Origin of the sequence: Nonomuraea rubra, from assembly GCF_014207985.1 — a bacterium.
Lineage (GTDB): Bacteria > Actinomycetota > Actinomycetes > Streptosporangiales > Streptosporangiaceae > Nonomuraea > Nonomuraea rubra.
The window spans coordinates 581,056-637,405 of record NZ_JACHMI010000001.1 but is presented as its reverse complement, the minus strand read 5'-3'; the positions used below and the strand labels follow the sequence as shown (position 1 = coordinate 637,405).

The following is a 56,350-nucleotide window of genomic DNA, read 5'->3' as shown; positions in this document are numbered from 1 at the left end:
CGAATTAAAAAGGAAACTTTCCTAAGATTTAGCCGTTCCGGACGGCTTCCGCAAGCGGTTCGGGACAGAAGCCGCCCGCGATCGTCAGCAGGAGAGGTTGCCGCCGGGGCTCACGCCGAGGATCTGGGTGAACCTCTGATAGGCGTTCACCCGGCTCTGGACCTGGGCGGGGTTCGCGCCGCCGCATTCCTTGCTGCCATTGATGCTGCGGATCGTCTCGCCGAACCCGCGGCTGTTGACCATGGCGTTGTGCGCGGTCATGGTGCCGGGGCCGTTCTGGGTCATCCAGTACCAGAGTGCGGTCTTCCACGCGACGGCGGATTCGCGCTCCACCCGCCACGGGTCGGCCAGCAGGTTGATGCCGAGGGCGTCGCCCGCCGCCTTGTAGTTGAAGTTCCAGCTCAGCTGGATCGGCCCGCGGCCGTAGTAGGCGGCCTGCCCGGCGGGGCAGCCGTAGGGCTGGCCGGCGTCGCAGTAGTGCGGGTAGTTGGCGGTGTTCTGCTCGACGATGTGGACCAGGCCGCCCGTCTCGTGGTTGACGTTGGCCAGGAAGGCGGCGGCCTCCTGCTTCCTGATCGTGTCGCTGCCGGTCTTGGCGAACGCGGGATAGGCGGACATGGCGGCGGTCAGGCCGCTGTAGCTGTAGAACGTGTTGCGGCTCGGGAACATCTGGTTGAACTGGGCCTCGCTCACCACGAACCCGCCCGGGGCGGGCGGATCGGTCGGGGTCGTCCCGCCGCAGGTGTACGGGTCCCAGTACCAGTGGGAGATCACCGGGTCGTACCCGGGGTTCTCGTGGACGGCGATGTAGTAGTTGCCGTCGGTGTACCGGACGATACTGCCCACCGCGTACCACTGCCCGGCCGCCCAGTTCGGGTGGTTGCAGGACGGGGCGGGCGTCCAGCCTCCGCAGGTGCCCTGATCGGCCCAGACGCCGGCGTTGCCGGGGGTCTCGTTCTGCGTCCACCACTTGGCCGACCAGTTATGGCCGTTGTAAGAGACGACGGCGCCGCCCTGGTAGGCGGCGGAGGCGTTCCATGCTGTCGCGCAGGCTGCCGCCGAGGCCGACGACATGGGGAGGATGACTGAGATCGTGCCCGCGGCGAGCAGCGCGGCGACCAGCGACGTCAGGCTTCGTCGCACCCGACACTCCCTTCCTCAGGAATTTCTCTTAGGAAAGTTTCTTAAGAGTTGAGGTGATCGTGGCATGTTCGGCCCGGCGCCACAAGGCTCATTGTCAAACTGCCAGTCAGCCGGGAGGCGTTCTGTCGTCCGCTGTTGCTATAGATGGCTGCCACCACCTGATCTTCACGGAAGCGGGATCGTTCGATGGCATCAGTGACGTTTCGCGATGAGAGCGCGACCGGCCGGGCGCTGGCGGAGTTCTCCCTGCCCGATCTGCCCGAGCGGATCTCGGCCAGGGAGCTCGTACGGCTGCGCGTACGCGAGGAGGTGGCCAGGCACAACGCCGCCCCCCGCCCGCACTTCCACGGCCTGGTCAGGCCGACCGACGCCGAGGCCGAGCTGAACGGCTACCGCATGCGCACCGCGCGCAGGCTGGACTGGGAGAAGCAGGCCGACGCCGCCGAGGCCGCGTTCGCCCGCAACGGCTTCCTGCTGCTGGTCGGCGACCGGCAGATCGAGGACCTGGACACCGAGATCGACCTGATCGCCGATCCCGTCATCTCGTTCGTCAAGCTCGTCCCGCTGGTCGGAGGCTGAGATGAGCGTTCTGGACGGCGTGCTCTCCCCCTACCGACCCGTCCATCACCCGCCGGCTACGGACCCGGGTTCAGGTGGCCGGAGGAAGACCTTAAGACTTCGGTAAGCGGGCGCTGCGAGGCTACAAGCACCTCGAGAAACCAAGCAGAAGGAACACCATCATGAGGACGATCGCCGCCAGCCTGTTCATCTCCCTCGACGGCGTCATCGACGAGCCCGGGGAGTGGCACTTCCCCTACTTCAACGACGAGATGGGCGCGGCCGTGGACAGCCAGATGGCCGACACCCTGCTCCTGGGCCGCAAGACCTACGACAGCTTCGCCGGAGCATGGCCGGGCATCGAGGCGGAGGGCGGCGAGGACGCCGGCTACGCCAAGACGCTGGGCGACGCGCGGAAGATCGTGGTCTCGCGCCAGCCCCTGGAGTTCACCTGGCGCAACTCCGAGCTGCTGCAGGGCGACCTGGTCGAGGCCGTGACCGCGCTGAAGAACGAGCCCGGCGGACGGATCGCGATGAGCGGGTCGGTCTCGGTGGTCCGCCAGCTCCTGGCGGCGGGGCTGCTGGACGAGCTGCACCTGCTGGTGCACCCGATCGCGGTGCGCAAGGGCGAGCGCCTGTTCGACGAGGGCGACACCACCGTCCCGCTGGAGCTGGTCAAGTCCGAGACGTTCTCGACGGGCGTGCTGTACCTGGTCTACCGGCCCGCCAAGACCGCCTCCTAGACTCGCTCAGTTGCCCACGCCGAGGTCGGCCATGAACACGGACGGGTACCGGTCGCCGCGCGCCGCCCCCCGCGGCACCGCCTTCTCGATCTCGGCGAGCTCGTCCGCGGTGAGGACCAGGTCCGCCGCGGGCAGCGCCTCGGCCAGCCGCTCGCGGGTGCGGGCGCCGGCCAGTGGCACGATGTCCGTGCCCTGCGCGGCCACCCAGGCGATGGCGAGCTGGGCGACGGTGCAGCCCTTCGCCTCGGCGATGCTGCGCAGCGCGTCCACGAGGGCGAGGTTGTGCTCCAGGTTGCCGCCCGAGAACCGCGGGCTGTGGCCGCGCATGTCGCCGGGGCCGGCGGTGTGGCCGGCGGCCCAGTGGCCGGACAGGAGGCCGCGGCCGAGGACGCCGTAGGCGGTCAGGCCGATGCCGAGCTCCCGGAGGGTGGGCAGGACGTCCGTCTCCACCGCCCGCGAGAGCAGCGAGTACTCGATCTGCAGGTCGGCGATGGGGTGCACGGCGTGCGCCCGGCGGATCGTCTCCGCGTCGACCTCCGAGAGCCCGATGTGCCGTACGTACCCGGCGTCGATCAGCTCCTTGATCGCGCCCACCGTCTCCTCGATCGGCACCGCCCGGTCCAGGCGGGCGGGACGGTAGATGTCGACGTGGTCGGTGCCCAGCCGGGTCAGCGAGTAGGCCAGGAAGTTCTTCACCGCCTCGGGACGGCCGTCCTGGCCGCCCAGCACCGAGCCCGGCCCCCTGAGCTGACCGAACTTGACGCTGAGCTGGTAGCCGTCCCGATCCCGGCTGCGCAGCGCCTCGGCGAGCAGCAGCTCGTTGTGGCCCATGCCGTAGAAGTCGCCGGTGTCGATCAGCGTGACGCCGGCCTCCAGCGCGGCGTGCACGGTGGCGATGCTCTCCGAGCGGTCGGACGCGCCGTACCCGCCGGACATGCCCATCGCGCCCAGGCCCAGCGCGGAGACGGCCGGCCCGGTGCGGCCCAGGGTTCGGGTCTGCATGACGTTCTCCCTCGATGTCGTCGGTGTGGTCCTCACTCTGGGCCGCGCGCCGGGCGGGCGGAAGCGGAGCGTTCATCATGGGAGAGCCGCTCCCTGGCTGGGCTCGCCGGACGCACGGCAGGATGGAGGCATGGAACGTGAGCAGCTCGCCGACTTCCTGCGCCGCCGCCGCGAAGCGATCCGTCCCGCCGAGGTGGGCCTGGCCGGCAACCCTCGCCGCCGCACCAGCGGCCTGCGCCGGGAGGAGGTGGCGATGCTCGCCGGCATGTCGGTGGACTACGTCGTACGCCTGGAGCAGGGGCGCAGCAGCCAGCCGTCCACGCAGCTGCTCGGCGCGCTGGCACGGGCGCTGCGCCTGTCGGACGACGAGCGTGATCACCTGTTCCACCTGGCCGGACACCAGCCCCCGCCCGCCGACGGGGTGGCGCGGCTGGCTCGCGCCGGCCTGATGCGCATGCTCGACCTGCTCGGCGACACGCCTGCCCTGGTGCTGTCCGACCTGGGCGAGGTCCTGGCCCAGAACCGGGCCGCCCTGCTGATGGCGGGCGATCTGACCCGCTTCTCCGGCGACCGGCGCTACCTGGTGTACCGGTGGTTCACCGAGGACGCCGCCCGCGCCGTCCACCTGCCGGAGGACCGGGAGCACCAGGCCCGCCAGATGGTGGCCGACCTGCGCGCGGTGGCCGGGCGCCGGGCCGGTGACCCGACGGTCGCCAGGCTCATCGAGCGGTTGCAGGCCGAGAGCGCCGACTTCCGCCGGCTCTGGGCGGAGCACGAGGTGGCGGTCCGGCGCGCCAGCCGCAAGACGCTGCTGAACGCGCGGGTGGGCCCCCTGGTGATGGACTGCGAGACCCTGATCACGCCCGACCAGAGGCAGCAGCTGCTGGTGTTCACCCCGGGTGACGACGAGACCCGCGAGCGGCTGGACCTGCTGCGGGTGCTCGGCCTCGAAGAGTTCCCCACGGGGGTCGCACGGCCCGGCCAGGACTGAGCCTGCCACCTGCCGCCTGCCGCCTGCCGCCTGCTGCCTGCCGCGAGGTGCCGGGTTGCCGGGCCCGGCCGAAAGTACTGCCCGGAGCCCTGCTTTGTGCCGATGTGGGGGGCTCCGCCTGCTTGCAGGATGACGTCCCATGTCATCTGAAGTGCGGCAACCCCGCTCCCGGATCGCGGCGCTCGACGTGATCCGCGGGTTCGCCCTGTGCGGAATCCTGCTGGCCAACGTTCAGCCGATCGCCTACACCGGTGCGGCGGTGGCGGCTCCGGAGAGCCCGGGATACACCTGGTTCGGCCTGCTCGTCGAGCAACGCTTCTTCCCGATCTTCTCGCTGCTGTTCGGCGTCGGGTTCTCGCTGCTGCTGCGCTCGGCCGGGGAGCGGACCGCCCGGCCGCGGCTGCTGCTCCTGCGCAGGCTGACGACGCTGCTCGCGATGGGGGCGGCCCACCATCTGCTGCTGTGGCAGGGCGACATCCTGGCCATCTACGCCGTCGTCGGGCTGGTCGTGCTGCTGCCCTCGACCTGGCTGCCGCGCTGGGCGGTGGCGGGGCTGGCGGCCGTGTTCCTCGTCGGCGCGCTCGCGCTGGCCCCCGGGTCTGTCGCGCTGGTTCCCGGGCTGTTCCTGCTGGGCTCGGCACTGACCCGGTACGGGGTGATCGACCGCATCGAGCGCTCCACCCGCGTTCCGGCCGTGCTCGGGCTCCTGCTCGCCGCACTGGCGGTGCCCGTGGCCAGGCTGCAGGTCGAGCAGGTGCAGTTCGGCCTCACCCTGGCGCTGGCCGGGCTGCTGACCGCGGGCGCTTACGTCTGCGGGATGCTCGTGCTGCTCAGGACGCCGTTGCGGCGGGCGCTGGAGATCGTCTTCGCGCCGCTGGGCCGGATGGCGCTGACCAACTACCTGAGCGCCACCGTACTCGTGCTGACGGCCGCGCCGATGGTGGGCGGGGTGCCGCACGAGTGGCCCGCCAGCACCGTGCTGATCATCGCGGGCGGCATCCTGGCCGTCCAGTGGGCGTGGTCCACGCTCTGGCTCGGCCGTTTTCGGCAGGGGCCGGTCGAGTGGTTGTGGCGCTGGGTCACCTAGTTGCGCCGGCCTGCGGTACGAAAGGGACATGACATACGAGATTCGTCCCATCGGGGTCGTCCGATCGGCTCTGGTGGATCCGGAGAGCGCGCCGAAGCAGGGCCTGGAGGGCGCTCCTGACGCCTGGCTGGAGTTCGACCCCGCCGTGGCGGACGGGATCCGTGACCTGGTGCCCGGCGACGTGGTGTTCGTGCTGACGTGGCTGCATCTCGCCGACCGGTCCGTGGTGGCGGTGCATCCGCGTGACGACCCGCGCAACCCGCTGACCGGCGTCTTCAGCACGCGATCAGCCGACCGGCCCAACCCCGTCGGGCTGCACCGGGTCGAGGTGCTCGCGGTCGACGGGCTGCGGGTGCGGGTGGCCGAGCTGGAGGCCGTCGACGGGACCCCGGTCGTGGACGTGAAGCCGGTCCTGGACGCGACCCGCTGAACCAGCGGGGCGCCCGGGTCACCGCTGGAGCGCGGGAACGGGCCCCGAGCAGGGGAAGGCCCGCCGGTACTCGGTGGGGGCCACGCCGAGGTGCGTGGCGAAGTGGTGGCGCAGGTTGTTCGCGCTGCCGAGACCGCTGCGCTCGCTGACCTGGTCGATGGGCAGCTCGGTGGTCTCCAGGAGTTGTTGCGCGCGGGCCAGGCGCTGGTGGAGCAGCCACTTCATGGGGCTCGTGCCCGTGGCCGCCCGCAGGTTGCGGTGGAAGCTGCGCACGCTCATCCCGGCGCGGGCGGCCAGGTCCTCGACGGTGAGCGGCCGGTCGAGGTGCTCCAGGGCCCAGTGCAGGACGGGGGCGATGCCGTCGTCGGTCACGTCGAGGGCGCGTTCCACGTACTGGGCCTGGCCGCCGGGCCGGTGGGCGGGCACGACGAGGCGGCGGGCGAGCTGGTTGGCCACCCGGGCGCCGAGGTCGCGGCGGACGATGTGCAGGCACAGGTCGAGCCCGCCGCTGAGCCCGGCGCTGGTGAGCACGTCGCCGTCGTCCACGTACAGGACCGACTCGTCCACCTGGACCCGCGGGTAGCGCTCGGCCAGCTCGCGGGTGTGCTCCCAGTGGGCGGTGGCGGGGCGGCCGTCGAGCAGGCCGGCGGCGGCGAGCGCGAACACGCCGTTGCAGAGGGAGACCAGGCGCGCCCCGCGGGCGGCGGCCCCGCGCAGCGCGGCGAGCAGGTCCGCGGGCAGCTCGCGGCCGCCGTTCATGTACGACTCCGGCACGACGGGGACGATCACCGTGTCGGCCTTCTCCAGCTCGTCCAGCCCGTACGGCGCGTTCAGCGTGAACCCCGGCGCCGTCGAGGGCGCCCCCGGCCGCGACCCGACGAGGCGCAGGTCGTACCACGGGTCGGCGAGGTCCGTGTGCGCCACGCCGAAGACCGCCGTGGCGATGCCCAGCTCGTACATGTCCCACATCGAGATGGCGTCGTCGATCACGACCAGCGCCACGGTACCCGCACCCATGCGACCCACCCTATGGCAGTAATTTGGTGAATGTCGGCACTCCTGCCAGTGTCGGCCGGCTGCTCGCGCTGCCATCGTGGTGGACCGTCACCATCGAAACGGACAGAAAGTGACAGACATGGCAGGAACACCGGTCACGGTCATCGGCATGGGGTTGATGGGCCGGGCGCTGGCGGGCGCCTTCGTGCGCGCCGGCCACCCCACGACCATCTGGAACCGCACCCCGGGCAGGGCACAGGCGCTGGTCGAGGCCGGGGCGAGCGAGGCCCCAACGGTCGGGCCCGCCGTCGCCGCCTCTCCCCTGGTGGTCGTCTGCGTGCGCGACTACGACGCCGTCCGCGAGCTGCTCGCCCCGGCCGAGACGGCTCTGGCGGGCCGCGTCCTGGTCAACCTCACCTCGGGCGCGTCCGACGAGGCCCGGGCGATGGCGGAGTGGGCGGCGGAGCGCGGGGCCGGCTACCTGGACGGGGCGATCATGATGACGCCCCCGGGCATCGGCGCGCCCGAGACGGTCGTCCTGTACGGCGGATCCCCGTCGCTGTACGAGACGCACCGGCCGGCCCTCGCCGTGCTGGGCGGCGGCACCACGCTCATCAGCTCCGACGTCGGCCTGCCCGCGCTGTACGACGTCGCGCTGCTGGGGATCATGTGGTCCACGTTCAACGGCTTCATGCACGGCGCGGCGCTGCTGGGCACGGAGAAGATCCCCGCCACCGAGTTCCTGCCGATGGCCACCGGCTGGCTCAAGGGCGTGGCGACGTTCCTGACGGCGTACGCGCAGCAGATCGACGACGGCTCCTTCACCGCCGAGGACGCCACACTGGAGACCCAGGTGCCGCCCGTGCGGCACCTCATCCACGAGAGCCGGATCCGGGGCATCGACGCGACCCTGGCCGAGTACACCGAAGCCCTGCTCACCGAGGCGATCGGCCGCGGCCACGCGCTCGACAGCTACGCCCGCGTCATCGACCACTTCCGGCCATGAACGCCGACCTCGTCCTGGAGGCGGCGGACGAGACGGTCGCCGCGCTCGCCGGGGCCGCCGACCGGGACTGGACGCGCCGCGCGGCGGGGCTGGAGTGGATCTGCCGGGCCACGCTCGACCACGTCGCGCTGGGCGTCGTTGGCTACGCCGGGCTGCTCATCGCCCGGCTTCGCCGCCATGGGGATGGTCGAGCTGCTGGTCCACGGCCTCGACATCGGCCGCGCGCTGGACCTCGGCTGGCGTCCGCCGGAGCACCTGTGCGCTCCCGCCGTGCGGCGCCTCTTCCCGGAGGCTCCGGACGGCGCGGACGCGACCGAGGTCCTGCTGTGGTGCACCGGCCGCGCCGAGCTGCCGGGGCTCGGCCGCAGGGACCGCTGGCAGTGGGACGGCGCCGTCCGCCCGAGCACCTCCGTGATCTGACCCCGATCGCGGGTAGGCGCGTGCACCAGGAGGACAAGGGAGGTCCGGATGCGCCGGTTGGTCGCGATCGTCAACTCGTCGGCGGGCAGTGCCGGCGACGAGGTCGTGTCCCGGGTCCTGGCGGAGCTGGGCGAGCACGCCGACACGGTCGCGGCCCGCATCGGCGATCCGGCCGAGCTGCCGCAGGCGCTGGCCGCCCATCCCGGACGGGACCCCGTCGTCCTGGGCGGCGACGGCACGCTGCACTGCGTCGTCGAGGCCCTGGCCGAGCGGGGCGAGCTGGGGCGGCGCACGGTCGGGCTGGTGCCGCTGGGCACCGGCAACGACCTGGCGCGCACCCTGGGCGTGCCGATGGACCCGGTCGAGGCGGCCAGAGTCGCGGCCCTGGGCGAGCCCCGCCCGCTGGACCTGCTGCGGGACGACGGTGGCGGCGTCGTGGTCAACGCCGTGCACCTGGGGGTGGGGGTCGAGGCGGCGCGGGCGGCCAAGCCGCTCAAGCCGGTGCTGCGCCGGTTCGCGTACGCGGCGGGCAGCGTGATCGCGGGGGCGCGGATGACGGGGCTGCCGCTGAAGGTGGAGGTGGACGGCCGGGTCGTCGCCGACGGGCGGCGCAGGGTGCTGATGGTCGGGATCGGCAACGGCAGGTCCATCGGCGGCGGCACCCCCATCGCCCCCGACGCGCGGCCGTCCGACGGGCTCGCCGACGTGGTCGTCTCGTTCGCGACGAGCCCCCTGCGCCGGCTGCTGTACGGGGTGCTGCTGCGGCTCGGACGGCACACGAGCAGACAGGACGTGGTCACCGTGCGCGGCGCGCGGATCAGGATCTCCGGCCCGCCCGTGCCCGTGAACGCCGACGGCGAGCTCACCGGCCCCGTGACCGGGCGCACGTGGACGGTTGAGGAGGGCGCGTGGCGGCTCAGCGCCGTACGTGCCGGAACGCGTCCCTGAGCTCGGAGACCAGCAGGTCCGGCTGCACCATGCGGCCGAGGCTGACGGCACCCGCGCGGCGCCCCCCTGACACAATGCCCGGCATGCACAAATCTGACCTCCATCACTACCTCAGGGCCGCCCGCGAGTCCCTGGTGTGGAAGCTCGACGGCCTGTCCGAGTACGACATCCGCCGTCCGCTGACCCCGACGGGCACGAACCTCCTCGGCCTGGTCAAGCACCTGGCCAGCGTCGAGCTCGGCTACTTCGGCGACTGCTTCGGCCGCCCGCACGGCGAGTCGCTGCCCTGGTTCGAGGACGGTGCCGAGGTCAACGCGGACATGTGGGCGACGCCGGACGAGTCCCGCGAGCAGATCGTCTCCCTCTACCGCCGTGCCTGGGCCCACGCGGACGCCACCATCGAGGAGCTGCCGCTGGACGCGCCCGGGCACGTCGCCTGGTGGCCGGCCGAGCGCAACCCCACCTCCCTGCACCGCGTCCTCGTCCACATGCTCGCCGAGACCCAGCGCCACGCCGGCCACGCCGACATCGTGCGCGAGCTGATCGACGGGGCCGTCGGCCGCCACCAGAGCGACGACCTGCCCAGCGACGACCAGTCGTGGTGGCACGACTACCGCGAACGCCTGGAGCGGGCCGCCCGGCAGGCCGGCTGACCCCCGCGAGGTCCTAGAGCATGTGCCCGATCGGCCCCGGCATCTCGGGAACGGGCCGCCGGATCAGCTCGTCCACCTCCGCGCGGGTCAGCAGGCGCGCCTCCAGCAGGGTCGTGAAGCAGTCGTGCCAGTCCCTGCGTGCCTCGGCGTGCCGCCCCAGGGCGTGCAGGGTCTGGCCGGACCACCAGGCGGTCACGGCGTAGCCGATGCGGTAGCCGGCCTCGCGCAGGAGCGCCAGCGCCACCTGGAAGGTGTCGGCCGCCTCGGCGAGCCGTCCGGCGTGCATGTAGGCGCGGGCCAGGGTCGCGCGGGACGAGCCCTCGGCGTACAGGCTGCCGCTCCACGTGGCGACGGCCACCCTCGCCTGCGCGATGGCCTCCTCGAAGCTGCCCTGCCGGTAGAGCAGGTGCGCGCGGTTGTTGAGCACGGCGCCCACCGCGTAGCGCTCGTCCCGCTCCTCGGCCAGGCTCAGCGCCCGTGACAGGTTGACGTGGGCGAGGTCGAGCCGGCCCAGCAAGGTGTAGATGATGCCGAGGTTGTTGAAGGATCCCGTTCGCCGGTGCGGCAGGCCGGCCTTGCCCCAGCACGCCACCGCCTGTTCCAGGTGGGCGATCGCCTGCTCGTAACGCCCCTGGTCGCGGTAGACCCAGCCCAGGTAGTTCTGCGCCTGCGCCTGCCCGGCCCAGTCGCCGTGCCGGGCGGCCAGCTCGATCGCCTTCAGGTGCGCGTCGGCCAGGTGCGTGACCCAGCCGCGGTAGTTGAACGGCATGTGCAGGCCCAGCGCCAGCCCGATGGCGGTGTCCGGGTCGGCGGACCCGGCGGCCTGGCGGCTCACGGCGAGCAGGTTGTCGCGCTCGGCCCCGGTCCACTCCCTGGCCTCGCGCGCGCCTGCGAGCGCGACGCCGGGCTGCTCCGCGCCGTAGCAGGGCTCCTGGACCTGCGGGTGCACGAGCCGCGTGGCGGTGTTGACCGTGGCCAGGTAGTGGTGGAGGCCGCGGCGGAGGGCGGCCGCGCGTTCCCGGTCGGACAGCTCGCGGGCGGCCTGCTCCCTGGCGTACAGGCGGATGAGGTCGTGGAAGCGGTACCGGCCGCGGCCCACGGGCTCCAGGAGCCGGGCGACGCGGAGCCGTTCGAGAGCCGCCTCCGCCCGGGACTCGGGCCAGCCGGCCAGGGCGGCGGTGGCGGCCGGGGTGTGGGTGGGGGCGTCGAGCAGGCCGAGGAGCGGGAGGGCGCGCGCGGCGTCGTGGCCGCTCGGCTCCTCGCGCAGGTGCTGGTGGCCGACCGCGATGCCGGCCCGTACGGCCAGGTCGTCGTACTGCAGGGTGTCCAGGCGGCCGGTGGCGTCGGCCAGGCGGGCGGCCAGGTCGGACAGGTGCCAGTCGGGCCGGGCCCGCAGCCGGGCGCCGGCGATCCGGATGGCCAGGGGGAAGCCGCCGCACAGCACGGTGATCTGCGCGGCGGCCTCCGGCTCGTGCTGCACGCGGTCGGGACCGGCGATCCTGGCGAGCAGCGTGACGGCGTCGCGGTCGCCGAGCCCGGCCAGCTGCAGGTGGCGGGCCTGGTCGAGGGTGGTCAGCGCGTGGCGGCTGGTGATCACGGTCCGGCAGCCCGCTCCGGCCGGGATGAGCGGGCGCACCTGGTCGGCGTCGAGCGCGTTGTCGAGGATGACGAGCAGGTGGCTCGACGCGGTGAGCGACCGGTAGCGCGCGATCGCCTCCTCCGGATCGGCCGGTACGGCGGAGCCGTCCAGCCCCAGCGACCGCAGCAGGTGCCCCAGGGCGTCGGGCACGGGCAGCGGCCGCAGCCCGGGGGTGGCACCGTTCAGGTTGACGTAGACGACGCCGTCGCGGAACCGCCCGGCCAGCGCGTGCGCGACGTGCACGGCGAGGGCCGACTTGCCCACGCCGCCCGGCCCGTCGACCACGGCCACGCCCTCGTGCCGCAGCGCCTCCCTCAGCCACTCCACCTCCTCGTGCCTGGCGGTGAACGACCGGGTGTCGGCGGGCAGCTCGGCGGGCACGATCGGGCCGGCCTGCGCCGGCGCGGCCGGCTCCAGCGAGGGGTCCCTGGTGAGGATGGCGTGCTGGAGCCGGCGCAGCCGCACGCCCGGCTCCAGGCCCAGCTCCTCCACCATGGCGGCGCGCCCCTCCTGGTAGACGGCGAGCGCGTCGGACGGCCTGGCCGCCCGGTAGAGCGCCAGCATGAGCTGGGCGCGCGGCGCCTCCCGCAGGGGATGGGCCTGGACGTGCGGCGCGAGATCGGTCACCACCCCGTGGTGGTCGCCCGACGCCAGGCGCAGCTCGATGTGGTCCTCGAAGACGGCCAGGCGCTCCTCCTCCAGGCGCCTGGACTCGATCTGCGCCCACGGCTCGGCCAGCTCGCCCAGCGCCCGCCCGCGCCACAGGGCCAGCGCCCGCCGGAACAGCTCGTCGGCCGTGCCCGGCTCGCGCCTGTCGCGCGCCATCCGCGCCTGGCCGGCCAGCAGCGTGAAGCTGTGCGCGTCCACCTGCTCGCGGGGCAGGTCCAGCAGGTAGCCGCCGGGCACGGTGGTGATGAGCCCTGGGGTGAGCGTGTCACGCAGCTTCGACACCACGATGTGCAGCTGCTTGCCGGCCGTGGCCGTCGAGGTCTGCCCCCAGACGTCGGCGACGAGCTGGCGGGTGCTGACGGGGCGGCCGGCGTCCAGCGCCAGGCGCGTCAGTACGGCGACGCGGCGGCGGCCGGCCAGCCGGACCGGTTGCCCGTCGAGCTTGATCTGCCAGGGGCCGAGGAGCCCGATTTCCACTGTCATCAGGGAAGAGAGCCTAGGAAGGCGAGGTATGTCGGCGGTATGTTCTCCGCCCGGTATGCGCCGGGTATATCGGGCGGCGTCCACGGCCGGATCCTGTTGACAGCCCATCCGGGGGCTGGCGGAATGGGCGTCCTGTCTCTGGAGGGAAACCCGTGCGTCCAGCTCGTACCGCGGCCGCCGTCGTGCTCGCGGCCGCCTTCTTAGCCATCCCGCAGCCCGCGCAGGCGGCGGTGTTCAAGCATCCCGGCGTGCTGGTCAGCCGTGCCCAGCTCGACTTCGTCCGGGCCAACCTGGACCAGGAGCCGTGGCGGGCCGCCTGGCGGAAGCTGCAGCGCCACTCTTTCGCCTCGCTGTCCTACACGCCCGCACCCCGTTCCGTCGTGAACTGCGGCCCCGGGTCGAATCCCGACAACGGCTGCTCCGACGAGCGCGAGGACGCCATGGCGGCCTACACGCACGCCCTGCAGTGGTACCTGACCAAGGACGCCCGGTACGCGAAGAAGGCGATCCAGATCATGGACGCCTGGTCGGCCGTGATCACGAGCCACACCGGGGCGAACGCGCCGCTGCAGACCGGCTGGGCGGGGGCGAACTTCTCGCGCGCCGCCGAGCTGATCAAGCACACCTACTCCGGCTGGCCCCAGGCCGCCAGGTTCGCCGGCAAGCTGCGCACCGTGTACCTGCCGACGCTGATCGCCGGCCGGCCGGACAACAACGGCAACTGGGAGCTGATCATGACGGACGCGGCGATCGGCATCGCCGTGCACCTGGACGATCGGGCCTCGTTCGACAAGGCGGTCGCGACCTGGCGGGGGAGGCTGCCCGCCTACATCTACCTGAAGACGGACGGCTCGCTGCCCAAGGCGCCTCCGCGCAGCAAGTACGACACCAAGGCCGAGATCATCGACTACTGGCACGGCCAGACCACGTTCGTGGACGGGCTCACCCAGGAGACCTGCCGCGACTTCTGGCACACCGGCTGGGGCCTGGCGGCCGTCGCCCACGTCGCGGAGACTGCCGGCCACCAGGGCGTGGACCTGTACTCCACGGCCAAGCACCGGCTGCGGCACGCGATGGACCTGCACGCCCGCATCCAGCAGGGCGGGACCGTCCCGTCGTGGTTGTGCGGCGGGAAGGTCACCCGCGACCTCGGCGACCACTTCGAGGTCGGCTACAACGCCCTGCACGGCCGCCTCGGCTACGACCTGCCGGACGCCGGCCAGTGGGTCGAGGCGAAGCGCCCCACAGGGGTGTCGCACTTCCTGGGCTGGGAGACCCTCACCCACGCGCTGAACCCGCAGCGTGCCGGGATGGGCATGTCGGCCACGCCCGACTTCGACGCCGACGGCGTGGGCGACCTCTTCTCCACCGCCACCGGCACCCTGACCATCTGGAACGGCCAGGGTGGCAACACGTTCGCCCCGCCCGCCACGGTCGCGGGCCAGTGGATCGGCTTCTCCCGGCCCGTCGCCGGCGACTTCAACGGCGACGGCCTCAGCGACCTGCTCGCCGTCAACAAGGACACCGACCGGCTGCACGTCTGGAACGGCACGGGCGGCAACGCGTTCGGGCCGTCCATCGAGCTCGGCCCCGGCTGGGGGCCGTACGCCGACTCGCTGGTGTCGCTGGGCGACGTCAACGAGGACGGCCGTACCGACCTGGGGGCCGTGCACGCCACCACCAATGTCTTCACTGTCTGGAACGGCAAGGGCGGCAACGGCTTCGCCCCCGCCGACCCGATCGGCGGCGGCTGGGCGGCCTTCACCCGGCCGGTGGCGGGCGACTTCAACGGTGACGGCATCGGCGACCTGCTCGCGGTCAAGAAGGACACCGCGACGCTGCACGTCTGGAACGGCAAGGGGGCGAACGGCTTCACCGGCGCGATCGAGGTCGGGCCCGGCTGGGAGCCGTACGCGGGCTCGCTGATGTCGCCCGGGGACGTCAACGGCGACGGGAAGGGCGACCTGGCCGCCGTCAACGCCGAGACCGGCACGCTCTACGTCTGGAACGGCAGGGGCGGCAACAAGTTCGCCCCGCCCGTCACCGTCGGCACCGGGTGGAAGTCCGCCTTCTGAACCGTGAGAAAGACCCCCGAGACCATCAGATTCGGGGGTCCTTTCATGCTCTGTCAGAAATACGAGGCCCAGCCGGAGCTGACGGCGGTGCCGGGGCCGAACCCGTTGCCGCCCTTCCCGTTCCAGATGTAGAGCGTGCCGTCGCGCGTGGCCGCGAGATCGGAGTGACCGTCCCCGTTGACGTCTCCCGGGGACATCAGCGAGCTCGCGTACGGCTCCCAGCCGGGGCCCAGCTCGATCGCGCCGGTGAAGCTGTTCGCCCCCTTGCCGTTCCAGACGTGCAAGGTGTTGCCGTCCTTCTTGACGGCGAGCAGGTCGCCGATGCCGTCGCCGTTGAAGTCGCCCGCGATCGGACGGGAGTAGGCCGTCCAGCCGCCGCCGATCGGGTCGGCGGCCGCGAAGCCGTTGCCGCCGGTGCCGTTCCAGACGGTGAAGACGCCGGTCTCGGCGTGCACGGCGCCGAGATCCGGGCGGCCGTCCCTGTTGACGTCGCCCAGCGACACCAGCGAGTCGGCATAGGGCTCCCAGCCGGGCCCGAGCTCCCTGCCCTCGCCGAACCCGTTGGCGCCCGTGCCGTTCCAGACGTGCAGCCGGTTGGTCTCCTTCTTGACCGCGAGCAGGTCGGTGCGGCCGTCGCCGTTGAAGTCGCCCGCGACCGGACGGCTGTAGGCGGCCCATCCGCCGCCGCCCGTGGCGGGCGGGCCGAACCTGTTGCCGCCCTGGCCGTTCCAGATGGTCAGGGTGCCGGCGGAGGTGGAGAAGAGGTCGCCCACGCCGTCGGCGTCGAAGTCCGGCGTGGCCGAGCCGGTCATCGCGTTGTAGTGGGAGCGCAGCTCCGCTCCCGACAGCTCGCGGTTGTAGATCGCGAACTTGCCGATCGCCCCCTTGAAGTAGGACTTGCCGTCGCGGGTGCCGACCCGGACCGGCGCCGAGCCCGGCCTGGGCTTGATGATGACCTCGTCGGCCGTGCCGGGCCGGAAGGCCAGGTGGTCCATGCCCGCCAGCACGCCGTTGCGGTAGATCCGCACCCTGCCGTACGAGCCCTCCGCCGTGTCGAACGTGACGGCGTAGTGGATCCACTCGTTGACCTTGACCGGCTGCTGGAAGTACGCCCCCGCGCCGAGGCCGCCATCGAGGTTCCACGCGTAGCCGGAGATGCGGTTGGGCCGGTTCTCGTCGTTCTCCTTCGAGTACATGCGGCCGGCCCACTCGCGATCGCCGCCGGCGTTCGACTTCGTGCCCTTGCCCATGAAGTAGACGTAGCCGGTCTGTTCCTCGTCGGGGAACTGCAGGGTGTGCGGCCTGATCCACGCCTCCACGGTGAACCTGCCGGTGGTGGAGATGTGGAACGGCTTGGCGGTGGGGACCTCGAAAGAGCCCGAGGAGCCGTTGAAGACCGCGGCGCCGTCCCGGTTGGGGAGCTGGACCGTGCTGGTGACGCCGCGGAAGGTGCCCTTGTGGCCGTTGCCGGTGCGGTCGGTCTCCGTACCGGCGGAGGGGTGCGAGAGCCGCCAGTAGGCGACCGGGCGGTGCGAGAGCACCAGCTCGTCGTAGGCGCTCAGGCCGGCGGTGCTCGCCGCGGCCGCGTGCGGAAGGCATACCATCGAGGCGCCCAGGCCCGCCGCGGCGAGCAGGCGCCGCCCGAGCGCCCTGCCTGGGGCGATCTGAGTTCTTAATGCGTGCACGGCGGCAGACTAGGAACCGGCGGTATGGCGCCGGTATGCCGTCTCCCGCGGCAGGTGGCGGGCGGCGCGCCCGCCGTTCAGTACAGTGGCGGGATGGCAGCTGAGCAGGTGAGCGCGCGGGTGGACAGCTGGATCTGGTCGGTGCGGCTCACCAGGACTCGCTCGATCGCCTCCGACGCCTGCCGGGGCGGGCACGTCCGGGTCAACGGGGTGCGGGTCAAGCCCGCGCACGCCGTACGGGTGGGTGACGAGGTCAGGCTCCGGCACGAGGGGCACGAACGCATCGTGGTCGTCTCCCGGCTCATCACCAAGCGCGTCGGCGCCGCCGTGGCCGCCGAGTGCTACGTGGACAAGAGCCCTCCGCCTCCGCCGCGCGAGGAGACGGTGCAGGTGGCCGTCCGCGCTCGCGGCGCGGGCCGTCCCACCAAGCGCGAGCGCCGCAGCCTCGACAAGCTGTTCGGCCGCCCGGCCGTGGAGAGGCGGTCGCGCCCGGAGTGATCCGGGCATGACGCCCCTGCAAGAGTGACGTGTTTCACCGTCGCCGGCGCCTCTTCCGATGTCACACTCGCCGTCCCGGCCGCGTCTTGTGTGTGTAGGCGAGGCTAGGGGGCCTGAGATGCGTTCATTGTCGGTCAAGCGCCGTTCTTTCCAGTTCTCCCACTGGTCGTTCATGTTCGCCGAGATCGCCGTCTGGTCGTTCGTCGTCCTGCTGGTGACCGGCGCGCTGTTGATGCTGGTCTACGTGCCGAGCATGTCGCAGGTGACCTACGACGGCTCGTACGGCCCGCTGCGCGGACTCCTCGTCAGCGAGGCCTACGACTCGACCATGCGCCTGAGCCTGGAGGTGCGCGGCGGCCTGTTCATCCGGCAGATGCACCACTGGGCGGCGCTGGTCTTCGTGGCGGCCGTCGTGCTGCAACTGCTGCGCATGTTCCTCACCGGCGCGTTCCGCCGGCCGCGCACCACCCAGTGGCTGATCTGGGTGACGCTGCTGGCGCTCGGCATGGCCGCCGGCGAGACCGGCAACGCCCTGCCCGACGACATGCTGTCGGGCGGCAGCCTGTGGCTGATGCTGTCGGTGGTGCAGTCCATCCCGGTGGTGGGCGCCTGGGCGACGTCGCTGCTGTTCGGCCCGGACTTCCCCGGCGACCAGATCATCCCCACCCTGTACGCGGGACACCTGATCATCCCGGCCGTCATGGCCGCGCTGCTGATCGGCCGCGAGCTGCTGGTGCGGCGGCACGGCCACACGCGGTTCGTCGCCACGCTGCCGGGGCGGCGCAGCGCCCGCCCGATGATGGCGACCGCGACGGTCGGCATGCTGATCATTCTCGGGTTCGGCTTCCAGATCGCCCCGATCTGGCTGTACGGCCCGGCCAAGCCGACGCAGATCTCGGCCGGCTCGGTGCCCGACTGGTACATGGGCTTCCTCGACGGCGCGCTCCGGATCATGCCGGGCTGGGAGGTCACGCTCGGCGGCTACACGCTCAGCCTGGCGGTCCTCGTGCCCACCCTGGTGATCCCCGGGCTGTTCTTCACCGCCCTGGCCGCGTACCCGGCGGCCGAGCGGCTGGTCCTGGCCTGGCGCGGCCGCCGCGACGCGCTGGGCCGGCCCAAGAGCGCGAGCCGCGTGGCCCGCGAGACGGCCGCCCGTGACACGCTCGACCGGCCCCGTGACACGCCGGTGAAGACGGCCATCGCGGCCGCCGGGGTCGCGTTCTACGGGCTGCTGTGGGCGGCGGCGGCCAACGACCAGCTCGCCCACCAGTTCGACCTCAACGTGAACACGGTGACGATCTTCTTCAGGTACGCCGTGGTCCTCGGTCCCGTCGTCGCCTTCGTCGTCACCCGGCGGATCTGCCTCGCGCTCCAGCAGACCGACCGCCACGAGGCCGAGCACGGCGTGGAGACCGGGATCATCACGCGGTCGGCGGACGGCGGCTTCCACGAGCGGCTGGAGCCGGCGCACAAGGAGCCGGCGATCAGCGCGAGGGGATCCCGGTAGCTCCCCGCAGCGGTGTGCGGGGGCGGTTCCACCAGAGGGAGAGCGACAGGGCCGCGGTGATGAGGACGGCGCCGCCGGCGGCGAAGCCGGCGGCGACGTCCACCTGCTGTCGGACGACGGTGAAGCTGCCGGGCAGCGAGGCGAGCGCGTTCTGGAGCTGGTCGGCGTTCTCGGCGCGGTGGTAGGAGCCGCCGGTGGTCTGGGCGATCCGCTTGAGCGCCGGCTCGTCGATGAGGCGGATGTTGCGGCCGCCCCTGTCGAACCCGCCGCGCCCGCGGCCCCAGCCGCCCCAGCCGTCGAACTGGGAGTTGTCGCAGACCATCGGGGACGGGTTCGTGGTGCCGAAGCCGATGGTGAAGACGCGCAGGCGGCGCGCGGCCGCCTCCTGGGCGGCGGTCTGCGGGTCCACGCCCTGGGTGTTGGCGCCGTCGGTGAGCACGACGATGGCGGCGCTGGCGTAGCCTTCGCGGGCCTCGCCGGTGGGGGTCGCGCCGGTGGGGGGAACCGACGGGTCGAGGTCCGAGATCGCGTCGATCGACGTCAGCATGGCCTGCCCGATCGCGGTGCCGCGGTAGGTGGTGAGGTCGTCCAGCGCCTTGATCAGCGCGTCCGTGTCGTCGGTGGGCGGGACGAGCAGTCCGGCGGTGCCCGCGAAGGTGACCAGGCCGATGCGCGGCCCGCCCCGCTGCGACTCGATGAACTCCGCGGCGGCCTTCTTGGCGGCGGTGAGGCGGTTGGGGTCGACGTCCGTGGAGCACATGGAGCCGGAGGTGTCGAGCGCGAGCAGGATCGTCGCCGACGTCTGCGGCACCGGCACCGACGCCTGCGGCCGCGCGGCCCCGACCGCGAGCAGCGCGAGCCCGGCGACGAGCAGCGCCGGTGGGATGACGCGGGTCCAGCGGGTCCGGCCGGGCAGGGCGGTGCGTACGAGCGCGATCGAGGTGACCCGCACGGCGGCCCGCCGCCGGCGGCGCCGCGCCCACCAGCGGATCGCGTAGATCAGCGGGATGACCAGGACGGACAGCAGCGCCCACGGCCATGAGAACGTCATTTCAGATCACCCGTCCCGATCGGAGCACGGTGAGCGCGGCTCCCGCGGCGAGCAGCGCGAGGGCGAGCCCGATCAGCCCGCCGGCGAGGGGCAGCGGCTCGTCGGAGACGGTGAGCCGCAGGTCGATCGTGTCGGCGACCCCGTCGAGCCGCGCGGCGTCGGAGGCGGGGTGGTAGCCGCCGCCGGTGGTCTTCGCGATCAGCGTGAGGGTGTCCTCCTCCAGCGAGGTCTGCAGGTGGAACCCGTCCACCTGCACCGTCGCCCCGGCCGTCGTGCCGACCCCGACGGTGTGGATGTGCACGCCCGCCTTCTGAGCCGCCTCGGCCGCGCGTTCGACGTCCGTGTCCTGGCTCGCGTCCCGGTTCTGGCCGTCGGAGAACATCACGATCGTGGCCGACGGCCAGTAGCCGACGTCGGGCACGTTGCCGTCGCGGTCGATGGCCACCTGCTTGCCGGTGATGGCCGACAGGGAGCCCATGATGGCCGTGCCCAGAGAGGTGCCGCCGGTGAGCCGCAGGCGTTCGATGGCCTTGAGCGCGATGGAGTGGTCGGCGTCCGGGCGGGCGGTGGTGAGCGCGCCCCGCTCGAACGCGACCACGCCGATGTCGACGCTGGCGGGCTGCGCCGCCACGAACGCGCGGGCCGCCCGTTGCGCCGCCGCCAGGCGGTTGGGCGCGATGTCGTCGGCGCCCATGCTGTTGGAGACGTCGATGGCCAGGATGACGGTGCCCGCCGCGCGCGGGACCGGCAGCATCGCCGTCGGCCCCGCGGTGGCGACCGCGAGCACGCCGACGCCGGCGATCGTCAGGCCGACTCCTAGGTACGCGCGCCGCGCGCCCGGCACGGCGACCCCGGCCGCGGCGAGCGCCGCCGCCCGGCGGCGCGCCGAGACGACGGCCGCCCAGGCGAGCGCCGCCGTGACCAGCAGCCCGACGGCCAGCAACAGCGGGGAGGACAGGGTCATGGGGCCTCCTCCGCCAGGCCCGTGCCCCCGGTCATGAGCGCGCCCCCGCCCGGGCTCGCGCTCCCCGTCATGGCGACCGGTCCTGGGTTCTGGCGACGACCTCGACGAGTGCCTCGGCCAGGTCGCGGTCGGTGTCGATGCGGTGGACGGGCACCCCGGCGCGGCGCATCCCCGCCGTGAGCCGGGCGTCGCGGGCGTCCACGGCCTCGCGGAAACGCACCCGCAGCAGCGGGTCGGCGGAGTCGACGACGAGCTGCTCGCCCGTCTCGGCGTCCTCGACCACGATCAGCCCGGCCTCCGGCAGGACGTCGTCGGCGGTGTCCACGATCCGCAGGGCGACCACCTCGTGCCGCCTGGCCAGGCGCTGGAGCGAGCGTTCCCAGTCGCCTTCGCCGATGAAGTCCGACAGCACGACGACGAGCGCGCGGCGCCGGGCCAGCCGTCCGGCGGCGTCGAGCATCTCCGCCAGGTCGGTGGTGGCGCCGCCGTGCGACTCGGCGGTGCGCTCCAGCTCGGCGCCGATCCGCAGCGTGTGCCGCCGGGAGGTGCCGGGCGGCACGACGCGCAACAGGCCCGTGTCGAACAGCAGCGCGCCGACCCGGTTGCCGCCCCGCCCGAACAGCCGGGCCAGGACGAGGGCCAGCTCGGCCAGCACGTCGTGCTTGCCGCGCCCCGGCCGCCCGGCCGCCATCGACGCCGACCGGTCGAGCACGAGCCACACCGTCAGCTCGCGGTCCTCGGTGAACACCCGCAGGTGCGGCTCGTCCAGCCGGGCGGTGACGTTCCAGTCGATGTGCCGGGCGTCGTCGCCCTCCTGGTACGCGCGCAACCCGGTGAAGTCGATGCCCGCGCCGCGGTACGTGGTGCGGTGCGCGCCCTGGAGCCGGCCGTCCAGCCTGCGGACGACCTTCCACTCCAGGCGGAGCAGGAGTTTCTCGGGGGCGGTGGCCATGGCGGCTCAGCGGTTCTGCAGGACGACGTCGGGCGCCCTGACGGCCCCGAGCACCCTGGTGACGATGGTGTCGGCGTCGACGTCGTCCGCGAGGGCCTCGTACGACAGCACGAGGCGGTGGCGCAGCACGTCGAGCGCGAGCTCGGACAGGTCGTGCGGCAGGACGTACTCCCGCCCGCGCAGGAACGCCAGCGCCCTGGCGCCCGTGACGAGCGCGATGGAGGCCCGCGGGCTGGCCCCGTACGTGACGTACCGCTCCAGCTCGCCGAGCCCGGCCGTGGCCGGGGAGCGGGTCACGGAGACCAGCCGCACCGCGTAGTCCACGATCGCCGGATCGACGTACACCTCCCGCGCCCGCACCCGCATCGCCATCAGCTCCTCGGCCGCCACCGTCGGCTGCGGCGGGTCCGGCGGGCGCAGCGCCCGGTCGACGATCGCCTGCTCCTCGGCCTGCGTCGGATAGTCGACGACCACCTTCATCATGAAGCGGTCGACCTGCGCCTCGGGCAGCGGATAGGTGCCCTCGGACTCGATCGGGTTCTCCGTCGCCATGACCAGGAACGGCTCCGGCACCCGGAACGTCTCGCGGCCGATCGTCACCTGGTGCTCCTGCATCACCTCCAGCAGGGCGCTCTGCACCTTGGCGGGGGCACGGTTGATCTCGTCGGCCAGCAGCAGGTTCGCGAACACCGGGCCGAGCTCGGTCCTGAACTCGCCGGAGTGCTGGTGGTAGACCCGCGTGCCGACGAGGTCGGCGGGCACCAGGTCGGGCGTGAACTGCACGCGCTGGAAGCTCCCGGCGAACGCGGCGGCCAGCGACCGCACGGCGAGCGTCTTGGCCAGCCCCGGCACGCCCTCCACGAGCAGGTGCCCGTCGGCGATCAGCGCGACCGCCATGCGTTCGAGCAGCACGTCCTGCCCGACGATCGTGCGCTTGACCTCGAACAGCACCTGTTCGAGCGGATGGATCTCGGTCGAGGTCATGCGATCCCTTCGGTCATATCCGGGGCCCGTCGGGGCCTTCGCCGTCTTCTCCGCCCAGTGCCACGCCGATCGGCACCGCGAACGCGATACCGGCGAACGCCTCGTCGCCGCCCGGGTCGGCGATCGAGACGACGATCCCGATGAGCAGGCCGCGGGCGTCCAGGAGGGGGCCGCCGGAGCTGCCCGGGTTCACGGAGGCGTCGAACTGGATGAGCCCGCTCAGGTCGCCCTGCTCGGCGGACCTGTCCAGCCCCGACACCACGCCGGTGGAGACGCTGTACGCGAGCCCCAGCGGGTTGCCGATCGCCACGACGGGCGCGCCCACGGCCACGCCGCCGCCGAGCGTCGCCGGGACGACGATCTCCGGCAGCTTCGCGGGCTTGAGCGTCGCGACGTCCCGCTTCGGGTTCGACGACGAGACCACGGCCTTCGCCTTCGTGCCGTCGGCGAACGTCAGGTTGACGTCCTTGGCTCCCTTGACGACGTGGTGCGCGGTCAGGATCGTGCCGTCGTCGGCCGCGATCACCCCCGTGCCGAGCGACTTCCCGGCCTGGATGACCACCACCGACGGCCCGACCCGCTTGTAGACGTCGGGCACCGTGAGCGTCGCGCTGGGGCTCGGGGTGGGGCTCGGACCGGGCGCGGCCTCGCCGCCGCTCCCCCCGATCCCGCCCAGCCAGTACGCCAGCGCCGCGACCACGACGACCGCGCCGGCCCCGGCGATCAGCCGCCCGGGCCTCCCGGCCACGGCCCTGCGAGCCCCGGCCGCGCCGGCCTCCTGCGGCAGGTGCTCCATCGCTCCATAGTCGTAAAAGTTACGTCAATGTGCCACAAACTCCACCTGAGAACTCCATGAGAACCGGCCCCGCGTCAGCTACCCCGGAGCTCGGCCAGCAGGTCCTGGGAGTACGCGATGCGGCCCGTGAGCTCCGCCGCCGGGCGGTGGCACAGCGCCAGGGCGGCGTCGGCCATGACCGAGGCGGGCTCGGTGCCGGGGGCGTCCTCGGTGGTGAGGCGGTGGAAGAGGGTGCCGGGGGTGGGGACGACCTGGTTCGGCGACAGGGCGTTCACGGCGATGCCGTCGGCGTAGAGCTCGGCGGCCAGGCCGGTGGTGAAGCGTTCGAGCGCGGCCTTGCACATGCCGTACACCGTGCCGCCGAAGCCGGCGTACGGGCCGGGCGGGAAGGCCGGGTGGCGGGCGGCGATCGAGGAGATGTTGAGTATCCAGCCGGCGCCGCGTTCCCGCATGCCGGGGATGACCAGGCGGGAGAGGTGGAAGGGCGCGTTCACCTGCACCTCGAACATCAGGTGGTAGCGGCGGTCGGTGAAGTCGGAGACCGGGGTGAAGTAGGTGACCGCGGCGTTGTTGACCAGGATGTCCACCGTGCCGTACCGCTCCGCGGCGGCCTCGACGAGGGCCTGCCTGTCCTGCTCGCGGGACAGGTCGGCGGGCTGGGCGAAGGCGGTGCCGCCGGCCGCCTCGATCCGCGCGACGGTGTCGCCGATCGTCCCTTCGAGGCGGCTCTGCGACGCGTCCACGGTGCGGGCCGCGGCGACGACCCTGGCTCCCTCCGCGGCCAGGCGTTCGGCGATCGCGGCGCCGATGCCCCTGCTCGCTCCGGTGACGACCGCGACCTTGCCTTCCAGTACGCCCATGGCTGCCCTCCTGGACCTCGCCGGCCTAGCCTCCCTGGCAATACTAGAACGATATTCAGTTATTTCACCCTCGGGCGGGTCATGCGGGATCAGGGTTAGCATCGTCCGCCATGACCGACTCTTCCTCCTATCTGACCACCACCGCCCAGGCCTACGACGCCATCGCCGGCGTCTACGCCGAGTTGGCCAAGGGCGAGCCGAAGTTGCCGCTGGACCGGGCGATCCTGGCCGCGTTCGCCGGCTCCGTACGGGCCGCGGGCGGCGGGGCCGTGGCCGAGCTCGGGTGCGGGCCGGGGCAGACGACGGCGCATCTGCGGGAGCTGGGGCTGGCCGCCTTCGGGATCGACCTGTCGCCGGTGATGATCGACCTCGCCCGGCGGACCTATCCCGAGCTGCGCTTCGAGGTCGGTTCGATGGAGGCGCTGGATCTCGCCGACGGCGAGCTCGCCGGCATCCTGTCGTGGTATTCGATCATTCACACGCCGCCGGAGGAGTTGCGGCCGTACTTCGCCGAGTTCCGGCGGGTGCTCGCTCCCGGCGGGCACCTGCTGCTCGGGTTCTTCGAGGCCGAGGGCGGGCCGGTGACGGCGTTCGACCACAAGGTGACGACCGCTTACCGGTGGCCGATCGACGACCTGGCGAAGCTGGCGGCGGAGGCCGGGTTCGTGGAGATCGGGCGGATGTTGCGGGAGCCCGAGCCGGACGAGCGGTTCCGGCGAGGCAACCTGCTGCTGCGCGGCTGAGCCTGCCTGGCGGGCCGGAGCGTGCGGGCTCCGGCTCGCGGGTTCAGCGGCCGCACGTCGGGCAGTCGGGCCGCTGGGCTACGGCGCGCGAGCGGATCTCCAGCGGCCAGAAGTCCACCTCGCTCCACCGGTCGCCGAGCGCCGGCGGCAGCCCCGCCAGGATGCGGATCGCCTCCCAGGCCAGGATGTTGCCGACGAGGCCGGACAGCGCGCCCATCGCGCCGGCCCTGTCGCGCTTGCCCACGACGGTCTCCAGGCCGTCCCGCCCGTGGTCGGCGAACGTCTCGGCGCGTACGCAGGCCCAGCAGGCGGTCCGGCCCGGGATGATCGAGGTGCCGAGGACGCCGATGTGGTAGGCGTAGCCCGTCCCCATGATGTGCGGGATGTCCGGCCAGCAGGCCTCGCTCACCCAGCCGGCCACGTCGTTGGGGGTGGGCAGGTCGGCCGCGTTGATGACGATGTCCGCGCCCTTGACGACGTCGGCGAGGTCGCCCGCGCCGCCGATGCGCCGGGCCACGGCCTCCACCTCGATGAACGGGTTGACCTCGCGCAATCGGGCGGCCGCCGCGTCCGCCTTGGGCACGCCCAGGTCGGCCATCCCGAACAGCACCTGCCGGGTGAGGTTCGAGACCTCGACCCGGTCGAAGTCGCAGACGCGGATCCGGCCGACGCCCGCGCCGGCCAGCGCGAGCGCCACCCATCCGCCCAGCCCGCCGACCCCGCAGACGACGGCGGTCGCCTCGCCGAGGCGCCGCTGGAGCGCCGCCCCGCTGGTCTCCGGCGACCAGCCCTGGTCGCAGAAGTCCTGGAACAGCCGGAGTTGCCGGTCGTAGAATTCGGCGCGCGCGGTGCCTAAAAGTCGAAATTCGAGCGCGGGGTCGGCGACCCGGCTCAACAGCCCTTCATGCTCCAGGATTTGCACGACTTCGGCCACCCGCTCCCGGGCATCGGGACGGCCGCCACAGGCGAGAGCGCCGATCTCCGCGATCGTGCGGGTGCCGTCGAGAAGCACCACCACGTCTTTCACGAATTCGTCGCAGGCGAATCTCTTCACGGTCCGGTCGGCCAGGCACAGGAACAGCAGCGTGCCGCCGTCCGCCTGCACGATGACGCTGTCACGCAGGCGTGGGCGTAATGCGGTGTCGGCCACGGACATGCCTCCTACGCGGGTGTGGGTGAGGCAGGGAATGCCTCACCCACAGGACGCTACCCGAGCCGGCGTTTCAGTTTCCGTGGGAGTTCGACGCGGTCACGGCCCCGACGCGCAGCGGGACTTCTTCCACCTTCACCATCACCGGGCGTCGTTCCATCGCTACCCTTTCTCCTCTGATATTCTCCCGGCATATCATGCCGAGTTCGGGGTTGCCTGACAAAGTCGCTTACTCGGCATTCCTCATCGAGAAAACTCGTCGAGTTCGCGTACGGCCTGATCGAGCTCGTCGGCCACCCCGCGCCGCAACAGCCGGCCGTAGAGCCCCTCGCCCGCGTGGCCCAGCCGTCGGATCAGCGCGGCCCGCTCGGCCATCTGCACCTGCACGTTCCTGACGAGCGCCTCGGGCCGGCCCGACCACCCGTACGCGTCCAGGAACCGGCGCAGCCTGGCGGGCCTGGCCTCGAACGCGGTGAACCCCGTCGAGGCGTCCACGTGCCGGGCGTGCAGCGGCACCCAGCAGTGCGCCACCAGCGCCACCTCGGCGTCCACCGTGGTCGGCCCGGCGAAGTCCCAGTCGAAGAACCCGGTCAGCCGCCCGGCGCGGTAGGCGGCGTTGGCCGGGCCGGCGTCGTTGTGCCCGATGATCAGCCCGGGCGTCCAGCGCCCGCCGGAGCGCCAGCGGGCGTGCGCGGGCGGCACGAAGTCGGCCACGGCCTCGTGGTAGGCACGCAGCCACCGGGCGACCTGCACGAGCGTGTCCTCGGTACGGGTCCACGACGGCCACACCGCCGCGTCGCCCATGGTCTCGCCCTCCAGGTACGTGAGCACCTCGTACCCGCCCTCGTCGACGCCCAGCACCCGGGGAGCCCCCTCGAACCCCTTGCGCTCCAGGTGGCGCAGCAGCTCGTGGACCGCGGCCGTCCACTCCCTGACCGGCCGCCGGACGGTGGCGCCCACGCGGACGGCACCGCCGTCGTTCCCCCCGCCTAGCGGTTCCCCCGTCATGAGGGCATCGTGCCTGGCGGCCTCGCGACCCATCAAGGCCAGATTTCTTACCACGTGGTAGAAATGAGCCATGCATGTGGTCCCGCTCCCCCGTCACCTGTCACCCGCCGGTCAAGGCGTCCTGGAGCTCGGCGGCTCGCCGCGGGTCGCCGTGCCGTCCGGCCGCCTGCTCGGCCTGGGGCGGATCGTCGCCGCCCTGCTCGGCGGGTCCGCGCAGGTGGGCGGGGAGGCGGAGGTCACGCTCACGCTGGGCGCGGGCGACGGCGAGGAGTACGAGCTGGTGGTGACGGCCGAAGGGGCAACCGTCACCGCCGGGTCGGCCGAGGGACTCTTCCGGGGCGCGACGACCGTGGCACAGCTCGTCACGGAGGACCGTACGGTGCCGTGCGTGCGGGCCGGCGACGGCCCGGCCCTGGCCTGGCGCGGGTTGTCGCTGGACGTGGCACGCCGCTTCTTCACCGTCGAGCAGGTCAAGCGGGTCATCGACCTGCTGGCCCTGTACAAGTTCAACGTCCTGCACCTGCACCTGACCGACAGCCAGGCCTGGCGGCTGCGGATCAGCGCCTGGCCCCGGCTCACCGGCCCCGAGTCCTACACGCACGACGACTACCGGGAGATCGTCGCGTACGCGGCGGAGCGCTTCGTCACGGTCGTGCCCGAGATCGACATGCCGGGGCACGTGCTGGCCGCTGTCCGGGCGTACCCGGAGCTGGGGGGCGAGGACGAGCCGGCCCATCCGCTCGTCCCGTTTCTCGACCCGCGGGCCGAGGTGACGTGGCGGTTCGTGGCGGACGTGCTCGGCGAGGTCGCGGTGCTCACCCCGGGGCCGTACCTGCACATCGGCGGCGACGAGGCGTTCGGGATGCCGCACGAGCTGTACGCGGCGTTCGTCACCAGGGCGCTCGGCCTGGCCAGGGCGGCGGGGAAGCGGGTCGTGGGCTGGCAGGAGGTCAGCCGCTCGGGGGCGCTGACCTCCGCCGACCTCGCGCAGTGCTGGGTCGGCGACGGCGACGCCTTCGACCCCGAGGCGGCGCGGAAGACGGCGCCGCCGCAGTACCACCCGCTCATCGACCTCGCGGCCGCCGCGTTCGAGCAGGCGCCGCACGACGTGCCCGGCGCGGTGGCGGCCGGGGCGGCCGTGCTGGCCTCGCCGAGCCGGGTGCTCTACCTCGACCGGCGGTACGCGGAGCCGTCGGTGCTGGAGGAGCAGAACGAGCGGCGGGAACGCGTCGGCTTCGCCTCCTACCGGCCGATGACCAGCCGGGAGTACTTCGGCTGGCGGCCCGGCGAGCTGGTGGAGATCCCCGCCGGCGCCCGGCTGGCCGGGGTGGAGGCCGCCATCTGGTGCGAAACGGTGGGAGACTTCGACGACCTGGCGTTCCTGCTGCTGCCCCGGCTGGCCGGGATCGCCGAGAAGGCGTGGACGGATCGGGCCACCACGTGGGAGGACTACCGGGAGCGGGTGCGCACCCACACCGCCCGGTGGGAACGCCTCGGGTGGGGCGGCTACTACCGGTCCGCCGACCTCTTCACGTAGACCTCTTCACGAAGGCCTCTTCATGTAGGACTCGAACGCCTCCCGCCGGGCCCGCTGCGCGGCGACGTCGGCGACCGGGGCCGCCAGCAGCAGGCCGCGCGTGTACGGGTGGCGCGGCTCGCCCGTCACCTCGGCCGCGGAGCCGGTCTCCACGATCTCGCCCCGGTGGATGACGGCCACCCGGTGCGCCATGAACCGCACCACCGCGAGGTCGTGCGAGACGAACAGGTAGGACACCCCGGACTGCTGCTGGATCTCCAGCAGCAGGTCCAGCACCGTCCGCTGGGTGGTCAGGTCGAGCGCGGAGACCGGCTCGTCGCACACGATCAGCTTGGGGTCGATCGCCAGCGCGCGGGCGATCGCCACCCGCTGCCGCTGCCCGCCGGAGAACTCGCGCGGCAGCCTCCGCGCGGCGTCCGCGGGCAGGTGCACGCGGTCGAGCAGCCGGGACACCCGCTCGCGCGCGTTGCGCGCGCCCAGCCCCAGCAGGGGCTCTGCGAGCGTGTCGCCGATGGTCCGCGAGGGGTTCAGCGAGGTGTACGGGTCCTGGAAGATGACCTGCAGATCGCGGGCCAGCTCCCGGCGCCGCCGGCCGGTGAGGCCGTCGATGCGCCGCCCGCCGAACGTGATCGTCCCCGACGCGACCGGCACCAGGCCGAGTACGGCCCGGCCGATCGTGGTCTTGCCGGAGCCCGACTCCCCCACCAGGCCCAGCGTCTCGCCCGGCGCGATGTCCAGCGACACCCCGCGCAGCACCTCCGTACGCGGGGCCCGCCACCCCTTGCCGGGGAAGGAGACGTGCAGGTCCTCGACCGCGAGCAGGGCGTTCACGAAACCTCCAGCACTGCGCCGAGCAGCTTGCGGGTGTAGGGGTCCTCGGGGGCGCTCAGCACCTGCTCGGCGGTGCCGGTCTCGACGATGCGGCCCTCGCGCATGACGGCGACCCGGTCGCACAGGTCGGCGACGACCCCCAGGTTGTGGGTGACGAGCAGGACACCGAGGCCCCGTTCCGCCTGCAGCCTGCGCAGCAGGCCGAGCACCTCGGCCTGGACCCTGACGTCGAGCGCGGTGGTGGGCTCGTCGGCGATGAGCAGCTTCGGGTCGCACGACATGGCGCCCGCGATGAGCACGCGCTGGGCCATGCCGCCGGAGATCTCGTGCGGGTAGGAGCGGAAGGCCCGCTCCGGGTCGGCGATCTCCACCTGCGCCAGCAGCTCCAGGACGCGGGCGCGGGCCTCGGCCCTGCTCAGGCCCAGCTTGTGCCGGATGGGCTCGACGAGCTGGCTGCCGATCGTGAAGGCGGGGTCGAGGTTGCTCATGGGCTCCTGCGGGACGTACGCGACGACGGTGCCGCGCAGCGCCCGGTGCCGCCGCTCGGGCAGGCCGACGACCTCCTCACCCTCGATCGTGATGCTGCCGCGGACGATCCGGCCGTTCTCGGGCAGGATGCCGAGAACGGCGAAGGCGGTCTGGGTCTTGCCCGACCCCGACTCGCCGACCAGCCCGACGATCTCCCCGGCCCGTACGTCGAGATCCACCCCGTGGACGACCTCGCGCCCCGGGTAGGCGACGGCCAGGTCGCGTACGGACAGCAGGCCCTCCCGCGGCTCGTGCACCACGGCGGGCGCCCTGGCGGGCACGGGCGCGGCGGGCCTGTCCTCCAGCGCGTCGCGCAGCGCGGCGGCGAGCAGCACCAGCGCGCCGCTGGTGAGGCCGAGCGCGAGGCCGGGCCAGAGCAGCAGCAGCGGCTCGCGCTGGATGTTCTTGAACGCCTCGTTCAGCATCGCGCCCCACGTCGGCACGTCGCCGCTGCCGATGCCGAGGAACTCCAGCCCCGCCTGCAGGCCGATGGCGATCCCCGAGACGAGCGCGATCTGGATGATGATCGGGGCGCGGACCACGACGAGGATGTGGCGGGCCACGATCCTGGTGTCGCTCAGCCCCGACACCCTGGCGGCGTCCACGTACAGCTCGTTGCGCACCCCCGCGACGATGCCGCGCACTAGGCGGAAGAAGGCGGGCGCGACGAGGAAGCCGAGCACCACCATCAGCACCCATACGGTGGAGCCGAGGATGGCGCGGGAGGCGAGCAGCACCACCATGGCGGGCAGCGCCATGATCAGGTTGACGGTCCAGCTCGCCGCCGAGTCGAACCAGCCGCCGTAGTAGCCGGCCAGCAGGCCCGCCGGCACGCCGAGGGCGAGCGCGACCGCCAGGGCCAGCGCCGCGCCGCCGAGCGTGTTGCGGCCGCCGTGCAGCAGGCGGGACAGGATGTCCCGGCCGGCCGAGTCGAAGCCGAGCGGATGGCCCGCCGCCGGGCCGGCGAAGGCGTCCCGCAGGCTGGAGGCGTCGGGAGCCTGCGGGCTCAGCGCGGGCGCGAACAGCACCGCGAGCAGGATCGCGGCCAGGACGAGCGCGGACGCCAGCCCGAGCGGGTGCCGCAACGTCTTGAACAGGGTGCTCACGCGATCCTCGCCTTCGGGTTGAGCCAGCCGATGAGGATGTCGACGACGAGGTTGACGGCGATCACGCCGATCACGGTGAGCATGACCAGCGCCATGATGATCGGGATGTCGCCCCGGGTGGTGTAGGTGACGGTCATGCTGCCGATGCCGGGCAGGCCGAAGATCTGCTCGACCAGGACGGCACCGCCGAGCAGGCCGACGAACTGCATGCCGAGCACCGCCAGCGCCGGGGCCGAGGCGTTGCGCAGGACGTGCCTGAGCACGATGCGCGACGGCGGCAGCCCCCTGGCGCGCAGGGTCCGTACGTAGTCCTGCCGCAGCACCTCGATCACCGAGCTCCTGACCTGCTGGGCGACGCCCGCGACGGACCCGACCGACAGCGAGAGCACGGGCAGCAGCACCGTGGACAGCCACCCGGAGAACGACTCGCCGATGCCGACGTACCCGATGGCGGGGAACCACCGCAGGTGCACCGCGAACACGAGCACGAGGACCAGCGTGACCAGGAAGTTCGGCAGGGCGTAGCCGATGACGGAGAAGACCTGGACGAACCGGTCCACCGCGCCGCGCCGCACCCCCGCCCAGACGCCCAGCAGGAACGCGAGCACCGCCGTGACGAGCGTGACCCCGGCCATGAGGCTGATCGTGACCGGCAGCCGGTTGGCGATGGCGCGCACCACGTTCTCGCTGGTGAACCAGGACGTGCCGAGGTCGCCGCGGACGGCGTGGGCGAGCCAGTCCAGGTACTGGACGAGGACGGGGCGGTCCAGGCCCAGCGCGGCGTTCTTGGCGTCCACGAGGTCCTGCGACGCGCTCTGCCCCAGCAGTTGCCTGCCCACGTCCAGGCCGGGGATCGACAGCAGCGTGTAGGACAGGAAGGAGATCACGAGCACGAGCAGCGCCCCGGCCGCGATCCTGCGGACGACGAAGGCCGCCATCACTGCGCGGGCGCGTAGTTGTAGATGGCGGGCACCGCCATGCCGTCCTGCGGCTTGATCGTCACGCTTCCGTCCGAGACGTGCAGGTATGTCATCCGGTAGAACGGCATGAACCAGCCGTCGGCGACCAGGTGCTCGTTCAGCGCCTGGAGGTCGGCCTTGGCGTCCTGCGCGGCGCTGCCCTGGATCCTGGGCAGCAGCTTCTTCACCGTGTCGTCGGTGTAGCCGAACATGTTGAAGGCGCCGGGCAGCACCACCTCGCCGACCGCGACCCAGTCGGCCGACGACTGGCCCATGTTCATGACCATGGCGGAGTAGGCGCGGTCCCTGAAGATGCGCTGGACGGCGGAGCCGGGGTCGAGGTCGTCCCAGACCAGCTTCACGCCGACCGCGCCCAGGTCGGACTGGAGCGAGGCGGCCAGCGCGTCGGAGACGATGGCCGGGATGCGCGGCAGCTTCAGCGTGAAGCCGCTCTCGTGGCCGGCCTCCTTGAGCAGCGCGCGGGCCTTGGCCTGGTCGAAGCCGTAGTAGGTGTCCAGCTCCGGCTTGTAGGCGGCGGTGGCGGGGCCGAAGACCTGGCTGGTGACCGCGCCGCGGCCCTGGCGGATCTTGGCCAGCATGGTCCGGCGGTCGATCGCGTAGTTCAGCGCCTGCCGTACGCGGGGGTCGCGCAGCTCCGGGGTGACCGCTCCGGCCCGGTCGAACAGGAACACGCCCTGGAAGTCGAACTCCTGCTTGACCGTCTTCACCTTGGGGTCGCTCTCGACGCTGATCTGCTGGTCGGCGTCCTGGATGAGGGCGGCGTCGAGCTGGCCTGTCTTGATGCCGTTGACGATCGCGGTCTCGTTGTCGAAGTAGCTGATCGCGATCGTGTCGTACGGGAGCCGGGCGCCCCAGTAGCGGGCGGTGCGGGTGAAGACCCACTTCGTGCCGATGACGGTCCGGCCCTGGTCCAGCTCGTACGGGCCGGTGCCGCCCGGCCTGGTCTTGAGCGTGTCGTCCTGGGCGAAGTCCTTCGGGTTGGCCATGAGGCCGGCGGCGTCGCTCAGGTAGTACAGCATGGCCGGGTTCGGCTTGCTCAGGACGAGCGTGACGTGCGTGGGGTCGGCGACCTCGATGGACTTGACGTCGTTCAGCGTCTTGGCCTGGGCGCCGCCGCCCTTGCGGAAGCGCTCCAGGTTCGCCTTGACGGCCTCGGCGTCGAACGGCGTGCCGTCGTCGAACTTCACGTCGCCGCGCAGGGTGAGGCTCAGCTCGGTGAGCCCGTCGTCGTATTTCCACTCGGTGGCCAGCATCGGGCTGTAGGTGCCGTCGGGCTCCCGCTTGATCAGCGTGTCGTAGACCGCCTGGAAGAACGGCAGCGCGCTGCCGTTGGCGTCCTTGGGGTCGAGGCTCTGCGGCAGGGTCATGGTGGCGATGTTCAGGGTCGTGCTCGCGCCGCCCGCCGTACCGCCGCCGCCGGGGCCGGAACAGCCGGCGATCAGGCTCGCGGTGACGAGGAGGGCTGCGGTGGCGGATCTCTTCATGGCGCTCACTCCGTCTCGTTTGCCGGGGAGCATACACCGCAAAACTAACCACATGGTAGGTTTAATTCGTGCGGGCTACTCTCGCCCTACCGCGGCACGTAACCGCAGCCCACGTGCCCACCACCGCAGAAGGGGCCGTCCGGTGAGCGAACCGACGCCACGTCGAGGCAGCAAGGGCGAGCGCACGCGCGCCCGCATCCTCGAGTCCGCCACAGAGCTGTTCTCGCGCTCCGGCTTCCACGCCGTGTCGCTGCGGGACATCGCCGCGCACGCGGGCCTGACGCACGCCGGGCTGCTGCACCACTTCCCCGGCAAGGAGAGCCTGCTCATCGAGGTGCTCAGTCACCGCGACCAGGTGGACGGCGAGCTGATGCACGGGCGCGACGTCGAGCTGTCGCCGGAGGAGCTGCTCGACCGCATCGCGGACCAGGTGGCCAGGAACATGGGCGCCCCCGGCCTCGTCGCGCTCTACGTCAAGATCTCCGGGGAGGCGGCCGACCCCGGCCATCCGGCCCACGACTACTTCGTCAAGCGGTACCGCAAGCTGCGCCGGCAGGCGGCGTGGCTGCTCGGCATCCTGTTCGCGCGCTCCACGCCGCCGCTGCCGCACGATCCGGGCGCGGTCGCCCAGCAGCTCATCGCGCTGATCGACGGGCTGCAGACGCAGTGGCTGCTCGATCCCGACCAGGTGGACATGCGGGCCGCGGTGATCACGTTCCTGAGGCAGCTCGGCTTGGATCCCAAACCCTGATAGATCGAGGTATTTCATGAAACTCTCCCTGGAGGAGAAGGCGTCGCTCACCTCCGGAGGCGGCACCTGGCACACCACGGCGGTCCGGGACGTGGTGCCGGCGCTCACGCTCTCCGACGGCCCGCACGGGATCCGCCGCCCGCGCGACTCCTCCACCGGCTCCACCGGCTCCTCCGGCGATGCGCTGGGCCTGCGTGACAGCGTGCCCGCCACCTGTTTCCCGCCCGCCGTCGCGCTCGGCTCCTCCTGGGATCCCGGGCTGGCCGGGCGCGTGGGCGCGGCGCTGGCCGGGGAGGCGCGCGCGCTCGGGGTGGACGTCGTGCTCGGGCCGGGGGTGAACATCAAGCGTTCCCCGCTGTGCGGGCGCAACTTCGAGTACTTCTCCGAGGACCCGCACCTGACCGGCGTGATGGGGGCGGCCGTGGTGACCGGCATCCAGTCGCTGGGCGTCGGGGCGTGCGTGAAGCACTTCGCGGTCAACAACCAGGAGACCGACCGCATGCGCGTCAGCGCGGACGTGGACGAGCAGACGCTGCGCGAGATCTACCTGCCCGCCTTCGAGCACATCGTGCGTGAGGCAGGGCCGTACGCGGTGATGTGCGCCTACAACCGCGTCAACGGCGTGCACGCCAGCCGGAACCGGTGGTTGCTGAGCGAGCTGCTGCGCGGCGAGTGGGGGTTCGACGGGCTGGTGATGTCCGACTGGGGCGCGGTGAACGACCGCGTGGCGGCCCTGGAAGCGGGCCTCGACCTGGAGATGCCGCCCACCGGCACGGACGAGGAGATCGTCGCGGCGGTCCGCGCGGGCCGCCTGCCCGAGTCCGTCCTGGACGTGGCGGCCGGACGGGTGATCCGGCTGGCCGAGCGGGTACGCGCCCGGCCGCGGCACGACGGCGGCTGGAGTGCCGAGGCGCATCACGAGCTGGCTCGCGAGGCCGCCCGGGCCTCGGCCGTGCTGCTGAAGAACGACGGCGTCCTGCCGCTGGCTCCCGGCCTGCGCGTCGCGGTGCTGGGCGAGCAGGCCCGCAGCCCCCGCTACCAGGGCCACGGCAGCTCGCACGTGGTACCGACCAGGCTGGACAGCGCGCTGGAGTCGCTGCGCACGGCGATCGGCGTGACGTTCGCGCCCGGCTACCGGCTCGACGGGGTGCCCGATCCCGAGCTGGAGCGGGAGGCTGTGGAGACGGCCGCCGCCGCCGACGTGGCGGTCCTGTTCCTCGGCCTGCCGGACGCCGCGGAGTCGGAGGGCTTCGACCGCACCACCCTCGACCTGCCCGCCGTCCAGATCGCTCTGCTGCGCCGGGTGGCCGGGGCCTGCCCGCGAGTCGTCGTGGTGCTCTCCAACGGCGGCGTCGTCTCGGTCGCCGGATGGCAGGAGCACGCCTCGGCCGTACTGGAGGGGTGGCTGCTCGGCCAGGCGGGCGGCGCGGCGCTGGCCGACCTGCTGCTCGGCACGCACAGCCCGTCGGGACGGCTCACGGAGACGATCCCGCTGCGCCTGGCCGACGTGCCCTGCCACCTGCACTTCCCCGGCTCCGACGGGCACGTCCTGTACGGCGAGGGCCGCTACGTCGGCTACCGCCACCACGACACGCTCGGCACCGAGGTGGCCTACCCCTTCGGCCACGGGCTGACGTACTCCCGCTTCGCCTACTCCGACCTGGAGGTCCGCGAGACCGGCACGAACGAGTGGCTGGTCGCGTTCACCGTCGCCAACACCGGGGAGCGGGCCGCGCAGGAAGTCGCGCAGCTCTACGTGGCCTTCGAGGAGGAGCAGCCCACCCGGCCGCGCCACACGCTGCGCGGCTTCGCCAAGGTCGGCCTGGAGCCGGGCGCGAGCGCGCGGGTGCGGCTGCCGCTCACCGGGCGGGACCTGGCCCAGTGGTCGGTGGAGCGCGGGGGCTGGCGGGTCGATCCCGGTGCCTTCGTCGTCGAGATCGGCGCGTCCTCCCGGGACATCCGGCTGCGCGCCGAGGTGACCACGCCAGGCGACGGCTACCTGCCCGAGCTGACCGGGATGTCCACGCTGGGCGAATGGCTGGCGCATCCGGTGTGCGGGCGGGTGCTGCGGGAGCGGCTGCGCGGGGCGCCGGGCGACTCCGAGCCCGACCCGGCGCTGCTGCGGCTGGCGCTCGGCATCCCGCTGATCAAGTTCCGCACGTTCGGGCTGGGGCTGACGGCCCAGGTCGTGGACGACCTGGTCGCCGCCGTCCGCACCCACTCCTGACAGCCATGGGAAGCGCGCGCCCCGCGCCGACGGGCGCGGAGGACGTGCCTCCACGCCGCTTCCCCAGGACGCCGGGGCGCGCCGCCCGCGCCCGGGTTACAGGGCGTTGGCGCGGGCGACGTCGCCCAGCCAGCGGGCGCTGGGCTTGGCGTCGCGGGCGAACGTCTCCCGGTCCACCGACACCAGCCCGAAGGTCGGCGCCCACGACCCCCACTCGTAGTTGTCCAGCAACGACCAGTGCAAATAGCCGCGCACGTCGGCCCCATCGGCCATGGCCGCGTGCAGCCCGGCCAGCGCCGCCCGCGTGTACTCCACGCGCTCGGCGTCGTCCCCCGTGGCCACGCCGTTCTCCGTCACCAGGATCGGCACGCCGGGCAACCGCCGTGCCGTGTGCCGTACGGCGTCGCCGAGCGCGCCGGGGTAGAACTCCCACCCGGTGAGCGTGCGCCGGGCGCCGTCGGGGACGGGCAGCGCGCCGTCGCGGCCGATCCGCACCCGCGTGTACGCCTGCACCCCCACGAAGTCGTCGCCCGAGGCGGCGTCCAGGAACCGGTCCTCCCTGGGCCAGGCCCACGCGTCCCGCTCGGCCTGCGCGCCGTCCTCGGCCTGGAAGTTCTGGTTGGCGATCGTCCAGCCCGACCTCAGGCCGGCCGTGCCCAGTTCCTCGCGGGCGGCCCGGTGCGCGTCGGTCAGGGTGTCGGCCATCGCCTGGTCAGGGGCCGCCATGGCGCCGGCCACGCCGCCCTCGTGGTGCCCGTTCCGCATGGCCTCGGCCATCATCGCGAGCATGTTGGGCTCGTTGATCGTGCATACCCAGGAGACGCCGTCCAGGATGGGCAGCACCGTCCGCACGTACCTGCGGAACCGCTCGACCGCCGTGCCGGACCGCCACCCGCCCTCCCGCTGGAACCACAGCGGGCTGGTGAAGTGGTGCAGCGTCACCACGGGGGTGAGCCCGCGCTCCAGGCAGCCTTCCACCATGCGGCGGTAGTGCGCGAGGTGGGCCCGCGACACCTCGCCCTCGACCGGCTCGATCCGCGCCCACTCGATGCCGAACCGGTAAGCGCTCAGGCCGAGGTCCCGCACCAGGTCGAGGTCCTCGGGCCAGCGGTGGTAGCTGTCGCAGGCGTCGCCGCTGCGCTCGGGCAGCCGGCTCTCCAGCCCCCACAGGTCGCTGGCGACGTTGTTGCCCTCGATCTGGTGCGCGCTGCTCGCCGCACCCCACAGGAAGCCCTCCGGAAACGCGATCCCCATGCCCCGCCGTCCCTTCACCATCATCAGAGTCGACGCAAAACCTACCAGCTGGTTAGTAAACGCGGCCCACGAACTGATCTCCCGCGCCAAAACCGCCCCATCGCAGGGCACAGTTCGGGAAGATGGGGGCGAAATGGCAAGCCGACCCCGTACCGCGACCGAGTAAGGCGCCATGATCGAAGAAGCCGAAATCCTGCCCCTCACCCGCGAGGACCCCCGGCAGATCTCCCGGTACGCCATCCAGGGGCGTCTCGGCGCCGGCGGGCAGGGCGTCGTCTACCTCGGGCGCGACCCCGGCGGCAGGCCGGTCGCCGTCAAGGTGCTCAGGGAGAGCGGGCTGCCGGCCCCGCAGGCCCGCGCCCGCTTCGCGCGGGAGGTGGACGCAGCGCGCAGCGTCCCCCAGGCCCACACCGCCGCGATCCTGGACGCCGACGTCCTGGCCGAGCGGCCGTACATCGTCAGCGAGTACGTGCCCGGCCTGTCCCTGCAGGCGGCGGTGGAGCGCAACGGCGTGTTCACCGGCAACGCGCTGGAACGGCTGGCCACCCACACCATCACCGCGCTGGCCGCCATCCACGGCGCGAAGGTGGTGCACCGGGACTTCAAGCCGGCCAACGTGCTGATCGGGCCGGACGGGCCGCGCGTGGTGGACTTCGGCATCGCCCGCGCCCTGGAGTCCGGCGCGCATCCGACGAGCTCCATGCTGGGGACGCCGCCGTACATGGCTCCCGAGCAGCTGCACGAGCAGCCCGCCGGCGCGTACACGGACGTGTTCGCCTGGGCCGCGACGATGGTCTTCGCCGCGACCGGCAGGCCGCCCTTCGGCCAGGGCCCCTTCGCCGCGGTGGCCCACCGCATCCTGAACGCGTCGCCGAACCTGGACGGCGTGCCCGCCCCGCTGCGTGACGTGCTCGCGCGCTGCCTGGCCAAGGACCCGGCCGAGCGGCCGGCCGCCATCCAGGTGCTGCAGTCGCTGATCGGCCACGGCACCGTGGTGGAGCCGGAGTCCTGGCAGGCGCCCACGGAACCGGCGAGGAAGCGCACGGGCCTGCTGGTCGGCGCGGTCTCCGCCGCGCTGGTCGTCCTCACGGCCTGCTCGGTCGCGATCCTGCGCTACACCTCCTCGGGCGACGGCGAACCCGCCGCCTCCCGGCACACCGGCCCCGCCGCTTCCCAGCACACCGGCCCCGCCGCTTCCCAGCACACCGGCCCCGCCGCTTCCGAACGCACCGGCGCCGCCGCCTCGGAGAACGCGGAGCCCGGCACGAAGGACCCGGCGGACCCGGCGGGGCGGCGCAACCACTGGCCGCTCGGCGAGGGGTCGGGCACGCAGGCCGCCGACTCCGCGGGCGAGGCGAAGCTGCTGCTGCACGCCGGCGCCGGCTGGGACACCCGCCCGCCCGCGCCGGGTCGGAACGCGCTGCTGTTCGACGGCGTCAAGGGGTACGCCGCCACCGAGGGGCCGGCGGCCGTCGATCCGGCGCGCAGCTTCACCGTCGCGGCCATGGCCCGCATCGACCGGCTCCCGGCGGCGTCCGACTTCGCGGCGGTGCTGAGCCAGGACTCGACCGACGACGTCTTCTCCTACACCCTCCAGAACATGCGCTGCACCGCGGCGGGGAAGCCGGACCGCTTCTGCCCGGGAGCGGGTTCGTACTGGGCGTTCTCGGTGCACGAGACGGGCAGCGTCGACGCGGAACGGGCCGTGGCCGCCACCGCCGCCGAGCTCAGGACCTGGACGCGGGTCGCGGGGGTCCACGACCGGGAGGCCGGCGAGATCCGGATCTACGTCAACGGCCGTCTGGAAGGCATCAGGACGCTGACCAACCCGGTACGCCCCGCCTCCGGCCCCTTCTACCTGGGGCGCGCCACGTACGCCGGGCCCGTGGACTTCTGGCCGGGCGCGGTCGCCGACGTGGCGGTCTGGGAGCGGGCATTGCCGGACGAGGAGATCGGCGCGCTGAATTAGCCACCAGAACATAAACCTAGACAAACCGGACAGGCCGCCGCTAGCCTGAGGGCGCTCCAGTGGGGGCCAACTGGAGCACCAAACTTTCTTGCTCGAACTGGGCCGCGGGATTTCCCAGTCGGCTCCAAGCCATGGACAAGAGCATCCCCTCACCATCTCCATTCGTGAGCGGATATTTCAGGAAAAGGTTGACGAAGATCGCCGCGGTCGCGGCGGCCGTCGCGGTTGTGGCACTGCCCGCCGCCCCCGCGGCGGCCGACGGCGCGCCAGACGAGCGGCCGGACGTGTCCGTCGGCACCTGGCTGGCAGCACGTACGCAGCCCGCCGTCCAGCTGACGAGCTTCACCTATACCGGCACGGTCGCCGTCCCGACCAGCACGATCAACGAGACCACGTTCAACGCGCTGACCCAGCAGGCCGTCGACGCCGTGCAGGCGGGCAAGATCTCCTCGGACGAGCGCAGCATCGCCAAGTGGCTCTTCCAGCGGATCGCCGCCGACGTCGACACCTACCTCACGGAGACCACCCCGGAGCGTACGGTCGAGGCCGAGGTCGGCGGCCTGTGCACCGGCTGGTGGGTGACGCCCGACGGGTACATGGTGACCGGGGCCCACTGCGTCCAGGTCGGCGAGACCGAGCTCAGCCAGCTGTTCGCGCAGCAGGCGCTGGCCAAGTTCAACGAGCAGGACGCCAAGGAGATCATCGCCGGGCTGCAGGGCATCGAGGCCGACGAGGAGATCCTCAAGCTCGCGCAGCAGATCTACGTCACGTTCAACACCGGCCACATGAAGATCCGCAACCTGCAGCAGAGCCTGTCGGTGCTGCAGAGCCTGCCGGGCGGCGGCGTGGACAAGACCGCCAAGGCGACCCCGGCGGAGCTGGTCTCGGTGGGCGAGAGCTACCCCGGCAAGGACTTCGCGCTGCTCAAGGTCAACGGCCAGCAGAACCTGCCGACCGTCCCGCTCGGCGACGACGCCGACGTGCGCACCGGCGACACGCTGTACATCAGCGGCTTCCCCGGCCTGGTGACGAACACGCCGTTCTTCAGCCTGGAGTCGAAGCTGGAGCCCGCTCTGACCGAGGGGCCGTACAACGCCAAGCGCACCACCCAGACCGGCGTGCCGTACATCCAGACCCAGGCGCCGTCCTACCAGGGCAACTCCGGCGGCCCGGTGTTCAGCAAGGACGGCAAGGTCATCGGCATGCTGATCGCCGGCACGGTGAGCGCGGGCGGCGAGGCCTCGGAGAGCGAGAGCTTCGTGCTGCCGGTGAGCATCATCAAGGAGAAGCTCGGCGAGAAGAACGTCAAGCCCGCCCAGGGCGTGACCACCACCCGGTACAACGAGGCGGTCAACGACTACTTCCGCAACTACTACGAGGACGCGCTGCCCAAGTTCCGCGAGGTGCAGGCGCTCTTCCCGAACCACCCGTACGTGGCCAAGTACATCAGCGACACGCAGGCGGCGATCTCGGCGGGCAAGGACGAGTCGCCCAGGCCGATCCTCATGTGGGTGCTGATCGGGGCCGGCGCGCTGCTCGTGATCGTGCTCGCCGTGGTGCTGGCTAAGGTGCTCGGCCGGCGCCGGCGCCGCGCCGCCGCCGCCCACGCCCCGTACGGCGCGGTGCCGTCGCCGCCGTGGCAGCAGCACCCCCTTCCGTCGGGCCAGGCCCAGGTCTCTCCTCCGGTCCCGCCGTCCTACCAGCCGTACGGGTACAACGGCTCGAACTACGGTCACGGGCCGCAGGCGGGGCAGCCGTACCTGGGCGACCAGACGCGCGACGTGCGCTACGGCCAGTTCTCGCCCCCGCAGGACGGCCGCCCCTCCTGAACGTCCGCCTTCCTGACCGCTTCGAGGGTGACCGCCAGCTCGGTCTCCGGTACGAACTGGCCGAAGGTGTCGTTCGCGAAGAAGGACACCCCGGCCACGGACCCGGCGTGCGCCGCCAGCACCTCCCGCTGGTAGAGATAGGTACGCCGGTCGTCCAGATAGGTCCGGTACCAGTACCACGGATCCACGAAGTCGAGCCCGAGCAGCGGCCGCGGCCCGCCGAGCGCGGCCTTGCTCAGCAGGTTCGGCACGATCTCGGTGCGCTCGACGAGCACGGCGAACGTGCTGACCAGGATCGCGTCGAGCGAGCGGTAGGCGGCGTCGGTCATGCCCCAGGCCGCCCGCTCCACCTCCGCCCGCCAGTACGTGTCCATCCAGTAGACGAGCCGGTCCCCCATGGCCTCCCGCAGCCGCAGGAAGAACCGCTCGATCCCGGCCGACCGCTCCGGCGTGAGCGGCGGCGCGTTGTCCGGATGCCAGAACCCGACCAGGCCGAACTGGTTGCCGAGCAGGATCCCGTCCAGCCCGAAGTCGGCCGTGAACGCGGCCGTCTGCGCGGCCACGAAGTCCCCGGCCGGCAGCCCGCCCTCGATGCCGCCGGGGTAGGCGGCGTACGGGCGGGTATCGGCCGCGAGCGGCGCGGTCACGTCGATGACGCCCGGCACGAGGTGCCCGCCGGCGTCGGCGGTGCCGGCCGCCACCTCCGGGTGCCGCTCCGTCTTCCACTCGCTGCGGCAGAACTCGGGGCCCGGCTCCAGGTACTCCAGCAGGCTCACCCGCAGGCCGCGCCGCTCCGCCTCGGCACGCACGGCCGCGTAGACGCCGGCCAGCGTCCGGTAGTCCATCGGCTGCTCGGACAGCACGAACATGGGCCCGGCCGAGTACGGGTTGAACGAGCGCTCGCCGCCGTCGCGCACCCGGGCCAGCCAGTCGCGGTTGTGCGCCCTCGCGGCGGCGGCCGGCCCGCCGGGGGCCGCCGCGAAGCAGTTGTAGCGAGCCCAGTCGAAGCGGTGGTCCCAGGCGTCGCGGCCGGCGTAGTTGAGCACGTGGTCGCCGTTGCCTGCGCAGAACACGATCGTGACGGGCCGGTCGGCGAGCCAGCCGGCGTGGTGGTCGAAGAAGGCCGCCACCCCCGGAGCCGGATCGCCCAGATCGTCGAAGATCTTGGGGGTGATCCAGAGGCAGGCTTCCAGGTTCACTTGGCCTCCTCGAACGCCTGGTCCATGCGGCCGAGCAGGGTCGGCACGTCGGTCGTCCCGTTGAACAGCTCCTGGATCGAGGTCAGGTGCTCCTGCTGCACCTTCGGGCCCGGCCAGCCCTGGTCCGGGTAGAGGGTGGACCTCCCGTTCTCGACGGCTTCGAGCACCGGCCGCTGGAGCGCGTCCGGCTGGAAGGCCGGGCTGGACAGCGCCGGGCTGCTGCCGGACTCCGTGGCGTACAGCGCCTGGCCTTCCGGGGAGGCGAGGAACTGCATGAACTTCCTGGCCAGTGCCGGGTTCTTGGCCTTGGCGTTGACGCCGTACACGATGCCGACCGACACCGGCAGGTAGGTGGCCTCGGCGCTGTCGGTGGCCGGGAACGGGGTCATCGAGAACGTGGTGCCCTGCGGCGCGGAGTTCAGCGCCGACTGCACGGCGGACAGCACGTGCACGGCGCCCAGCGCCTTGCCCTGGCCGAGGAGCTGCATCTGCTCGTCGTAGCCGACGCCGTTGGGACTGTCGTTGAAGCAGCCGGAGTCGCGCAGTTGCAGGTACTGCTCCATCGCCCGCTTCCACTCCGACTTGGCGAAGCTGGCCTGGCCGTCCTTCTGCTGCTGGGTGAACCGCGGGTTCGGGCCGTAGACGAGGGAGGCGGTCAGCGCGTACGGCACGAGCTGGGCGACCCACGCCGACTTGAGCCCGAGCGCGAACGCCACGACCCCCTTGGCCTTGGCGTCCTCGCAGAACGCGAGCACCTCCGGCCAGGTCGTGGGCTTGCTCAGGCCGGTCCTGGCCAGCGCCTGGTCGTTCCACACAGCTCCGATGGCGCCGATCGTCACGGGGACGGCCACCACCTTGCCCGCGGGGTCGCTGGTGACGGCCTTGAGGTCGGCGCTCAGGCCGCTCGCCCAGCTCTCGCCCGACAGGTCCATCAGCATGCCGTCGGCGCCGAGGTCGCGTACGGCCATGGTGTTGCCGCCGCCCGGCCACATGCGGAACACGTCGGGGGCCGTGCCCGAGGAGAGCTGGGTGCGGAGCTGCTGCTGGTAGGAGGCGTCGTCCTCGGTGAACGTGGTCCTGACGGTGACGCCCGGATTGGCCTTCTCGAACGCCTCGACGGCGGCCCGGGCCGGGCCCTGCCCGGCGGCGGCGAGGGTGAGGACCTGCTCGCCGGAGGTGGCGGTGTTCTGGCCGCCCGAGGTCGAGCAGGCGCCTGCCGCGACCGCGAGGCAGCAGGCGGAGGCGAGCGTTCTGACGATCTTCATGCGGAACTCCAATGGGGGGTGGGGGTCAGCCTTTGAGGCCGCCGGCGAAGCCCTTGATGATGTGTTTCTGCAGCGCGAAGTAGACGACGAGGATGGGGATGACGCTGATCACGAGGCCGGCGAAGATGAGGGGCCACTGCGAGACGTACTGGCTGACGAACCCGTAGATCGCGACCGGCGCCGTGGTGTTGCCGCTGCCGCCGAGATACAGCAGCGGCGTGAAGAACTCGTTCCAGATGCCGACGGCGTTCAGGATCACGACCGTGCCGGTGACCGGGCGCAGCAGCGGGAAGACCACCGAGACGAACGAGCGCAGCGGCCCGCAGCCGTCGAGCAGCGCGGCCTCCTCGTAGTCGAGCGGCAGCTCGCGCAGGAACATCGTGTAGAGGAAGACCGAGAACGGGATCTGCTGCCCGACGTTGATCAGGATGACCGACCAGAGCGAGCCGAGCAGGCCGAAGTCGCGCATGGTGGCGTAGAGCGGGAGCAGGGCGAGCTGGCCGGGCACGAGCAGGCCGCCGATGACGAAGTAGAAGGTGTACCGGGACCAGCCCCTGGTGACGCGGGCCAGCGGGTAGGCGGCCGTCGAGGCGAAGGCGATGATCAGGACGACGCTGACAGCCGTGATGAGGAAGCTGTTGGCCAGCGCCGCACCGAGGCTCGCCTGGTTCCAGGCCTGGACGTAGTTGTCCAGCGTGGGCGGGAACGCGAAGGCCAGCGCCCCGCTCTGGCTGTCCCGCGGCTTGAGCGAGACGTTGAGCAGGCCGGCCAGCGGCACGAGGAAGGCCAGCGCGAGCAGGATCAGGCCCACCTCGCGCGCCAGCGTGCGCCAGGTGTATCGCGCGTGCATCAGCTGCTCCTCCTCTGCGTCAGGCGGAACTGGACCCCGGCCAGGACCGCGATGACCACGGTCATGACGACGGCCAGCGCGATCGAGAACGGGAAGTCGCCGAGCGAGAACGCGCTCTTGTAGATGGCCGTCGAGATCGTCTCCGTCGCCGTGCCGGGCCCGCCGCCGGTCATGGCCATGACCTGGTCGAACTGCTTGAGCCCGCCGATGAGGCAGAGCATCACGTTGATCACGACCGCGCCGTTGAGCAGCGGCAGCACGACGCGGCGGAACTTGCTCCACGGGCCCGCCCCGTCGATGGTGGCCGCCTCCAGCACCTCGGCCGGGATCGCCTGCAGCCCTGCCAGGTAGATCACCATGGAGTAGCCGGAGAACTGCCAGACGATCTCCAGGACGATCGCGTACAGGGCCGTGTCGGGGTCGCCGAGCCAGTCGTGGGCCAGCGCGCCCAGGCCGGCGGCGCGCAGGGCGTCGTTCACGACGCCGTTGGGCGACAGCAGGAAGCTCCAGACGTACCCGGCGACCAGCGGGGTGAGGACGACGGGCGCGAAGAAGATCACCCGCAGCACGTAGCGGCTCTTGACCATGCTGTTCACGCCGAGCGCGAGGAGCAGGCCGGCGACGTTCTGCACGACCGTGGCGGCCGCCGCCAGGGTGAGGGTGTTGACCAGGGCGTCGAGGGCCGTGCGGTCGGAGAAGACGGAGGTGAAGTTGTCCAGGCCGACGAAGGACCAGTCGGCGCGCAGGCCGTTCCAGTCGGTGAAGGAGAACAGCGCGCCGTTGGCGCTGGGGACGACGACGATGAAGAGGTAGATCGAGATGGCGGGCACGACGAACCACCAGGGCGCGCGGACCCCGACCCGGCGGCGCCTGGCGGGGGCCTGCCGGGTGGGTTCGCGGACGCCGGGCGATGTCGCCGGCGCATGAGTGGCAGCCACGTGTGACTCCTCTCGGGGGTGACCATGGATGCACGTGGTCTGCTGGACGGAGGCGGGATGATCGCGGCCTCGTCATGGAGCCCACAGGTCGTGAATCGATTCACGACGTTGCGGGCACATTACGCGGGCGATCGGAGCGATGTCAACGAGATCGCGGGCCCTCCCGCGGCCTTCGTGAATCCATTCACGGATCCGCTAGGCTGAGGGCCGACATCCCGGACCCGACGACAGGTGTGAGGAGCCCGATGGCCTCTGGACCGGCGCAGAAGCAGTCGAAGGCCGAGGTCTCCGCCCCCACGGTCGCCGACGTGGCGGCCCGCGCCGGGGTCTCGCGGGCGACGGTCTCCTACACCTTCACCCAGCCCGGCCGGGTCTCGCCCGACCTGCGGCGCCGCGTCATCGAGGCCGCCGACGAGCTGGGCTACGTCGGCAACGAGGCGGCGCGCCGGCTGCGCGTGGGGCACAGCCTGGCGCTGGGGCTGCTGGTCTCCAACATCGGCAACCCCGTCTACGCCGAGCTCGCGGCGGGCGCCGAGGCGGAGGCCGCCGCGCACGGCCGCTTCATCCTCGTGGCCAACAGCGACGAGAGCCCGGAGCGCGAGCGGGCCTACCTCGGCTTCTTCGAGTCCCAGCAGGTGAGCGGGATCCTCGCGGCCCCGGTCGGCGACGTGCCCGAGGAGCTGCTCGGGCTGGGCCGCAGGGGCACGCCGTTCGTCCTGGTCGGCACGGCCACAGGGCCGCACAGCTATCCGGCGATCTCCGGCGACAACGAGCGCGGCGGCCATCTGGCGGCCACGCACCTGCTCGCCCAGGGGCGGCGGCGGCTGATCTTCATCGGCGGCCCGCACCCCCACGTCGACCTGCGGCTGGCGGGGGCCAAGCGGGCGGTCGAGGAGTTCGGGGAACCCGCCTCGCTGGAGATCATCCGGGTCCAGGTGCAGACCGCGAAGGTCGGCGAGGCGGTCGCGCGGACGCTGCTGCGGCGCCCGGCCGACGGCTCCCCCGACGGCATCGTGGCGGGCAACGACCTGCTCGCGCTGGGCCTGCTGCACGGGCTGATCATGGGCGGGATCCGGGTGCCCGATGATCTGTCGCTGGTCGGGTACGACGACATAGAGTTCGCCGACTTCGCCATCGTGCCGCTGACGACCATTCGCCACCCGTCGGCGGCCCTGGGCGCCAGTGCCGTACGCATCCTGCTGGGCATCGAGTCCGAGCGCGACATGCTGGGCCGGTTCGAGCCCGAGCTCGTGGTCCGCGAGACCTCGCTGCCCGGGTGACGCACTGTTGACACGGCCGCGACGCCGCTCGTAGGCTCCGCGCATCGTCGTGAATCGATTCACGAGCACATCGGCCGCATCGGCCCAGGTCACGACGGTGCTCGCACCCCCTGGAGGCACCCCCATGAGCTCGAAACGGATCGTTGCGGTGGCCGTGACCGCGGCGCTGGCGCTGACCCCCGCCACCGCGGCGGCGGCCTCCCCGCGACCGGCCCCGCTGCCCGAAGTGGCCGCCCTCGACCCGGCCACGATCGACCTCGCCGACTTCACCGGCCTGGAGCAGCAGATCGCGCCCTACCTGGGCAACCTGGCCCGGCTGGCCAACAGCGTCAACGACGACAGCGCCACGAACCACGGGTTCATCACCTGCGGCTGCTGGCGCGCCGGGCAGGGGCCGAACGACGCCCGCGTCATGGAGAACGTCCTCACGCTCGCCTACTTCTACACCGCCGACCGCCCGTGGAACCCGTACCACCGGGATCCGGCCCTGCGGGCCCGGCTGGAAGCGGCGCTGCGGTTCATGCTCGGCACCCAGAACGCCGACGGCTCGTTCCCGCAGGGCTCGGGCGACCTGCATTCGCGGGCCGCCACGGGGTTCGCGCTCGAGCTGTACGCGATCATGCTGGAGCTCCTCGACGCCGACGGCACCCTCGATCCCGCCCTGGTCGCGGAGCTGACCGCGGCCATGAGGGCGGCGAGCACGTGGTTCCTGGAGGACGCGGAGGTGTGGGGGCCGCGCGGCGCGCAGTTCGCCAACCAGGTCGCCGGCGGGCTGGTCGGCATCTCCCGCCTGCTCGCCCGCTTCGGCGACGCGCGGTTACGCGCCCGGTTCGAGCAGCGGCTGGCCGAGCACGAGCAGGTCTCGCAGGGCGAGGCCGGGTTCTTCCGCGACGGGACGGTGGCCCACCGCTACAGCCTCGAAGTCGAGTCCGAGGATCTCGCCGGCTGGGCCGACCCCGCCACCCGGCCGGTGATCGACCGGATGCAGGCGCGCTACCTGGACTGGGCCCAGTACAACCTGCTCTACGACCAGGGGCTCGACGGCTACTTCATCAACACCGCCAGCGACTCGCGGCACCGCGGCTGGAACTACGCCGACGAGCTCCCGATCGGCTCCAACAACCTCTGGGGCGCGGTGATCCCGCAGGCCCGCGCCTACTCGGCCACCCGGGAGGAGACCGAGGAGCGCCACGCCGCCTTCGCGCGGGCGGGCTGGCAGACGTCGGTCGCGCCGCTCATCGCCCCGACGTGGGCCTACCTCGACCCCTCGGTCATCAGGGACGTGGCGCTGGGCGAGGAGTACCACCCGGCCGCCGCCGACCGCCGGGCCGCCATCGGGACGCTGCGCCCCTACGCCGGGGCGCCGTACACCGAGTACCGCGCGGACGCGGCCACCGGGCAGCGGTTCGTCTTCGCCAAGCGGCCCTCGTACGTCGTCGGCCTGGGCTTCGGCAGGCACGTCGACACCCAGTACGGCTTCTGGGACAACCAGCGCTTCGGCCTCGGCTACCTCTACGACCCGGAGCTCGGCGTGGTCGTCCAGGGGCAGAACGCGCCCCAGATCGGCGCGCCGCGCACCCGGCCGGTGGACGCGGAGCTCTCGTGGGGCACCGGCTGGACGGCGGCGGACGGCCCGCACTTCGACTCCTACGACCAGCCCGTGCCCGCGTTCTTCCGCGACGGCGCTCCCGTGGACCCGGCAGCCGGGGGCGACCTCGACGACCTGGAGATCCGGTACGCGGCGGCGGGCGGCACCAAGTCGGTGACGCTGGGCGACCGGCTGCGGGTGCGGGTCGAGGGCGGCGCCGCGCCGTTCTTCGAGCGCATCCCGCTCGTGCTGGACAAGGGTGACACGCTCCAGTGGATCGGGGGCGGGCCCGTCGCGGTGGGATCCCGCTCCGAGGCCCAGGATGTCAGCGGCGTGGTGGTCAGCCGCGACGGCCGCAGCGTGGAGATCCGCTGGTCCGGCGCCGGGTCGGCGGTCCTGTGGCCGTCGTCGTTCCCGGTCGCGGGCGGGAAGCGCACCCTCCAGGTGCTCGACCTCAGGGCCACGGGCACGCTGGCGTACGACCTCCGGATCGTGGACGACGCGTGCGTCGGGTCGGACGAGCGGGCGAGCGTCTTCATCGGCGACCACGACACCGGCGTCGCCAACTCCGGCGACGGCACCGGCTGCACGGTCGCCGACCGGCTGCGCGCCGGCGAGCAGTGGGACAGCCACCACGCCTTCGTCACCCACGTCACCAGGACCACCGCGGCGCTGGCCCGCGAGGACGTGCTGGCCCGGCGCGACGCCGCCCGCCTGGTCTCCGCCGCGGCCCGCTCCGACGTGGGCAGGAACCTCGTCACCGCCTCCCTGAGCGCGGCCGAGGCGGTGGCGGGCACCGGGCTCGACGTGCAGCTGTCGGGGCGGAGCATCCGCGAGGCGACGGTGTCGGGCCCCTGCCTGGCCGGCGACGTCACCACCACCGGCACGGCGCGGGTCACCGTGCGGGAGACGACGCTGCCCGGCCCCTGCCCGCTCACCGTCCGCACGGTCCGCACCTCCGGAACGGTCGAGCTCGACACCCTCCCGCTGGTCATCGTGCCGGACGCCCAGGGCGTCGTCTTCCGGGACGGCTTCTCCTCGCCGTCGCAGGCGTGGACCGCCGTGGACGGGACCTGGAGCGTCACCGGCGGCGTCTACCGCCAGGAGGACACGACCCGTACGGGCCGGCGGACCTACGTCAACGGCCTGACGATCGCCGACGGCACGGTCGAGACCCGCATCGACTTCCGCACGGTGGCGACCTCGACCGCGTTCGCCGGTGTCCAGGTGCGCACGGCCGCCCCCGGCGACGCGTACACGCAGTCGGGGTACCTCGTCTACCTGCGGCCCAACGGCTCCGTGGACGTCCACCGGGCCGGCACGGGCGTGCTCGCCACCGGCACCGGACCGGCGGTCACGGGCCCGGCGACGCTGCGGGTCGAGCTGCGCGGGGCGCAGATCCGCGCCTTCGTCGGCGACGACCCCGCGCCGCGCGTCACGGTGACCGATCCGAGCCCGATCACCGGCCCTGGCTCCGTCCAGCTCATCACCGGCAGGGCGGCGGCCGACTTCGACGACGTCCGCGTCACCAGGTGAGCAGCTCGGGGGTGTGGTCCTTCAGCACGTCCAGGAAGGACCCGGCGAGAGTGCCGCGGTAGCCGCGCCGCCGCAGGACCGCGACCACCGGCAGGCCGGCGTCCAGGCTCTCGACCTCGATCGCCCGCAGGCTGCCCAGGCGCAGCTCCTCCCTGACGCTGCTGGTGGGCATGAGCGCAAGGCCGAAGCCGGCCTCCACCAGCCGCCGTTGCGCGGTGAGGCTGTCGATGCGGGTGATCGAGGGCTCGGTGAGCCCGGACGCGGCCAGCAGGCGTTCGAGGAGGTGGCCGTAGGAGTCGGAGCGGCCACGCTCGGGCGGGAAGCTCAGCCAGCGCTCGCCCTCGAAGGCGCGCAGGTCGGGCAGGCGGGCGGCGGTGACGGGGTGGGAGGCGGGCAGCACGACCAGGAGCCGCTCCGCGCCGAGGGGGATCGACTCCAGGCGCGGGTCCGGGTCGGGGAAGTAGCGCAGGCCCATGGTCGCCTCGCCACCGCGGACGAGGGCGCTCACCTCGCGGCTGGTGGCCGTGCGCAGCTCGACCTCCACCTGCGGGAAGCGCGACTCGAACGTGCGCAGCGCGTCCACGATGTGCGAGTCGGCCAGGGTGCCGACGATCACCAGGCTGAGCGTGCGGGCGTTCCCGCCGGCGGACGCGTCGCGTACGGCCCGCTCCGCGTCACGGACGGAGGCGAGCACGGCCTCCGCGTACGGCAGCAGCGCCAGGCCCGCCTCGGTCAGCGCCACCCGGCGCCCGGACCGCTCGAACAGCGCCGCCCCCAGCGACCGTTCGAGCTCGTGGACGCGGCGGCTGATCGCGGGCTGGGACCGGTTCAGCCTCCTGGACGCCTCCGTGAACCCGCCCACCCTGGCGATGCAGAGAAAGGTCTCGAGCTCCTCAAGCGTCACGACTCATCAGTATTCCTGATGGAAAAGATCCCGGCTATGCATTTGACCGATCGATGGGCCGGTGCCGAAAGTGGGCCCATGACGGATCAGCTGACCAGGGTGTCCCGCTTCCGCGCCCTGCACGAACGACCCGAGCCCCTCCTGCTGCCCAACCCGTGGGACGCGGGCACCGCCAGGCTCCTGGCCGGCCTCGGCTTCGAGGCGCTGGCCACCACCAGCCTCGGCGTGGCCAACGCGCTCGGCCGCACCCGCGCCGGCCGGCAGGACATCCTCGACAACTGCCGCCTGATCAGCGAGGCCACGGGCCTGCCCGTCAACGCCGACCTGGAGAACGGCTACGCCGACGACCCCGCGGAAGCCGCCCGGATGGTCGCCGACGCCTGCGCCCACGGGGCGGCCGGCGCGTCCATCGAGGACGCCACAGGCGACCCACGCAGCCCGATCTACGCGTTCGAGCCGGCCGTCGAGCGGGTACGGGCGGCCGTCGAGGTCGCGCGCGGGCTGCCCGTCCCGCTCGTGCTGACCGCCAGGGCGGAGAACCTGCTGCACGGCGTGGACGACCTCGGCGACACGATCCGCCGGCTGCAGGCGTTCGAGGCGGCGGGCGCGGACGTCCTGTACGCGCCCGGCCTGCGCACGCTCGACCAGATGCGCGCCGTCGTCTCGTCCGTCGGCAAGCCTGTCAACGTCGTGATGGGCTTCGCCGACCCGGGGATCACGCTGGAGCAGCTCGCGGAGATCGGCGTGCGGCGCGTCAGCGTCGGCGGCGCGTTCTCCCGGCTCGCCCTGCGCGCGTTCCTGGACGGGGCCAGGGAGATGCGCGCGGGACGGTTCGGGTTCGTCACCGGGATGGCCTCGATCGGCGAGCTGCACGAGGCCTTCCGCTGAGTCAGCGCTCGCAGGCGGCCTGCCGCGACTGGACCGCGCGCACGCGCCCGACGTCGAGCTTGGTCGTGCGGTCGAAGCGGTAGATGCCGTTCTCCTCCTGGAAGACGTCGGTGAGCTGCGTGTAGCAGTAGCCGAACATGTCAGGGTCGTCCAGCAGCACGCCGGTCAGCCCGGCGAAGCGGGCGTGGAACTCCTCCTCGTCGCGCACCCGCTGGCCGTAGCCCCAGGAGCCGACGCGGGCCGCGTCCTGCTCGGTGCCGGCCAGTTCGGGGTTCCACCAGATGCCGCCGTACTCACTGACGAAGTACGGCTGGCCCCGGTACGGCACGGAGATGGGCCGGTCGCCGGCGGTGTTGACGTAGGGCTGGTCCTTGCCCAGGCCGCTGAGCTGCCCGGCGAACGCGGCGGGCTCCTGCTCGTAGTTGTGCGAGTCGTAGACGTCGGTCTCGGGCACGCGGTGGCTGTAGCCGGAGGCGTCGATGACGGGGCGGGTGGGGTCGGCGAGCTTCGTGGCCAGGAACAGGCCGCGGGTGACGTCGTCGAGCTGGGTGACCTGGTCGTTGATCATCTGCGTCGTCTCGTTGAGCGGGCACCAGCCGATGATCGACGGGTGGGAGTAGTCGCGTTCCAGGACCTCCAGCCACTGCGTGACGAAGGACGCCGTGGGGTGCTGCTCGCGCCCGTCGAAGGCGCCCCAGTCGCCGAACTCGCCCCACACCAGGTAGCCGAGCCGGTCGGCGTGGTAGAGGAAGCGCTCCTCGAACACCTTCTGGTGCAGGCGCGCGCCGTTGAAGCCGGCGGCCACCGACAGCTCGATGTCGCGCAGCAGGGCGGCGTCGGAGGGAGCGGTCATGAGGCCGTCCGGGTAGTAGCCCTGGTCGAGCACGAGCCGCTGGAAGACGGGGCGGCCGTTGACGAGCACGCGCTTGCCGTCGATGGCGATGGAGCGCAGCCCGGCGTAGCTGTCCACGGCGTCGGTGACGGCGCCGCCGGCGTCGAGCAGCTCGATCCTGACGTCGTACAGGAAGCCCTGGCCCGGCTCCCAGAGGCGTACCCGGTCCTCGGGGAGCTGGAGGCGCAGGGAGGGGGCGAGGTCCACGTCGGCGCGGGCGGTGGCGGTGGCGGCGGGGCCGTCGCCGTCGGAGACCGTCACGCGGACCGAGGTGCCGGGGCGGTTGGCGGACAGCGGGGTGACGACGGTGAAGGAGGAGGTCGCGACGTCCGGCGTGATGCGCGGGCGGCGCAAGTGCGCGTCGGGGACGGGCTCCAGCCACACCGTCTGCCAGATCCCGGTCGTGCGGGTGTAGAGGCACTCGTAGTTGCCGTACCTGGTGGACTGCTTGCCCCTGGCCTGGGGGCCCTGGCGGGGGTCGCGGACGCGTACGACGATGGTGGCGTCCTCGCCGGGACGGGCCACGTCCGCGAGGTCCGCCGTGAACGGCGAGAAGCCGCCGCGGTGGCGGGCCACCTCCACGCCGTTCACCCACACCGTGGCGTCGTGGTCGGCGGCGCCGAAGTGCAGCAGCGTACGGCGGCCCGCCCAGGCCGCCGGGATCGTCACCGTACGGCGGTACCAGACCGCCTCCATGAAGTCGGTGTGCCCGATGCCGGACAGCTCGGACTCGGGCGCGAAGGGCACGGTGATCGTCTGGGCGAGCTCGCGCTCGCGCAGGCCGCGCTCCAGGCCGGAGTCGGCGGAGTCGATCTCGAACTGCCACTGCCCGTTGAGGTTCAGCCAGTCCGCGCGGGCCATCTGCGGGCGGGGATACTCCGGTCGGGGAAGGTCGTGGGCGGCGGAACTCGGCATCTGACACCCTTCGCTGGGAACGCGCTTTTGCTACGTAGCAAAGCGTGCCATACGCCCTCCGGCCGCGCCTCACCGGCTGGACTCGCGCACCTCCAGCCGGAAGTCCACGACGATGCGCGGCTCGCGCCCGCCGGACCTGCCGCTGATCTGCTCGTGCAACATCGCGACGGCGTTCCTGGCCAGCGCCTCGACGTCCGGTGAGACGGAGGTCAGCGACGGTGTCGAGTACCTGGCCTCCTCGACGTCGTCGAAGCCGACCAGCGCCACCTCCTCCGGCACCCGGACGCCGCGTTCCTGCAGCGCCCGCAGCGCGCCGAGGGCGAGGGAGTCGTTCATCGCGAAGATCGCGTCGGGCATCGCCCGCCCGGCGTCCAGGTGCTCCTCGATCGCCTGCTGCCCCTCCGCGCGGGTCCACCCGGCCTCGACCAGCAGCTCCTCGTGTGCCGCCAGCCCGGCCTCCGCCAGTCCTTCGAGGAAGCCGCGCCACCGCATCCGCCCGGTCTGGTGCTCCGCCGGGTTGTAGCCAAGCAACATCAGCCGCCGCCGGCCCCGGGCCGCCAGGTGGCGCACCACCGCCTTGGACGCCTCCCGGTTGGGGATGGCGACGTGCTGCACGTCCCCCTCCAGCGCCTCGTCGCCCACCAGCACGACGGGATAGCCGGGGCGGCGCCGCCGCCCGTCCTCCGGCCGCAGCGCCAGCGCCATCATGATCGCGCCGTCGGTGAGCTGGTTGCGGCTGCCCGTCAGGACCTTCAGCTCCCGCTCCCGCTCCGACTCCGTCAGCTCGATCAGCACCGTGTACCCGAGCGCCTCGGCCTCCCGGACGACCGGCCCCGCCAGGTCGGCGAAGATGCGGGCCCTGAAGTCGGGCACGACGAGCGCGATCAGCCCCGTACGCCCGGCGCGCAGGCTCCTGGCGGCGGCGTTGGGCACGTATCCGAGCTCGGCCATGGCGTCGAGCACGCGCTGACGGGTTTCGGGCCGGACGTAGGCATAGTCGTTGACAACGTTGGAAACCGTCCGCTGGGAGACCCCGGCCGCGCGGGCCACGTCGTGCATGCTCACGGCCATCAGCGTCACGACTCACGTGAGGTCGGTGCCACGGCCCTCATCGTAGTGTTCGCTGCGGCCCGCTCCCATCGTGCTACTCGCGCGTCACGTGAACTGCAGGACGATGATCGCGACGCCGAGCGTGAAGTCGAGCACGGCGCAGAACTCCGCGAGCGACCGGGCCACGACCTTGTTCGCCCGCCAGACGATCACGTCCTGGACGGCGTGGCCGATGAGCGCGACCGCGACCAGCCACGCCCCGAGCACCGGGTCCAGGGCCAGCGCGACGAGCGCGGCGGCCCCGAAGACCAGCATCAGCGGGATCTGCGCGGCGGCCAGCCGGGGCCCGCGCGGCAGGCCGCTCACCAGGCTGAGCACGGTGACGGTGACCGCCCCCGCGACCAGCACCGTCCACAGATCGGCCCCGAGCACCCGCACCACCGTCACCCCCGCCACGGAGGCGCCGAACAGGATCCACACGACTCCCGGCCGGCCGACCACCGCGGTGCCCAGGTAGATGAGGGCGGCCAGGAAGACGACGAGGCCCTGGGCCCGGCCATCCTGCTCGTCCATGACGGAGAGCGCCGCCGCCGCCAGGCCGGCCAGGGTGGGCCAGCGGTGGGCGAGGAAGGTCAGCACGCGGCCGGGTGCCGAGGTGGCTGAAGATGGGGAAACGTCTGTCATGCCCCGACTCTCGGGGGCCGGCCGCCCTGACGTCCCGACCGGCCCATCGAGCTGTCCGGAATTCTGGGCATCCGGTCCGTCAGGAATGGCCTTCGGCGGCGGCGAGGCCCGCCGGCTGCATGCGGCCCTGCTCACGCAGGCGCGCCACCCGGGCGAGGTTCCGCTGGGACCAGTTGCTGCGGGGCCGGCGCGGGGTGTAGCGCTGGAGGTAGGTGGCGGCGTCGCGGCCGCGGGTCAGGCCGTCGATCCAGCCGTAGCACAGCGCCTCCTCCAGGGCCTGCTCGTACGTGAGGCTCGTCGGCTCCGTCGTGCCCTTCTTGGCCAGCACCACCCACGCCTCGGTCTCCGTGCCGTGGTGGTCGGCCAGCCAGCTCCGCCACGCGGCCGCGTCGGGGAAGATCGTCATGACGTCTCCTTCATGGAGGCGAGGATCTCCAGGTAGTGCGGGTTGTACATCAGGCCGAGCACGTTGCCCCACGGGTCGATCACCGAGGCGGTGATGAAGCCGGTGCCCCGGTCGTGCGGCGCGTCGTGCGCCGTCGCGCCCATCTCCACGAGCCGGGCCTGCGCCGCGGGCACGTCGTCCACGTGCCAGTAGACGATGGCGCCCGCGGGCCTGCCGATCGTGGCGGGGTCGGGGGTCATGGCCAGCGGGCTGCCGGCGTACTTGCTGTGGATGACGCCGAACTCGTGCTGGTAGTCGCCGATCCGCCACTCCATGTACGCCGGGGTGTCCATGTACGGCGGGATACCGAACAGCTCGGTGTACCAGCGCTTGGTCGCCTCGAAGTCGGGCGAGTAGAAGGCGGTGGTGGTGAGTCCTC

The 56,350-nt window shown here is 72.5% G+C and carries 49 protein-coding genes (1 of these 49 cut by a window edge); 21 read left to right on the top strand and 28 right to left on the bottom strand.

Features of this window, described 5'->3' with window-relative positions; genetic code table 11:
* Positions 1 to 84: 84 nt before the first annotated feature.
* Positions 85 to 1,143, bottom strand: a complete 1,059-nt coding sequence (locus HD593_RS02955) for a glycoside hydrolase family 19 protein (RefSeq protein ID WP_312903322.1) — start codon at positions 1,141 to 1,143, stop codon at positions 85 to 87.
* Between the two features lie 186 nt (positions 1,144 to 1,329).
* Here HD593_RS02955 and HD593_RS02950 point away from each other — a divergent pair, with 186 nt between their 5' ends.
* Both HD593_RS02950 and HD593_RS02945 read left to right on the top strand, forming a co-directional pair.
* Positions 1,330 to 1,722: a hypothetical protein gene (locus HD593_RS02950; protein WP_185100594.1), complete on the top strand. Its 393-nt coding sequence runs from the start codon at positions 1,330 to 1,332 to the stop codon at positions 1,720 to 1,722.
* Positions 1,723 to 1,883: 161 nt separating this feature from the next.
* The gene (locus HD593_RS02945) at positions 1,884 to 2,444 is read left to right on the top strand and encodes a dihydrofolate reductase family protein (protein ID WP_185100593.1); all 561 of its coding nucleotides are present in this window, start codon (positions 1,884 to 1,886) and stop codon (positions 2,442 to 2,444) included.
* Positions 2,445 to 2,450: 6 nt separating this feature from the next.
* Here HD593_RS02945 and HD593_RS02940 read toward each other — a convergent pair whose 3' ends face one another.
* Positions 2,451 to 3,446 (bottom strand): aldo/keto reductase, encoded by a 996-nt coding sequence (locus tag HD593_RS02940; RefSeq protein ID WP_185100592.1) that lies wholly within the window; start codon positions 3,444 to 3,446, stop codon positions 2,451 to 2,453.
* Positions 3,447 to 3,576: 130 nt separating this feature from the next.
* On the opposite strand from HD593_RS02940, the gene HD593_RS02935 reads away from it, so the two are divergent.
* The 3 genes from HD593_RS02935 to tsaA all read left to right on the top strand — a co-directional run bounded on the left by HD593_RS02935 (position 3,577) and on the right by tsaA (position 5,954).
* A complete protein-coding gene (locus tag HD593_RS02935; protein ID WP_185100591.1) occupies positions 3,577 to 4,437 on the top strand; it encodes a helix-turn-helix transcriptional regulator in 861 nt (286 codons plus the stop codon).
* Positions 4,438 to 4,576: 139 nt separating this feature from the next.
* Positions 4,577 to 5,524 (top strand): DUF418 domain-containing protein, encoded by a 948-nt coding sequence (locus HD593_RS02930; protein ID WP_185100590.1) that lies wholly within the window; start codon positions 4,577 to 4,579, stop codon positions 5,522 to 5,524.
* A 28-nt stretch (positions 5,525 to 5,552) separates the two neighbouring features.
* Positions 5,553 to 5,954, top strand: coding sequence for a tRNA (N6-threonylcarbamoyladenosine(37)-N6)-methyltransferase TrmO (tsaA, locus tag HD593_RS02925; RefSeq protein WP_185100589.1), 402 nt, complete (start codon positions 5,553 to 5,555; stop codon positions 5,952 to 5,954).
* 18 nt (positions 5,955 to 5,972) lie between these two features.
* Here tsaA and HD593_RS02920 read toward each other — a convergent pair whose 3' ends face one another.
* Complete coding sequence (locus HD593_RS02920; protein ID WP_185100588.1) at positions 5,973 to 6,971, bottom strand: GlxA family transcriptional regulator; 999 nt, start codon at positions 6,969 to 6,971, stop codon at positions 5,973 to 5,975.
* A 118-nt stretch (positions 6,972 to 7,089) separates the two neighbouring features.
* On the opposite strand from HD593_RS02920, the gene HD593_RS02915 reads away from it, so the two are divergent.
* The 4 genes from HD593_RS02915 to HD593_RS02900 all read left to right on the top strand — a co-directional run bounded on the left by HD593_RS02915 (position 7,090) and on the right by HD593_RS02900 (position 9,977).
* The gene (locus tag HD593_RS02915; RefSeq protein WP_185100587.1) at positions 7,090 to 7,956 is read left to right on the top strand and encodes an NAD(P)-dependent oxidoreductase; all 867 of its coding nucleotides are present in this window, start codon (positions 7,090 to 7,092) and stop codon (positions 7,954 to 7,956) included.
* A 177-nt stretch (positions 7,957 to 8,133) separates the two neighbouring features.
* Entirely contained in the window at positions 8,134 to 8,376 is a 243-nt protein-coding gene (locus tag HD593_RS60130; RefSeq protein ID WP_221524587.1) for a hypothetical protein, read from the top strand.
* A 48-nt stretch (positions 8,377 to 8,424) separates the two neighbouring features.
* Positions 8,425 to 9,324: a diacylglycerol/lipid kinase family protein gene (locus tag HD593_RS02905; protein ID WP_185100586.1), complete on the top strand. Its 900-nt coding sequence runs from the start codon at positions 8,425 to 8,427 to the stop codon at positions 9,322 to 9,324.
* Between the two features lie 83 nt (positions 9,325 to 9,407).
* Complete coding sequence (locus HD593_RS02900; protein ID WP_246546211.1) at positions 9,408 to 9,977, top strand: DinB family protein; 570 nt, start codon at positions 9,408 to 9,410, stop codon at positions 9,975 to 9,977.
* A gap of 13 nt (positions 9,978 to 9,990) precedes the next feature.
* On the opposite strand, the gene HD593_RS02895 is transcribed toward HD593_RS02900, so the two are convergent.
* Positions 9,991 to 12,768 (bottom strand): AfsR/SARP family transcriptional regulator, encoded by a 2,778-nt coding sequence (locus HD593_RS02895; RefSeq protein ID WP_185100584.1) that lies wholly within the window; start codon positions 12,766 to 12,768, stop codon positions 9,991 to 9,993.
* A gap of 152 nt (positions 12,769 to 12,920) precedes the next feature.
* Between HD593_RS02895 and HD593_RS02890 the strand changes: the two genes are divergently transcribed.
* Positions 12,921 to 14,843, top strand: coding sequence for an FG-GAP-like repeat-containing protein (locus HD593_RS02890; RefSeq protein ID WP_185100583.1), 1,923 nt, complete (start codon positions 12,921 to 12,923; stop codon positions 14,841 to 14,843).
* Between the two features lie 53 nt (positions 14,844 to 14,896).
* Here HD593_RS02890 and HD593_RS02885 read toward each other — a convergent pair whose 3' ends face one another.
* Complete coding sequence (locus HD593_RS02885; RefSeq protein WP_185100582.1) at positions 14,897 to 16,528, bottom strand: FG-GAP-like repeat-containing protein; 1,632 nt, start codon at positions 16,526 to 16,528, stop codon at positions 14,897 to 14,899.
* A 93-nt stretch (positions 16,529 to 16,621) separates the two neighbouring features.
* Here HD593_RS02885 and HD593_RS02880 point away from each other — a divergent pair, with 93 nt between their 5' ends.
* Both HD593_RS02880 and HD593_RS02875 read left to right on the top strand, forming a co-directional pair.
* On the top strand, positions 16,622 to 17,026 hold the full coding sequence (locus HD593_RS02880; protein ID WP_185100581.1) for an RNA-binding S4 domain-containing protein: 405 nt from the start codon (positions 16,622 to 16,624) through the stop codon (positions 17,024 to 17,026).
* Positions 17,027 to 17,144: 118 nt separating this feature from the next.
* A complete protein-coding gene (locus tag HD593_RS02875; protein ID WP_185100580.1) occupies positions 17,145 to 18,533 on the top strand; it encodes a cytochrome b in 1,389 nt (462 codons plus the stop codon).
* On the opposite strand, the gene HD593_RS02870 is transcribed toward HD593_RS02875, so the two are convergent.
* The 6 genes from HD593_RS02870 to HD593_RS02845 form a co-directional block, all read right to left on the bottom strand.
* Positions 18,511 to 19,584 (bottom strand): vWA domain-containing protein, encoded by a 1,074-nt coding sequence (locus tag HD593_RS02870; RefSeq protein ID WP_185100579.1) that lies wholly within the window; start codon positions 19,582 to 19,584, stop codon positions 18,511 to 18,513. The genes HD593_RS02875 and HD593_RS02870 overlap by 23 nt on opposite strands.
* Position 19,585: 1 nt before the next feature.
* Positions 19,586 to 20,548, bottom strand: a complete 963-nt coding sequence (locus HD593_RS02865) for a VWA domain-containing protein (protein ID WP_185100578.1) — start codon at positions 20,546 to 20,548, stop codon at positions 19,586 to 19,588.
* Between the two features lie 67 nt (positions 20,549 to 20,615).
* Positions 20,616 to 21,500 (bottom strand): DUF58 domain-containing protein, encoded by an 885-nt coding sequence (locus HD593_RS02860; protein ID WP_185100577.1) that lies wholly within the window; start codon positions 21,498 to 21,500, stop codon positions 20,616 to 20,618.
* A 6-nt stretch (positions 21,501 to 21,506) separates the two neighbouring features.
* The gene (locus HD593_RS02855; protein ID WP_185100576.1) at positions 21,507 to 22,484 is read right to left on the bottom strand and encodes an AAA family ATPase; all 978 of its coding nucleotides are present in this window, start codon (positions 22,482 to 22,484) and stop codon (positions 21,507 to 21,509) included.
* Positions 22,485 to 22,497: 13 nt separating this feature from the next.
* A complete protein-coding gene (locus HD593_RS02850; protein ID WP_185100575.1) occupies positions 22,498 to 23,280 on the bottom strand; it encodes a S1C family serine protease in 783 nt (260 codons plus the stop codon).
* 74 nt (positions 23,281 to 23,354) lie between these two features.
* On the bottom strand, positions 23,355 to 24,140 hold the full coding sequence (locus tag HD593_RS02845; protein WP_185100574.1) for an SDR family NAD(P)-dependent oxidoreductase: 786 nt from the start codon (positions 24,138 to 24,140) through the stop codon (positions 23,355 to 23,357).
* 110 nt (positions 24,141 to 24,250) lie between these two features.
* On the opposite strand from HD593_RS02845, the gene HD593_RS02840 reads away from it, so the two are divergent.
* Positions 24,251 to 24,883 (top strand): class I SAM-dependent methyltransferase, encoded by a 633-nt coding sequence (locus tag HD593_RS02840; RefSeq protein WP_185100573.1) that lies wholly within the window; start codon positions 24,251 to 24,253, stop codon positions 24,881 to 24,883.
* A gap of 43 nt (positions 24,884 to 24,926) precedes the next feature.
* On the opposite strand, the gene HD593_RS02835 is transcribed toward HD593_RS02840, so the two are convergent.
* Complete coding sequence (locus HD593_RS02835; RefSeq protein WP_185100572.1) at positions 24,927 to 26,033, bottom strand: HesA/MoeB/ThiF family protein; 1,107 nt, start codon at positions 26,031 to 26,033, stop codon at positions 24,927 to 24,929.
* 243 nt (positions 26,034 to 26,276) lie between these two features.
* Positions 26,277 to 27,041, bottom strand: coding sequence for a protein kinase family protein (locus tag HD593_RS02830; protein WP_185100571.1), 765 nt, complete (start codon positions 27,039 to 27,041; stop codon positions 26,277 to 26,279).
* Between the two features lie 70 nt (positions 27,042 to 27,111).
* On the opposite strand from HD593_RS02830, the gene HD593_RS02825 reads away from it, so the two are divergent.
* A complete protein-coding gene (locus tag HD593_RS02825; RefSeq protein WP_185100570.1) occupies positions 27,112 to 28,578 on the top strand; it encodes a family 20 glycosylhydrolase in 1,467 nt (488 codons plus the stop codon).
* Positions 28,579 to 28,584: 6 nt separating this feature from the next.
* Here the strand turns inward: HD593_RS02825 and HD593_RS02820 are convergent, their stop codons facing one another.
* The 4 genes from HD593_RS02820 to HD593_RS02805 are packed head-to-tail and all read right to left on the bottom strand — an operon-like array spanning position 28,585 to position 33,507.
* On the bottom strand, positions 28,585 to 29,409 hold the full coding sequence (locus tag HD593_RS02820; protein WP_312903321.1) for an ABC transporter ATP-binding protein: 825 nt from the start codon (positions 29,407 to 29,409) through the stop codon (positions 28,585 to 28,587).
* Positions 29,406 to 31,043: an ATP-binding cassette domain-containing protein gene (locus HD593_RS02815; RefSeq protein WP_312903320.1), complete on the bottom strand. Its 1,638-nt coding sequence runs from the start codon at positions 31,041 to 31,043 to the stop codon at positions 29,406 to 29,408. Before HD593_RS02815 ends, HD593_RS02820 begins: the two co-directional genes overlap by 4 nt.
* The gene (locus HD593_RS02810; protein WP_185100568.1) at positions 31,040 to 31,981 is read right to left on the bottom strand and encodes an ABC transporter permease; all 942 of its coding nucleotides are present in this window, start codon (positions 31,979 to 31,981) and stop codon (positions 31,040 to 31,042) included. Before HD593_RS02810 ends, HD593_RS02815 begins: the two co-directional genes overlap by 4 nt.
* The gene (locus HD593_RS02805; protein ID WP_185100567.1) at positions 31,981 to 33,507 is read right to left on the bottom strand and encodes an ABC transporter substrate-binding protein; all 1,527 of its coding nucleotides are present in this window, start codon (positions 33,505 to 33,507) and stop codon (positions 31,981 to 31,983) included. The genes HD593_RS02810 and HD593_RS02805 overlap by 1 nt, the downstream gene beginning before the upstream one ends.
* Before the next feature lie 142 nt (positions 33,508 to 33,649).
* Here HD593_RS02805 and HD593_RS02800 point away from each other — a divergent pair, with 142 nt between their 5' ends.
* A complete protein-coding gene (locus HD593_RS02800) occupies positions 33,650 to 34,258 on the top strand; it encodes a TetR/AcrR family transcriptional regulator (protein ID WP_312903319.1) in 609 nt (202 codons plus the stop codon).
* 16 nt (positions 34,259 to 34,274) lie between these two features.
* Positions 34,275 to 36,485, top strand: a complete 2,211-nt coding sequence (locus HD593_RS02795; RefSeq protein WP_185100565.1) for a glycoside hydrolase family 3 C-terminal domain-containing protein — start codon at positions 34,275 to 34,277, stop codon at positions 36,483 to 36,485.
* Between the two features lie 96 nt (positions 36,486 to 36,581).
* Here the strand turns inward: HD593_RS02795 and HD593_RS02790 are convergent, their stop codons facing one another.
* Positions 36,582 to 37,739: a glycoside hydrolase family 1 protein gene (locus HD593_RS02790; protein WP_221524586.1), complete on the bottom strand. Its 1,158-nt coding sequence runs from the start codon at positions 37,737 to 37,739 to the stop codon at positions 36,582 to 36,584.
* 172 nt (positions 37,740 to 37,911) lie between these two features.
* On the opposite strand from HD593_RS02790, the gene HD593_RS02785 reads away from it, so the two are divergent.
* The gene (locus HD593_RS02785) at positions 37,912 to 39,708 is read left to right on the top strand and encodes a protein kinase domain-containing protein (RefSeq protein ID WP_185100564.1); all 1,797 of its coding nucleotides are present in this window, start codon (positions 37,912 to 37,914) and stop codon (positions 39,706 to 39,708) included.
* Between the two features lie 188 nt (positions 39,709 to 39,896).
* Positions 39,897 to 41,537 (top strand): S1 family peptidase, encoded by a 1,641-nt coding sequence (locus HD593_RS02780; protein ID WP_246546200.1) that lies wholly within the window; start codon positions 39,897 to 39,899, stop codon positions 41,535 to 41,537.
* On the opposite strand, the gene HD593_RS02775 is transcribed toward HD593_RS02780, so the two are convergent.
* From HD593_RS02775 to HD593_RS61030, 4 genes are read right to left on the bottom strand one after another with little or no spacing between them, the layout of a single operon-like run.
* The gene (locus HD593_RS02775) at positions 41,495 to 42,736 is read right to left on the bottom strand and encodes a hypothetical protein (protein WP_185100562.1); all 1,242 of its coding nucleotides are present in this window, start codon (positions 42,734 to 42,736) and stop codon (positions 41,495 to 41,497) included. The two genes, HD593_RS02780 and HD593_RS02775, sit on opposite strands and share 43 nt — an antisense overlap.
* Complete coding sequence (locus tag HD593_RS02770; RefSeq protein WP_185100561.1) at positions 42,733 to 44,001, bottom strand: ABC transporter substrate-binding protein; 1,269 nt, start codon at positions 43,999 to 44,001, stop codon at positions 42,733 to 42,735. Before HD593_RS02770 ends, HD593_RS02775 begins: the two co-directional genes overlap by 4 nt.
* 25 nt (positions 44,002 to 44,026) lie before the next feature.
* Positions 44,027 to 44,851: a carbohydrate ABC transporter permease gene (locus HD593_RS02765; RefSeq protein ID WP_185100560.1), complete on the bottom strand. Its 825-nt coding sequence runs from the start codon at positions 44,849 to 44,851 to the stop codon at positions 44,027 to 44,029.
* Positions 44,851 to 45,789, bottom strand: coding sequence for a carbohydrate ABC transporter permease (locus HD593_RS61030; RefSeq protein WP_185100559.1), 939 nt, complete (start codon positions 45,787 to 45,789; stop codon positions 44,851 to 44,853). The genes HD593_RS02765 and HD593_RS61030 overlap by 1 nt, the downstream gene beginning before the upstream one ends.
* Before the next feature lie 245 nt (positions 45,790 to 46,034).
* On the opposite strand from HD593_RS61030, the gene HD593_RS02755 reads away from it, so the two are divergent.
* Together HD593_RS02755 and HD593_RS02750 are read left to right on the top strand one after the other, a co-directional pair.
* Complete coding sequence (locus tag HD593_RS02755) at positions 46,035 to 47,069, top strand: LacI family DNA-binding transcriptional regulator (protein WP_185100558.1); 1,035 nt, start codon at positions 46,035 to 46,037, stop codon at positions 47,067 to 47,069.
* A 124-nt stretch (positions 47,070 to 47,193) separates the two neighbouring features.
* Positions 47,194 to 50,193, top strand: a complete 3,000-nt coding sequence (locus HD593_RS02750; protein WP_185100557.1) for a hypothetical protein — start codon at positions 47,194 to 47,196, stop codon at positions 50,191 to 50,193.
* Here the strand turns inward: HD593_RS02750 and HD593_RS02745 are convergent.
* Positions 50,183 to 51,097 (bottom strand): LysR family transcriptional regulator, encoded by a 915-nt coding sequence (locus HD593_RS02745; protein WP_185100556.1) that lies wholly within the window; start codon positions 51,095 to 51,097, stop codon positions 50,183 to 50,185. The two genes, HD593_RS02750 and HD593_RS02745, sit on opposite strands and share 11 nt — an antisense overlap.
* Positions 51,098 to 51,175: 78 nt before the next feature.
* Here HD593_RS02745 and HD593_RS02740 point away from each other — a divergent pair, with 78 nt between their 5' ends.
* Complete coding sequence (locus HD593_RS02740; RefSeq protein WP_185100555.1) at positions 51,176 to 51,985, top strand: isocitrate lyase/PEP mutase family protein; 810 nt, start codon at positions 51,176 to 51,178, stop codon at positions 51,983 to 51,985.
* 1 nt (position 51,986) lies between these two features.
* On the opposite strand, the gene HD593_RS02735 is transcribed toward HD593_RS02740, so the two are convergent.
* From HD593_RS02735 to HD593_RS02715, 5 genes are all read right to left on the bottom strand, one after another.
* Entirely contained in the window at positions 51,987 to 53,792 is a 1,806-nt protein-coding gene (locus tag HD593_RS02735; RefSeq protein WP_185100554.1) for a glycoside hydrolase family 2 protein, read from the bottom strand.
* A 69-nt stretch (positions 53,793 to 53,861) separates the two neighbouring features.
* Complete coding sequence (locus HD593_RS02730; RefSeq protein ID WP_246547472.1) at positions 53,862 to 54,851, bottom strand: LacI family DNA-binding transcriptional regulator; 990 nt, start codon at positions 54,849 to 54,851, stop codon at positions 53,862 to 53,864.
* 96 nt (positions 54,852 to 54,947) lie between these two features.
* Complete coding sequence (locus HD593_RS02725; RefSeq protein ID WP_185100553.1) at positions 54,948 to 55,526, bottom strand: hypothetical protein; 579 nt, start codon at positions 55,524 to 55,526, stop codon at positions 54,948 to 54,950.
* Between the two features lie 79 nt (positions 55,527 to 55,605).
* Positions 55,606 to 55,932 (bottom strand): YdeI/OmpD-associated family protein, encoded by a 327-nt coding sequence (locus HD593_RS02720; protein WP_185100552.1) that lies wholly within the window; start codon positions 55,930 to 55,932, stop codon positions 55,606 to 55,608.
* Positions 55,929 to 56,350, bottom strand: partial view of a VOC family protein gene (locus HD593_RS02715; protein ID WP_185100551.1) — the 3' portion only. It continues 7 nt past the right edge of the window; only the last 422 of its 429 coding nucleotides appear in the window; the start codon falls outside the window, past its right edge — the gene reads right to left on this strand; it ends in the stop codon at positions 55,929 to 55,931. The genes HD593_RS02720 and HD593_RS02715 overlap by 4 nt, the downstream gene beginning before the upstream one ends.

Coding starts and splice junctions, on each gene's coding strand:
- HD593_RS02950 (WP_185100594.1), top strand. CDS start 1,330: ATGGCATCAGTGACGTTTCGCGATGAGAGCGCGACCGGCCGGGCGCTG.
- HD593_RS02945 (WP_185100593.1), top strand. CDS start 1,884: ATGAGGACGATCGCCGCCAGCCTGTTCATCTCCCTCGACGGCGTCATC.
- HD593_RS02940 (WP_185100592.1), bottom strand. CDS start 3,446: ATGCAGACCCGAACCCTGGGCCGCACCGGGCCGGCCGTCTCCGCGCTG.
- HD593_RS02935 (WP_185100591.1), top strand. CDS start 3,577: ATGGAACGTGAGCAGCTCGCCGACTTCCTGCGCCGCCGCCGCGAAGCG.
- HD593_RS02930 (WP_185100590.1), top strand. CDS start 4,577: ATGTCATCTGAAGTGCGGCAACCCCGCTCCCGGATCGCGGCGCTCGAC.
- tsaA (WP_185100589.1), top strand. CDS start 5,553: ATGACATACGAGATTCGTCCCATCGGGGTCGTCCGATCGGCTCTGGTG.
- HD593_RS02920 (WP_185100588.1), bottom strand. CDS start 6,971: ATGGGTGCGGGTACCGTGGCGCTGGTCGTGATCGACGACGCCATCTCG.
- HD593_RS02915 (WP_185100587.1), top strand. CDS start 7,090: ATGGCAGGAACACCGGTCACGGTCATCGGCATGGGGTTGATGGGCCGG.
- HD593_RS60130 (WP_221524587.1), top strand. CDS start 8,134: ATGGGGATGGTCGAGCTGCTGGTCCACGGCCTCGACATCGGCCGCGCG.
- HD593_RS02905 (WP_185100586.1), top strand. CDS start 8,425: ATGCGCCGGTTGGTCGCGATCGTCAACTCGTCGGCGGGCAGTGCCGGC.
- HD593_RS02900 (WP_246546211.1), top strand. CDS start 9,408: ATGCACAAATCTGACCTCCATCACTACCTCAGGGCCGCCCGCGAGTCC.
- HD593_RS02895 (WP_185100584.1), bottom strand. CDS start 12,768: ATGACAGTGGAAATCGGGCTCCTCGGCCCCTGGCAGATCAAGCTCGAC.
- HD593_RS02880 (WP_185100581.1), top strand. CDS start 16,622: ATGGCAGCTGAGCAGGTGAGCGCGCGGGTGGACAGCTGGATCTGGTCG.
- HD593_RS02875 (WP_185100580.1), top strand. CDS start 17,145: ATGCGTTCATTGTCGGTCAAGCGCCGTTCTTTCCAGTTCTCCCACTGG.
- HD593_RS02870 (WP_185100579.1), bottom strand. CDS start 19,584: ATGACGTTCTCATGGCCGTGGGCGCTGCTGTCCGTCCTGGTCATCCCG.
- HD593_RS02865 (WP_185100578.1), bottom strand. CDS start 20,548: ATGACCCTGTCCTCCCCGCTGTTGCTGGCCGTCGGGCTGCTGGTCACG.
- HD593_RS02860 (WP_185100577.1), bottom strand. CDS start 21,500: ATGGCCACCGCCCCCGAGAAACTCCTGCTCCGCCTGGAGTGGAAGGTC.
- HD593_RS02855 (WP_185100576.1), bottom strand. CDS start 22,484: ATGACCTCGACCGAGATCCATCCGCTCGAACAGGTGCTGTTCGAGGTC.
- HD593_RS02850 (WP_185100575.1), bottom strand. CDS start 23,280: ATGGAGCACCTGCCGCAGGAGGCCGGCGCGGCCGGGGCTCGCAGGGCC.
- HD593_RS02845 (WP_185100574.1), bottom strand. CDS start 24,140: ATGGGCGTACTGGAAGGCAAGGTCGCGGTCGTCACCGGAGCGAGCAGG.
- HD593_RS02840 (WP_185100573.1), top strand. CDS start 24,251: ATGACCGACTCTTCCTCCTATCTGACCACCACCGCCCAGGCCTACGAC.
- HD593_RS02830 (WP_185100571.1), bottom strand. CDS start 27,041: ATGACGGGGGAACCGCTAGGCGGGGGGAACGACGGCGGTGCCGTCCGC.
- HD593_RS02825 (WP_185100570.1), top strand. CDS start 27,112: ATGCATGTGGTCCCGCTCCCCCGTCACCTGTCACCCGCCGGTCAAGGC.
- HD593_RS02810 (WP_185100568.1), bottom strand. CDS start 31,981: ATGGCGGCCTTCGTCGTCCGCAGGATCGCGGCCGGGGCGCTGCTCGTG.
- HD593_RS02805 (WP_185100567.1), bottom strand. CDS start 33,507: ATGAAGAGATCCGCCACCGCAGCCCTCCTCGTCACCGCGAGCCTGATC.
- HD593_RS02795 (WP_185100565.1), top strand. CDS start 34,275: ATGAAACTCTCCCTGGAGGAGAAGGCGTCGCTCACCTCCGGAGGCGGC.
- HD593_RS02790 (WP_221524586.1), bottom strand. CDS start 37,739: ATGGGGATCGCGTTTCCGGAGGGCTTCCTGTGGGGTGCGGCGAGCAGC.
- HD593_RS02785 (WP_185100564.1), top strand. CDS start 37,912: ATGATCGAAGAAGCCGAAATCCTGCCCCTCACCCGCGAGGACCCCCGG.
- HD593_RS02770 (WP_185100561.1), bottom strand. CDS start 44,001: ATGAAGATCGTCAGAACGCTCGCCTCCGCCTGCTGCCTCGCGGTCGCG.
- HD593_RS02765 (WP_185100560.1), bottom strand. CDS start 44,851: ATGCACGCGCGATACACCTGGCGCACGCTGGCGCGCGAGGTGGGCCTG.
- HD593_RS02755 (WP_185100558.1), top strand. CDS start 46,035: ATGGCCTCTGGACCGGCGCAGAAGCAGTCGAAGGCCGAGGTCTCCGCC.
- HD593_RS02750 (WP_185100557.1), top strand. CDS start 47,194: ATGAGCTCGAAACGGATCGTTGCGGTGGCCGTGACCGCGGCGCTGGCG.
- HD593_RS02740 (WP_185100555.1), top strand. CDS start 51,176: ATGACGGATCAGCTGACCAGGGTGTCCCGCTTCCGCGCCCTGCACGAA.
- HD593_RS02735 (WP_185100554.1), bottom strand. CDS start 53,792: ATGCCGAGTTCCGCCGCCCACGACCTTCCCCGACCGGAGTATCCCCGC.
- HD593_RS02730 (WP_246547472.1), bottom strand. CDS start 54,851: ATGCACGACGTGGCCCGCGCGGCCGGGGTCTCCCAGCGGACGGTTTCC.
- HD593_RS02725 (WP_185100553.1), bottom strand. CDS start 55,526: ATGACAGACGTTTCCCCATCTTCAGCCACCTCGGCACCCGGCCGCGTG.
- HD593_RS02720 (WP_185100552.1), bottom strand. CDS start 55,932: ATGACGATCTTCCCCGACGCGGCCGCGTGGCGGAGCTGGCTGGCCGAC.